Here is a 57,671-nt window from a genome sequence, read left to right on the forward strand (position 1 = left end):
CTTGGCCAAAGGCAGCGGCAGCAGCTTGCCCATTGGTTCACGCCGCGCTTGGCGCAGAGGCCGCAGGCCCACCACCATCTTGCGGGCCACCAGCAGGTAGACCCCGCCCCCCGCACACTGCCACCCTCCGGCCATCCGCTCCCAACCGGCCAGGCGTTGTTGCCAAGCCGGCGAAGTGAGCGGCGGACGATAGCACCCGAAGCGGCGTTTCTCCAGCGCAAAGCCCAGCAGGTTGAGCCAGTCGCCCACCCGTGACGGGGAGATGCAGCGCGCTTTACGCAAGGCGCCCTTGCTGAACAGGTGACGCACGCCCCAGCCGCTCCAGGGGTTGATGCCGACGATCAGCAAGTGACCACCAGGGCGCACCGCACTGGCCGCTTCACGCAGCAGCCCGTGGGGCGACAGGCTGAAGTCCAAGCCATGCTGCAGCACCACCACATCGGCGGCGTGCTCGCTCAACGGCCAGGCCTGTTCTTCGCAAACGATTTCCACGCCCGGCAGCGGTGCACCAAGGCGCACGTTGCGCTGCACCTGCGGGGCGCTGGGCGGCGCATCGGCACTAGGGCCATAGTGCACCAGATAACCACCGAAGAAGCGCCCCAGCTCTTCTTCGAGCAGCTTTTCTTCTTCTTTGAGCATCATTAGGCCAAGTGGGCCGTTGAACCACTCACGGGCCTGGCTGATCAGTTCGACCCACTGCGGGTCGGCCTGAGCAAAGGCTTGATCGGTCATTGCGCTCTCCCTCGAAGGTTCTCGCTGTGCGTCATCGCGGCTAAGATGCCTTCATGTGCCACGCTTGGCGATACGGATCCGCATCATGATACAGATCGACGCTCTTCCCGCTTTCTCCGACAACTACATCTGGTTGTTACAGGATACTGCCAAACGCCGCTGCGCGGTGGTCGACCCCGGCGACGCCGGCCCAGTACAAGCCTGGTTGGCGGCCAACCCTGGCTGGGTGCTCGATACCATCATGATCACCCACCACCACAACGACCATGTCGGCGGCGTCGAGCGCCTCAAGCAGCTAACCGGCGCCCGTGTCTGTGGCCCCGCCCATGAACCCATCCCTGGTCGCGACATGGCGCTGGACGACGGCGATCAGGTCAGCGTATTGGGCATCGCCTTCGAAGTATTGGCGGTGCCCGGCCATACCCTTGGGCATATCGCGTATTTCAGCGATCAACCGGCAACCCCTTTGCTGTTCAGTGGCGACACCTTGTTCGCTGCCGGCTGTGGGCGCATGTTCGAAGGCACTGCGCAGCAGATGCAACCAGCCCTTGCGCGCCTGGCGGCGCTGCCTGAGCAAACGGAGGTCTATTGCGCCCATGAATATACCTTGAGCAATTTGCGCTTTGCCAAAGCCGTGGAGCCCTCTAATCCGCACGTTCTGCAGCGGTTCGAGGACGTTACCCGATTGCGCGCTGAAAATCGCATCACACTGCCATCAACTATTGCACTCGAGCGGCTGACAAACCCCTTTTTACGTACCGCTGAAACATTAGTTAAACAAAAAGCAGACGAATGGAAGGGACATTCGAACGACTCGCAGGTCACTGTTTTTGCTGCTTTGAGGTCTTGGAAGGACACCTTCTGATAACCTCAAGATATATCGTACAGGGATGTCAACGGTTGACCCGGGCGGGAGCGGTTTCTAGAATCGCCGAAATTTTTTGCCCGGATAACCCTGTCAGCCGATGTCTTCTCGAAGCCGCAGAACCGCTCATTCAGTCGCCCTGACGCGCCTGGCCCAAATCAGTGCGCTGGCCCTGGCCGCCACCCTGGTGGGTTGCCAGAGCACCCGTCAGCTCGATGAATCCGACAGCGTTCGCGCGCACAGCTACCAGGCCCGAATCAAGCACAAGCCCTCACCGCTGGCGGTCAAACCGGCGCAACCACCACAGGACGTGTGGGAGCGTATGCGCCAGGGCTTCGCGCTGCAGGACAGCATCGACGTCAACCCACGCATCGAGCAGCAGCGCCTGTGGTTCGCCAGTAACCCGACCTTCATCGAAAGCGCAGGCGAGCGCGGCAGCCTTTATCTGCATTACATCGTCGAGCGTCTCGAAGAGCGCGACATGCCCCTGGAGTTGGCCCTGCTCCCTGCCATCGAAAGCGCCTACAACCCAATGGCCTACTCGCGCGCCAGTGCTGCCGGCATGTGGCAGTTCATGCCGGCCACAGGTCGTCACTTCAACCTGCGCCAGACCAACTTCTATGACGGGCGCCGCGACATCACCGCCTCGACCAACGCTGCACTGGACTACCTGACCCGCCTGCATGACATGTTCAACGGCGACTGGCTACTGGCCTTGGCTGCTTACAATGCTGGCGAAGGTACCGTCAGCCGGGCCATCGAGCGCAACGAGAAGCTGGGGCTGCCAACCGACTACTGGAACCTGCCGCTGCCCCAGGAAACCCGTGACTACGTGCCCAAGCTGTTGGCCCTGTCGCAGGTCGTTTCCACCCCTGAGGCTTATGGGGTGAACCTCAACCCGATCGCCAACGAGCCCTATTTCGAAGCGGTGGCCATCAATGATCGCCTCGATCTGTCCCGGGTCGCCGCCTTCGCCAACATCGACGAAGACGAGCTGATCCAGCTCAACCCAGCCTTCAAGAAACGCATGACGGTCGATGGCCCCAAACAACTGCTGGTGCCGACTGCCAAAGCGCAGCTGCTCAGCGACAGCCTGTCGAACCTCAAGCCTGAACAGCTGATCAGCCTGCAGCCTAACAAGGCCGTGTTCGCCGCTGCCGTGGCAGAGGCCCGAGGGCCGGCAGCCCGCAGCTACAGGGTCAAGCGTGGCGACAGCCTGAGCACTATCGCCAGGGCCAACCGGGTTGCCGTCAAAGACATCCAACGCTGGAACAAGCTATCTGGCAATCGCGTGAAGGCAGGCCAGGTATTGGCCCTGCGCGGTGGCAGCGCACCGAGCGCGGCGGGCAACCGGGTGGCGGCCTCTGGGCAACGCTCCACCCAATACAAGGTGCGCAAGGGTGACTCTCTGTATCTTGTTGCCAAACGTTTCAATGTCGAAATGCAGCACCTCAAGCGCTGGAATCCTCGCAGCGGGCATGCACTCAAGCCCGGCCAGACGTTGACCGTCTACCTCTCGCACTGATAGATACCGGGGCTGCTTTGCAGCCCTTTTGCGACGCAAGGTCGCTTGCAGCAGAGCGAGTACTCGATCGTCTGCTGACTCTCTCTTTTTCCATACCCGCCAAGCTGTTACTGTACTGCGACCCAAGCCCAACGCCTCTGGATCGGATGCCGACTTGATACGTCCCCTCCTGCTGTCACTCAGCCTGGCCTTGAGCTTCCCTACCTTCGCGATGGTGAGCGAAAGCCACGGATACGCGCAGTTCGGCACGCTCAAGTACCCAGCCACATTCACCCACTTCGACTGGGTCAACCCGCAAGCGCCCAAGGGCGGCACCTTGCGGGCCATGGCGTTCGGCACGTTCGACACGCTAAACCCTTATACCTTCAAAGGTACCAGCCCGGTCACCACGCCAAACTTCTTGCAGTACGGCGTCAACGAGCTGAACGAAACGTTGATGGTCGGTACCGGTCAGTACGACCCTTCCGGTGACGAAGCGACGTCCAGTTACGGCCTGATCGCCCGCTCGGTGGAATACAGCGAAGACCGCAGTTGGGTGGTTTTCAACCTGCGCCCGGAAGCGCGCTGGCATGATGGCGCGCCGATCACCGCCGCCGACGTGGCGTTTTCCTACCGTACCCTGCTCAAGCAAGGGCACCCGCTCTACCGCACCAATCTGCAGGAAGTACAACGCGTCGATATCCTCGGCCCACTGCGTATCCGCTTTGTGTTCAAGCGTGCTGGTAACCCACTGCTGATCCTGCGCCTGGGCGAAATGCCAGTACTGCCCAAGCACTACTGGCAAAAGCGCGACTTCGAGGCCACTACGTTCGAACCGCCGCTGGGCAGCGGCCCCTATCGCATCACTCAAGTAGAACCTGGCAGGCGTCTGGTATTTGAGCGGGTCAAGAACTACTGGGGCAAGAACTTGCCGGTCAATCGGGGTAAGTACAACTTCAACCGAGTCGAGTACGAGTTCTACAGGGATTCCACTGTGGCCTTTGAAGCGTTCAAGGCCGGTGAATTCGACATTTATATCGAGCACCAGGCCAAGAATTGGGCCAACGGATACAACTTCCCTGCGGTGCGCCGTGGCGAGGTGATCAAAGCACAGATCCCTCACCGCATCCCAACCCAGACCCAGGGGCTGTTCATGAACAGCCGCCGGGCGACCTTCAGCGACCCCAAGGTGCGCCAGGCGCTGGGCTTGATGCTCGATTTCGAATGGACCAACCGCGCACTGTTCAGCAGCGCCTACCGCCGCGCGACCAGCTACTACCCCAACAGCGAGTTCGCCGCCAGCGGCCTACCCACAGGCAAGGAATGGCTGCTGCTGGCACCGCTGCGTGAACAACTGCCCAAGAAACTGTTCACCCAGCCCTATCAGGTCAGCCATACCGACGGGCGGGGTATTGGTCGCCAGACCCTGCGCCAAGCCCTTGCCCTACTCAACCAGGCCGGCTGGAAGCTCGATGGCCAACGCCTGGTCGATGCCAAGGGTCAACCCTTCAGGATGGAACTGCTGCTGGTAAACCCAAGCCTCGAACGCATCCTGCAACCTTATGTCGAAAACCTCGCCAGTATCGGTATCGATGCTCGCTTGCGTACCGTGGACCGTGCCCAGTACAAACAACGCCTGGACCAGTTCGATTTCGACATGATTCTGATGACCTTGAACCAGACCCTGAGCCCAGGCCTTGAGCAATGGTTGTACTTCCATTCCAGCCAGGCCGCGATCAAGGGCAGCAAGAATTACGCCGGGGTCAAGGACCCTGTGGTCGACCACCTGCTCGACACCTTGCTGGCAGCGCGCACCCGTGACGATCAGGTTGCCGCCGCCCGCGCCCTGGACCGCGTGCTCTCGTGGCAGTACTACATGATTCCCAACTGGTACCTCGACAATCACCGCCTGGCCTACCGCAACCGGTTCGCCTTCGTCACCACGCCGCCCTACACCCTTGGGTTGAATACCTGGTGGATCAAGCCTTCGGAGAAAACCCAATGAAGCCGACGCATCGCCTGGCCTGCAGCCTGCTGTTCGCCTGCCTGAGCCTGCCCGCGCTGGCCGCGCCGCAACATGCGCTGACCTTGTACGATGAACCGCCGAAATACCCGGCAGATTTCAAGCACTTCGATTACGTGAACCCTGATGCGCCCAAGGGCGGCACGTTTCGCCAGGCCAGCTTTGGCGGGTTCGACAGCCTCAACCCGTTCATCAATAAAGGGGTGCCCGCCGATAACGTTGGCATCATATATGACACCCTGATGCGCCAGAGCCTGGACGAGCCGTTCACCGAGTACGGTTTGGTCGCCGGCAAGATCGAAAAAGCCCCTGACAATAGCTGGGTGCGCTTCTATCTAAGGCCCGAAGCGCAGTTCCACGACGGCCACCCGATGCGCGCCGAGGACGTGGTGTTCACGTTCAACACCCTGATCAAAGACGGCGCACCGCTGTACCGCCAGTACTACGGCGATGTCGCCGATGTAGTCGCAGAAGACCCACTGAAAGTGCTGTTCAAATTCAAGCACAACAACAACCGCGAACTGCCGTTGATCCTGGGCCAGTTACCAGTGCTGCCCAAGCACTGGTACGAGAACCGCGAGTTCACCCGTGGCAATCTCGAGCCGCCGCTTGGCAGCGGCCCCTACAAGGTCGCCCAGGTCAAGGCTGGGCGTTCGATACGCTATGAGCGGGTCAAAGACTACTGGGCCAAGGACCTGCCGCTCAACCGAGGCTTCTACAACTTCGACGCCATGACCTTCGATGTCTACCGTGACAACAACGTGGCTTTGGAGGCATTGAAAGCCGGCGCGTTCGATTATGAGCTTGAAGTCAGCGCCAAGAACTGGGCCACAGCCTATGATGTGCCCGCCGTGCGCGAGGGGCGCCTGATCAAGGAAGAAATACCCAACGGCAACCCGGTGGGTATGCAAGGTTTCATCTTCAACCTGCGCAAGCCTGTGTTTCAGGACGTGCGAGTACGCAAGGCGCTGAGCTTGCTGTTCGACTTCCAGTGGACCAACAAGCAGTTGTTCAACGGCGCGTACATACGCACCGGCAGCTATTTCGAAAACTCGGAAATGGCCGCAACGGGTCTGCCCTCACCCGCCGAGCTGAAAATCCTCGAACCGTTGCGCGGCAAGGTCCCGGACCAGGTGTTCAGCCAAGCCTTTGCCAACCCGGTGACCGACGGTAGCGGCATGATCCGCGAGAACCAACGCCAGGCCTATAAGCTGCTCCAGGAGGCCGGTTGGAAGATTGTCGATGACAAGATGGTCGACCAGAATGGCAAGCCAGTGAGTATCGAGTTCCTGCTGGCGCAGACTCAGTTCGAGCGCGTGCTGTTGCCGTTCAAGCGAAACCTTGCCGACCTGGGCATTGGCTTCGAAATACGTCGCGTGGACGTTTCGCAGTACATCAACCGCTTGCGCTCGCGCGACTTCGACATGATCGTCGGCGGTTTCTCGCAATCCAATTCCCCGGGCAACGAACAGCGCGAATACTGGAGCAGCGCCGCCGCCGACAACCCCGGCAGCCGCAACTTCATCGGCCTGCGCGACCCGGCAATCGACCAGCTGGTAGAAGAGCTGATCAACGCCGACTCCCGCCAGAGCCTGATCGAGCACTGCCGCGCCCTGGATCGCGTGCTGCAATGGGGCTACTACGTGATACCCAACTGGCACATCAAAACCAACCGTGTGGCCTACTGGAACCACATTGGCCACCCCAAGGTTTCACCCAAGTACGACGTCGGCATCGACACCTGGTGGATCAAGCCAAACGTGGCCCCGGCGGTCACCGAAGCGCCAACGGATGAGGCCAACTGACATGCTGGCATATATCCTGCGCCGCCTGCTGCTGATCATCCCTACCCTGTTCGGCATTCTGATCATCAACTTCATCATCGTGCAGGCCGCCCCTGGCGGCCCGGTTGAACAGATGATCGCCAAGCTCGAAGGTTTCGACGGTGCCACCAGCCGCATCGCAGGTGGTGGCGCCGAAGTCTCCGTGGCCGGCTCCAACTACCGCGGCGCCCAAGGCCTGGACCCAGCCCTGATCGCCGAAATCGAGCACATGTACGGCTTCGACAAGTCGGCGCCCGAGCGCTTGTGGATCATGATCAAAAACTACGCCACGCTGGATTTTGGCAACAGCTTCTTCCGCGATGCCAAGGTCATCGATCTGATCGCCGAGAAGATGCCCGTGTCGATTTCACTGGGGCTGTGGAGCACACTGATCATGTACCTGGTATCGATCCCCCTGGGGATCGCCAAGGCAGTGCGTCACGGCAGCCACTTCGATGTCTGGACCAGCTCGGCCATCATCGTCGGCTATGCCATCCCTGCATTCCTGTTCGCGATCCTGCTGATCGTGCTGTTCGCCGGGGGCAGCTACTTCGACTGGTTCCCGCTGCGGGGGCTGACGTCCAACAACTTCGATGAACTGTCCACCACGGGCAAAGTGCTCGATTATTTCTGGCATCTGGTACTGCCGATCACCGCTTTGGTCATCGGCAACTTCGCCACCATGACCCTGCTGACCAAGAACAGCTTCCTCGACGAGATCAACAAACAATACGTGGTCACCGCCAAAGCCAAAGGCCTGAGCCGGCCGCGGGTGCTGTATGGGCATGTGTTCCGCAACGCCATGTTGCTGGTTATCGCCGGCTTCCCGTCGGCATTCATCGGCATCTTTTTCACAGGGTCATTGCTGATCGAGGTGATATTCAGCCTCGATGGCCTTGGCCTGATGAGTTTCGAAGCGGCGATCAACCGCGACTACCCGGTGGTCTTCGGCACCTTGTTCATCTTCACCCTGCTAGGGCTGGTGGTGAAATTGATCGGCGACCTGACCTACACCCTGGTCGATCCACGCATCGACTTCGCCAGCCGGGAGCACTGACATGGCACTGTCCCCCCTCAACCGCCGGCGCTTCGAGCGCTTCAAGGCCAACCGCCGAGGCTGGTGGTCGCTGTGGCTGTTCCTGATCCTGTTCGGCCTGAGCCTCGGCGCCGAGCTGATCGCCAACGACAAACCCATCGCGGTGCGTTATGAAGGCTCTTGGTATTTCCCAGCGTTCAAGCGCTACCCGGAAACCACCTTCGGTGGCGAATTCCCGTTGGAGGCCAACTACAAGAGCCCGTACATCCGCGACCTGCTGGAGAAAAAAGACAGCCTGGTAATATGGGCGCCCATTCCATTCAGCTACCAGAGCATCAACTACGACCTGCGTGTACCAGCCCCGGCGCCGCCCTCCACCGACAACTGGCTGGGCACAGACGACCAGGGCCGGGATGTACTGGCGCGGGTGATCTACGGCTTCCGCGTCTCGGTCCTGTTCGCCCTTACCCTGACCGTGCTGAGTTCCATCATCGGGGTCATTGCCGGTGCCTTGCAGGGGTTCTACGGCGGCTGGGTGGATCTGGCGGGGCAGCGCTTTCTGGAAATCTGGTCCGGCCTGCCGGTGCTGTATCTGCTGATCATTCTTGCCAGTTTCGTGCAACCCAACTTCTGGTGGCTGCTGGGCATCATGCTGCTGTTCTCGTGGATGAGCCTGGTCGATGTGGTGCGCGCTGAATTTCTGCGCGGGCGCAACCTGGAATACGTGCGCGCGGCCCGCGCCCTGGGCATGCGCAATGGCGCGATCATGTACCGGCACATCCTGCCCAACGCCATGATTTCTACCATGACCTTCATGCCATTCATCCTCACCGGAGCCATCGGCACCCTGACCGCGCTGGACTTCCTCGGCTTCGGCCTACCGCCGGGCGCACCGTCGCTTGGGGAGCTGGTGGCACAAGGCAAGTCCAATCTGCAAGCCCCGTGGTTGGGTATCAGCGCCTTCGCCGTGCTGGCGATCATGTTGAGCCTGCTGGTGTTCATCGGCGAATCCGCCCGCGATGCCTTCGACCCGAGGAAATGAAATGAGCGAACAGAACCTGATCGAAGTGCGCGACCTGGCCGTGGAGTTTGTCACCGGCGAGCAGGTCAACCGTGTGGTCGACGGCATCAGCTTCGACATTCGCAAGGGTGAAACCTTGGCGCTGGTCGGCGAAAGCGGTTCGGGCAAATCGGTGACCGCGCATTCGATCCTGCGCCTTTTGCCCTACCCGCTTGCCCGTCACCCTGGCGGCAGCATTGGCTACGAAGGCAAAGACCTGCTTAAGCAAAGCGAAAAGACCATGCAGCGCATTCGTGGCGACCGCATCGCGATGATTTTCCAAGAGCCGATGACCTCGTTGAACCCGCTGCATAGCATCGAAAAGCAGATCAACGAGATCCTGCTGTTGCATAAAGGCCTGACCGGCAAGCAAGCCACCGCACGAACCCTGGAACTGCTGGAAATGGTCGGTATCCCCGAACCGCGTAAACGCCTCAAGGCGTTACCCCATGAGCTTTCAGGCGGCCAGCGTCAGCGGGTGATGATTGCCATGGCGCTGGCCAACGAGCCCGAGCTGCTGATTGCCGACGAACCCACCACAGCGCTCGATGTGACTGTGCAGCTGAAGATTCTCGAGCTGCTCAAGCAACTGCAAGCGCGTCTGGGCATGGCATTGCTGTTAATCAGCCATGACCTCAACCTGGTGCGGCGCATTGCCCACCGGGTGTGCGTGATGCAGCGCGGGCAGATTGTCGAACAGGCTGAGTGCGCGACCCTGTTCAGTGCGCCACAGCACCCCTACACGCAAATGCTGATCAACGCCGAGCCTAGCGGGCTGCCTGCGCACAATCCAGTTGGCGCGCCTTTACTGGAGGTCGAAGACCTGAAGGTGTGGTTCCCGATCAAAAAGGGCCTGTTGCGTAAGACGGTTGACCACGTAAAGGCAGTGGACGGCGTCAACTTCAGCCTGCCACAAGGGCAGACGTTGGGCATCGTCGGTGAGTCCGGGTCGGGCAAATCGACGCTGGGTCTGGCGATCTTGCGCCTGATCTCCAGTCAGGGCGGCATTCGTTTCCACGGTCAGCAACTGCAAGGGCTCAACCAGAAACAGGTACGTCCACTGCGCCGAGAGATGCAGGTGGTGTTCCAGGACCCATTCGGCAGCTTGAGCCCGCGCATGTGTGTGGCGGACATCGTCGGCGAGGGGCTACGGATTCACAAGATCGGCACGCCTGCCGAGCAGCAAGCCGCGATCATTGCGGCGCTGGAAGAAGTGGGCCTGGACCCGAGCACCCGCCACCGCTACCCGCATGAGTTTTCTGGCGGCCAGCGCCAGCGTATCGCCATCGCCAGAGCATTGGTATTGAAACCAGCCCTCATCCTGCTGGATGAGCCGACTTCGGCACTGGACCGCACGGTGCAGCGGCAGGTGGTGGAGTTGCTGCGCAATCTGCAGCACAAGTACAACCTGACTTATCTGTTCATCAGCCATGACCTAGCGGTGGTGAAAGCATTGAGCCACCAGTTGATGGTGATCAAGCACGGGCATGTGGTGGAGCAAGGGGATGCGCAAACCATTTTCCATGCCCCGCAGCACGCCTACACCCAGCAACTGCTGGAAGCGGCTTTCTTGAGCTAGAGCAGGCACGTGACGGAGGTTAGGGGTTGGCAGGTGGATGGCAATCGTTGTCAGAATTTCTGATCACGATTGTCTTTCATCATCAGCCAGATCGGGCATAAATTCTGCCCGGTCAACTCCCTGCAGCAACGGTAGAACCCATGCCTAGCCAACAACAGCCCGCTTCCCCTGCCCTCGACACGTTGATCCAGCGCTCAGGCCTGCCCAGCCCGTCGCTTAGCCAAGCCCAGGCGCATGCGCTACTGCAGGCGCACTATGGTCTGGCGGGCGAACTGTCATCGCTGGGCAGCCAGCAAGACCTGAACCTGCGCGTGGATGCGCCTGAAGGTCGCTTCGTGCTCAAAGCCTGCCACGCCAGCTATGCCCAGGTCGAATTGCAGGCACAGCATGCCGCCCTGGCCTACCTGCACGATCAGGGCCTGCCAGTGCCAGCGGTGCAAGCAGCGCAAACTGGCGAAAACTTGCTGGCAGTGGAGATCGAAGGCCAACCCCTGCGGGTACGCCTGCTCGACTACATCGATGGCCAGCCGTTGACCCGCCTCAAACACATGCCGCAACGCCTGATGGCCGAACTGGGCGCGCTGTGCGCACGCCTTGACAAAGCCTTGGTCGGGTTCGACCACCCAGGCCTTGAACGTACCCTGCAGTGGGATCCTCGCCACGCCCAGGCGCTGATCGCGCATCTACTGCCAGTGCTGCAGGATGCCGGGCAACGCTGGCGCGTCGAGCAAGCCACACGCTTGGCCAGCGAGCACCTGGCCCCATTGGCTGATCTGCTGCCGACCCAAGCGGTGCACTTGGACATCACCGATGACAACACCGTCTGGGCCCGCGACCAGCAGCGCCAATGGCAACTGCAGGGGGTGATCGACTTTGGCGACCTGTCGCGTACCTGGCGCGTGGCCGACCTATCGGTGACCTGCTCAGCCTTACTGCACCATGCAGAAGGCGACCCGCTGCGCATTCTGCCCGCAGTCAGCGCCTACCAGGCGCTCAACCCACTGACCGAAGCCGAACTGCGCGCGCTATGGCCAATGGTGCTCAACCGTGCCGCGGTGCTAGTGCTGAGCAGCGCGCAACAACTGGCCGTGGACCCCGGCAACGAATACACCCGCGCCAACGTCGCCCATGAGTGGCAAATCTTCGATACCGCCACCGCCGTGCCTCTGAGCCTTATGCAAGCGGCGATTCTCCAGGCTGCTGGCCTCAAGACGGACACTGTAGAGTTCAGCGCCTGCCTACCTTTACTGCCTGAACTGGCAGGCAAGCCCGTCAACCGCATCGACCTGAGCGTGCTCAGCCGCCATTACGAAGCCGGGAACTGGGAGCAGGCGGGCTTCGACCAGCATCTGCTTGCCACGCAGCTGGCACCGGCCTGCACCCTGCATGGGCAATACCGCCTGTCACAAACCCACATCGACCGCGCCGAAGAACCCGCTACGTGCGCCTTGGGCGTAGAGCTGCATGTGCCCTTTGGCCAGCGCATACAGGCGCCCGCAGCGGGTACCTGGCATCACCACGGCGGTGGACGCGGCTGCTTGCGCACACCGAACTGGGCGCTTTGGTTGCAGGGTTTGGAAGGCGCCCTTGCCGATGGCCAGGCAGTTGCGCCTGGGCAATCCCTGGGCACTAGCGCCGGCTTGCTGAGTGTGCAGCTATGTTTGGACACGCACCTAGAACCGCCGTTTTTCGCCACGCCTTCGCAGGCCGCTGCCTGGCTGGCGCTATGCCCGTCGCCAGCGGTACTACTGGACATCGACTGTAATGCTGAGCCTTTGCCCGACCCACAGGCCCTTCTGGCCCGGCGCGACGCCAGCTTTGCCCGCTCGCAGAAACACTATTATGAACAACCGCCACAGATCGAGCGCGGCTGGCGCAACTACCTGATCGACATGCAAGGGCGCTCCTACCTGGACATGCTCAACAACGTCGCAGTGCTGGGGCACGGACACCCGCGCATGGTCGCCGAATCTGCGCGCCAATGGTCACTGCTCAACACCAACTCGCGTTTCCATTACGCTGCCATCACCGAGTTCTCCGAACGCCTGCTCGAACTGGCCCCTGAGGGCTTCGACCGGGTCTTCATGGTCAACAGCGGCACCGAGGCCAATGACCTGGCCATCCGCCTGGCATGGGCCTACAGCGGCGGCCGCGACCTGCTTAGCGTACTGGAGGCTTACCACGGCTGGTCGGTGGCCACCGACGCCATTTCCACCTCCATCGCCGACAATCCGCAGGCTCTGGAAACCCGACCGGACTGGGTACACCCAGTAGAGGCGCCGAACACCTTTCGCGGGCGCTTGCGTGGGCCCGACACTGCCGAGGGCTACCTGCGCGACGTCGACGCCAAGCTGGCCGAGCTCGATGGCCGTGGCCGCCAGTTGGCCGGCATCATCTGCGAGCCCGTTTACGGCAATGCTGGCGGTATCTCGCTACCGGCCGGTTACCTGCGCGGGGCCTATGCCAAGGTTCGCGCACGCGGCGGGGTATGCATCGCCGACGAGGTACAGGTGGGCTACGGCCGCCTAGGCGAGTACTTCTGGGGCTTTGAGGAACAGGGCGTGGTGCCGGACATCATCACCATGGCCAAGGGCATGGGCAACGGCCAGCCGCTGGGTGTGGTGATCACCCGCCGCGAGATTGCCGAGGCACTGGAAGCGGAGGGCTATTTCTTTTCATCGGCCGGCGGCAGCCCGGTCAGTTGCCGCATCGGCATGGCGGTACTGGACGTGATGCAGGAAGAAGGCCTGTGGGACAACGCTCGCGACACTGGCCGCTATTTCAAGGCGCGCCTGCAGGCACTGGTAGGCAAGCACCCGCTGGCCGGTGCCGCCCACGGCTCGGGGTTCTACCTGGGCCTGGAGCTGGTACGTGACCGGGAAACCCTGGAGCCTGCAACCGAGGAAACCATGGCGCTTTGCGATCGCCTACGTGAGCTGGGGATCTTCATGCAACCGACTGGCGACCATTTGAACATTCTCAAGATCAAGCCGCCCATGTGTACCACTCGCGCCAGCGTCGATTATTTCGTCGACAGCATCGACCGTGTGTTGAGCGAAGGTCTGTAAGGGGGCTGTCAACCGGGCCGTGCAGTGTTCATACTTTCCGGCCCTTGCTCAAGGTTTGCGCCCATGGCATTTAGCAGCGACTCTCTGGCCATTTTCCTCGCCGTCCTGGAAGCGGGCTCATTCTCCGCGGCAGCGCGCAAATTGGGGCGCGTGCCGTCGGCGGTGAGCATGGCCATCGCGCAACTGGAGGCCGAACTGGACCTGCCGCTGTTCGACCGAGCCACACGCAAGGCGCTGCCCACCAGCGCCGCCTTGGCCCTGGAGCCACAGGCGCGGCAGGTCATCTGCCAGCTCAACCTGCTCGATGCACAAGCCCTGCAACTGCATCAGGGGCTGGAGAAGCGCCTGACCATCGCCATGGCCCCAGAGCTGCAAACCGGCCGCTGGAGCCAGCCCTTGGAAGTACTGGCCAAGGAGTTTCCAAGCCTTGAAGTCGAAGTGCGCTCGGCGACTCAAACCGAAGCAGTGCGTTTGCTGCATGACGGCAGTGTGCAGCTGGCACTGGTGTTCGAGCGCCCTGGTATCGACGAGCGCGAATCATTTCTCGAAGCTGGCAGCCAGCTGCTGGTGGCCGTGGCCTCGCCACGCCACCCCGCCGGCAACAACAGCGGCACGCCACTGCCAGAGGAAGCCTTCGCCGAACAGCGCCAGATCATCGTGGCCTCCGGCAAGGCCACCGGCTCCGACCCGCGCATGGTGCTGTCGCGGCGGATATGGTTGACCGACAGCTACCTGGCGACTTTGGACCTGGTGCAGTCCGGGCTGGGTTGGGCCTACCTGCCACAGCCGTTGGTCGAGCCATTGATCGCCTCAGGAGCGCTGGCTGAAGTGCGCTTTGACAACATGGCCAGTCGCTTGCGGCTGTGGGTCGACATCATTTGGCTCAAGCCGCGGCCCTTGGGCTTGGGTGCGCGGCGTTATCTTGAGGTGATGCGCCAGCTGTTCGAAACGGAACCGGCCAGGGCCTGAGGCGCAATCAAGCCGCAGTTGGCGCGACCAATCGATACCCCACGCCGGCTTCGGTGATGATGAACCGCGGCGCGGTGGGGTCATCGCCGAGCTTGTGCCGCAAGTGCCCCACCACAATCCGCAGGTAGTGGGTATCGTCGACGTGGGTGGGGCCCCAGATGTCCTTGAGCAATTGCTGCTGGGTGATCACCCTCCCCGGGTGCCCGGCCAATTGCGCCAGCAAGGCATACTCTTTGCGCGTCAGGGCGATTTCCACGCCATCGAGAGTGACTTTGCGAAAAGCGAAATCCACGCGCAAAGGGCCAAAGCTGACCGCCACTTCACTGCCGCCCGACTGCGGCACCTGGCGCAGCAGCGCCCGCACCCGGGCCAGAAACTCCTGGATGCCGAAGGGCTTGGTCACATAGTCATTGGCGCCACCATCGAGCGCATCGACCTTTTGCACTTCGCTGGCCCGCACCGACAGTACCAGCACCGGCACGGCGCTCCACTCACGCAACTCACGCAGCACCTGCTGCCCGTCCATGTCCGGCAAACCCAGGTCGAGCACCACCAGGTCTGGCCTGGCCAACGCAGCCTGCGCCAGGCCTTCGCTGCCGGTGGCGGCCTCGATCACCTTGTAACCCTGGGAGCTCAGGCTGATACGCAGGAACTTGCGGATCTGCGGTTCGTCGTCGATGACCAATAAAGTGGCGGTCTGGCTCATGGGGTTTCGCTTTCGGCTTCAGGTTGCTGGGGCAGCGGCAAGCATAGAGTGATGCAGGTGCCATGGCCATCGATGCCTTCACCGACCAGGATCTGCCCTCCATGGGCGCCGATCATGCCCTGGCAGATCGCCAGGCCCAAGCCAGTGCCCTGGCCACCGCGATCGCCGCGGGCGGCGGTGTAGAACATGTCGAAGATCTTCTCGCGTTCGGCGACGGGGATCCCCGGCCCCTGGTCGCTGACGGCGAACTGCAGGTGCTGGCCCTGCACCGACACCTGCAGCTCTAGGCGGCCTTGGGGAGGTGAGAAGCGGGCGGCGTTCTCTAGCACGTTGATCAGGGCCTGTTCGATCAAGGCCGCGTGAACGAACAACAGCGGCAGTTCCCCAGGCACGTGGGTGCGCACCTGCAGCGGCGCCAACACCGCGCGTAGGCGGTTCAGGGCACTGCCGACGATGTCGGCAGGGGCCACCCAATCGCGAGCAAGCTTGAGGCCACCGTGGCCCAGTCGGGTCATGTCGAGCAGGTTCTGGATGTAGCGATCGAGGCGCTCGGCCTCATCACGCGTACCTTCGAGCAGCTCGCGGCGGTCTTGAACAGGGATCGCTTCGCCCAGCGCCAGCAAGCTGTCGATGCTGCCCCGCATGGCTGTCAGTGGGGTGCGCAGGTCATGGGAGACCGATGCCAACAAGGCGCTGCGCAGCTGCTCGGTTTCGCCGTGCAGGCGGGCTGCTTCGAGCTGCTCGCCCAATCGCGCCCTGGCCAACGCCTGAGCCAGAGGTTGCCCAAGGGCCATCAGCAGCCGCCGGCGCTGAGCGCTCAGCGGCTGCCCAGAGCGCGGGCGAACCCCCAGCAAAGCCTGCGGCTGATCTTCAACCGCCAATGGCCACCACCACCAACGGCCATCGGGCAGCGTATCGCTGCCCAGGCCTGCGGCCTGGCCATGCTGCCAGGCCCACTCGGCGGCGGCACGCTCGTTGTCGCTCAAGGCTTGGGCATCACCGCTTGCCACTTGCAGCAAGCCTTCATCGTCGCGCTCCAGCAGGCACACCTGCGCGTCGCTCCAAGCATTGAGGTGTCTGCCGGCAGCATCGAGCACAGCCTGACGATCGGCAGCACCGGTCAGTCGTCGTGACAGATCGAGCAACTGATTGGTTTGCGCCTGAGTGTCCCGCAGCGCCTTGAGCTGGCTGCGCTGACGGGCGGCAAGGTTGCCGGTTAGGGCGGCCATGAGCAAGAAGAACACCAGCGTCAGCACGTCTTCCTCGCGCTGGATACTGAATGAGAAGTTCGGCGGAATGAACAAAAAGTCGTAGGTCAGGAATGACAGCGCTGCACAGGCCAGTGCCGGCCCCAGGCTACTGCGCACCGCCACCAGCAGCACTGCGGCGAGAAACACCAGTGAGATGTTCGGCAGCGCCAGCACGTTCGACACGGCCCACGCCAGGCCTGCGGCCAACACCGTTGCCATCAGCGCCAGCAGGTAGTGGCGCCAGACCCACACTCGGCTGACCGCTGCATGGGCTGGGCGTGCCTGGCTGTCGCGGTCCAGCACGTTGATCTCCAGGCCATGGTTTTCGCGCAGCAGCCGGGCGCCAACACCGGCACCGAACAGGCGCCGGCGAAGACGGTCACGGGATTGGCCAACCAGCACCAAGCTGGCGCGGCGCTCGCGAGCGTGCTGGATCAATGTCCGTGCGACCTCGCCAGCACGCAGTAACACCACCTCGCCCCCCAGGCGCTCGGCCAATTGTTGAGCTGCCTGCAGGCGCTGGCGGGCCGTTTCGTCACGCAGCCGGCCGTTGTCAACGTGCACCAGGCTCCAGGGCAAATGACGGCGCTGGGCAACCCGGCTGGCGTGCCGCACCAAGCGTTCAGCCTGCTCGTCACCGTCCACGCCCACCAGCAGGCGCCCACGCAAGGCTGGGGCCGCCTCACCACGCAGGCGGTAGCCGTGGGCGAGGTCCGCGTCGACTTGGGCGGCGGCGGTCTGCATGGCCAGTTCACGCAAAGCGGTCAGGTTGGTGGGCGAAAAGTAGGCATCGATAGCGGCCCGTGCCTGCTCCGGTACGTAAACCTTGCCTTCACGCAGGCGTTCAAGCAGCTCGCGCGGTGGCAGGTCGATCAGCACCAGCTCGAAGGCTTCTTGCAGCACCCAGTCTGGCAAGGTTTCACGCACTTGCACCCCGGTAATGCCACGAACCTTGTCGTTGAGGCTTTCCAGGTGCTGGACGTTGACCGTGGTGTAGACATCGATACCAGCGGCAAGCAGCTCCTGCACATCCTGCCAGCGTTTGGTGTGGCGGCTGCCGGGCGCGTTGGTATGTGCCAGCTCGTCGACCAGGACCAGAGCCGGCGCCGCCTTGAGCAGGCCGTCCAGGTCCATCTCCTCGAGGGTGACACTACGGTACTCGCTGCGCAGCAGCGGCTGCTGGTGCAGACCGGCCAGCAGCGCTTCGGTTTCGGCGCGGCCGTGGGTTTCGACCACCCCGGCAAGCACCTGCACACCTTGGCGTTGCTGGGCATGGGCGGCTTGGAGCATGGCAAAGGTCTTACCCACACCGGGGGCTGCACCGAGGAACACCTTCAGCCTGCCGCGACCGCTGCGCGGCAGGCTGGCCAACAGCGCATCTGCGCGGGTGGAATCACTCATCTTTCATCCTGTTTCCTGCGAACACCTGCAGGCGCGAACGCCGTCAATGGGGGAGCTACTGGCTTGGTGAACTGTGACCGCTTAGCGCCTAGAGCCACTTCTGAGGATTGGCGCTAAGCGATCATAGTCAATGGCCGAGTTTGTCCAGGCTCTGGTTCAAGGCCAGTACATTGACCACCGGCGGCCCGACCAATGGATGGAGGGTGGCCTCTTCCACCAAGCCTTGCAAGCGCGCCACAGGCAACTGCCGCGCCGCGGCCACCCGAGGGATCTGGTAAGCGACCGCTGCTGGCGGCAGGTGTGGGTCCAGGCCGCTGGCAGAGGTAGTCAGCAGCGCTTGCGGCACCGGCCCCAACTGAGCCTGGTAGAGGGCAGCGGCATCCGTCGTGATCCGTTCGGCCAGGGCTGGGTTGCTCGGCGCCAAATTGCTCGCAGCGCTGGCTACCGTGGCGAATGCGCCCGCCGAAGGCCGCGAATGGAACCAGCTATCGCCTTGGAAATCCTGGGCGATCAGCGCCGAACCGCGCACTCGCCCTTGATCATCGCGCACGAGGCTTCCGTTGGCTTGCTCCGGGAACGCCACTTGGGCCACCCCGGTCACCACCAGCGGGTAAAGCCCCCCAGTGATGACGGCCATCAACAGGATCAGGCTCAAGGCCGGGCGTAGGTAATGCTTCATGGTGGCCTCCTCAGACCAGGTGCAGGGCGTTGAGCACGATGTCGATCAGCTTGATCCCGGCAAAGGGTACGATGATGCCCCCCACGCCATAGATCAGCAGATTGCGTCGCAACAGGTGCGCTGCACTTGCCGCCTGCACGCGCACACCGCGCAGCGCCAGGGGGATCAATACGATGATGATCAGTGCGTTGAAGACAATCGCCGAGAGGATCGCGCTCTGCGGGCTGGCCAGCTGCATCAGGTTGAGCACGCCCAGTTGCGGGTAGATAGCGGCGAACAGCGCCGGCAGGATGGCGAAGTACTTGGCCACATCGTTGGCGATGGAAAACGTCGTCAGCGCCCCACGAGTGACCAGCAGCTCCTTGCCTACCTGCACCACGTCCAGCAGCTTGGTCGGGTCGCTGTCCAGGTCAACCATGTTGGCGGCCTCACGCGCGGCCTGGGTGCCGTCGTTCATGGCCATGCCGACATCCGCCTGGGCCAGCGCCGGGGCGTCGTTGGCGCCATCGCCGCACATCGCCACCAAGCGGCCGTCGTTCTGCTCCTGACGGATGCGCGCCAATTTCTTCTCGGGTGTGGCCTCGGCCAATACATCGTCCACCCCAGCTTCGGCAGCGATCGCAGCAGCGGTCAGCGGGTTGTCACCGGTCACCATCACCGTACGAATACCCAGCTTGCGCAGCTCGGCGAAGCGTTCACGGATGCCCGGCTTGACCACATCCTTGAGGTGGATCACGCCAAGCAGACGCTTGTCCAGACACACCAACAGCGGCGTACCACCACTCTGGGCGATGCGTTCCACCTCGCGGGCCAGGGCAACTGGCATCTCCAGGCGCTGCATACCGACGAAGGCCAGCACCGCATCGACGGCACCCTTGCGGTAGCGGCGCTGTTGAAAGTCGATGCCCGACAGGCGCGTCTCGGCACTGAAGGCAATCGCCTGGTACTGACCTGGCGAGGGTTCGATGAAATCGTGCAACTGACGCAGGTACTCGACGATCGACTTGCCCTCGGCAGTGTCATCGGCAAGCGATGCGAACATCGCACCCTCCCCCAGTTCCTTGGCGGTCACACCGGGGGCAGCATACAGCGCACTGCAGCGGCGGTTGCCAAACGTGATGGTGCCGGTCTTGTCGAGCATCAAGGTATGCACATCGCCGGCCGCCTCCACCGCACGGCCAGAGCGGGCAATCACGTTAAGGCGCACTAGACGGTCCATGCCGGCAATGCCAATGGCCGAGAGCAGGCCGCCGATGGTGGTGGGTATCAGCGTCACCAGCAATGCGGCAAGAAAGATCAGCGGTAGGCTGCCGCCGGCAAAATGGGCGAAGGGCTGCAGGGTTACGACGACAATCAGGAAGATCAGGGTCAGGCCTATCAGCAGAATGTCCAGAGCAATCTCATTGGGGGTCTTCTGCCGCTTGGCACCTTCGACCAACGCGATCATGCGGTCCAGGGTCGATTCGCCGGGATTGCTGGTGATGCGGATCAGCAGCCAGTCCGAGACCAGCCGAGTATTGCCGGTGACAGCCGAACGGTCGCCACCAGACTCGCGGATAACCGGCGCGGACTCACCCGTGATGGCAGCTTCATTGACCGCAGCGATGCCCTCGAGCACCTCGCCGTCACCCGGAATCATCTCCCCTGCCACCACGCGTACCACATCATCCTTGCGCAGCGCCGTGGCCGCCACAGGCTCGAAACTGCCATCACGTTTGCGCCGCTGCGCCGTCAACCCCTGGCTACCGGCTTTGAGGCTATCGGCGCGGGCTTTGCCACGCCCTTCGGCGAGGGCCTCGGCGAAGTTGGCGAACAGCACGGTGAACCATAGCCATAGCGCGATCTGCGCAGCCACACCGGTGCTGACGCCACTGCCGGGCGCAAAGCACAGTGCAGTTGTGAGCAGAGCCGTCAGAGCAACCACCAGCATCACCGGCGAACGTTTGAGCTGGCGCGGGTCCAGCTTGACGAAGGCCTGGAGCAAGGCTGGCCGCCACAGGGCCGCGATACGCGTCTGATCATTGGTGCCGCGTGAGGCTTTCATTTCAGGAATGGGCATGTTCATGAATAGTTCCTCAGAAACCCAGGCTCAGTTGTTCAGCGATCGGCCCCAGGGCCAGGGCCGGCAAGAAGGTCAGCCCACCCACCAACAAGATGGTCACCAGCAGCAGGCCGGCGAATAGCGGGCCGTGGGTGGGGAAACTGTTGCTCCCCTGCGGCGCCCGCTGTTTGGCTGCGAGGCTGCCGGCCAAGGCCAGGATCGGCAGGATGTAGCCGAAGCGGCCAATGAGCATGGCAAAGCCGATCATCAGGTTGTGGTACACCGTATTGGCGCCAAAGCCTGCGAACGCCGAACCATTGTTGGCGGCCCCTGAGGTGTAGGCATACAGCAACTGGCTGAACCCATGGGCGCCCGGGTTGCTCACGGCACTAGCTGGGCCTGGCAAGCTGGCGGCAAGGGCCCCCAGCACCAGAACGCCAACCGGCATCACCAGCAGGGTTGCCACGAGCAGTTGCACTTCACGGGCCTGCAGCTTCTTGCCAAGGTACTCCGGCGTACGGCCGATCATCAGCCCTGCCAGGAACACGGCGATCAGCACGAACAGCAACATGCCGTAGAGCCCGGCACCGACACCGCCGAATATCACTTCCCCAACCATCATATTGACCATGGCCACCATGCCGGTCAGCGGGTTCAGGCTATCGTGCATCGCATTGACCGAGCCATTGGAGGCCGCCGTGGTAGTCACGCTCCACAGCACCGAACCGGTGGTGCCGAAACGGCTTTCCTTGCCTTCCATTGGCGCGCTCTGCTGCACCTGGGCACTTTCCAGTGCCGGATTGGGCTGATACTCCGACCACAGCGCCGTGGCGCCCCCGATCAGAAACAGGGCGAGCATGCAGCCAATGATTGCACGGCTCTGGCGCAGGTCTTTGACGTAATGCCCGAAGGTAAATACCAAAGCCACTGGGATCAGGATGATCGAGACCACCTCGAACAGGTTGCTCAATGCCGTGGGGTTCTCGAACGGGTGCGCCGAGTTGACGCCGAAGAAGCCACCACCGTTGGTACCCAACTGCTTGATGGCGATCTGGCTAGCAGCTGGACCGAGCGGGATGGTCTGGTCCGTACCCTGCAGCGTCAGCGCGTGGGCATAGTCGGCAAACGTCTGTGGTACGCCTTGCCAGACCAGCAGCAGCGCCAACAGCAGGCTCAGCGGTAACAAGCCATACAGCGTTGCCCGGGTCATGTCGACCCAGAAGTTGCCCAGATCGCTGGTGCAGCGACGAGCGATACCGCGGCACAGCGCGACCAGCACGGCAAGGCCGGTGGCGGCGCTGACGAAGTTCTGCACCGCAAGCCCCAGCATCTGGCTCAGGTAGCTGACCGAAGCCTCGCCGCTGTATGCCTGCCAGTTGGTGTTGGTGACGAAGCTGACCGCTGTGTTGAACGCCAAAGACCACTCAAGGCCAGGCAAATGCTGCGGGTTCAGTGGCAAAGAGCCCTGCAGCATGAGCACGCTGAACAGCAGCACGAAGCCCGCCAAGTTGAAGGCCAGCAAGGCCAGGGTGTATTGCTTCCAGTTCTGCGCCTGTTCGGCCTTGACCCCTGCCAGGCGATAGCAGCCCTTCTCCAGCGGCCCCATCACAGGCGTCAACCACGTATGTTGTCCCTCCATGACTTTGTAGTAAAAACGCCCGAGCCAAGGTGCTGGCAACAGCACGAGAGCAAAAAACACGATCAGCAGCGTGTAATCGTAACTGTGCATGGCTGCTCCCTAGCTGCGATCGGCGTGCAGCAACGCCACCAGCAGGTAAATTGCCAAAGCCACTGCCAGCAGCAGTGACAGACCGTCGAGCATGTACATCAGTGCAACTCCCCTTTTTGCGGCATTGGCCGCTTCGGGGAAATTGTCCGAGTGATGGGCGTAAAGAGGCGAGATCAGGGGGTGGGGGTGGGAATAAAGAATGCGTAAAGACGAGGAATCTCGAATGCCTGCGCCGGCCTGCTCGCGGGTAACCCTGCGAACAGGCCAGTTTCGGTTTACTGCTGCGGCTGCGCCGCGTTACGGCTCCATTCCAGCAGCAGGCTATAACCAACCGCCAGTAAAGTCGGGCCGATGAACAGACCGATGAAGCCAAAGGCGATCAACCCCCCGAACACGCCGAGCAGCACGATCACCAGCGGCAGGTTGCCGCCTCGGCTGATCAGGTAGGGTTTGAGCACGTTGTCCACGCCGCTGATGACGAAGGTGCCCCAAATGCCGAGAAACACCGCCATGCCATACTCGCCCTTCCACACCAGCCAGCCGGTGGCCGGAATCCACGCCAGCGGCGGCCCCATGGGGATCAGGCTGAGCATGAAGGTCACCAGCCCCAGAACGATCGCCCCAGGCACGCCTGCGATCAGAAAGCCTATCAGCGCCAGAAGGCCTTGAGCTGCTGCGGTGCCGATCACGCCATTGACGACCCGTTGCACGGTCCCTGCCACCAGCTCCAGGTAGTAATCGGCGCGTTCGCCCACCAGCCGGTTCAGCAGCCGCAGCACGAACGCCGACAACCGCGGCCCGTCCCGGTAAAAGAAGAACACGAATATCAGGCTCAGGGTCAGCTCCAGCACGCCACTGCCAATCTGCGCACTGCGCGCCAATAACCAGTTGCCCACTTGCCCCAGGTAGGGTTTTACCGATGCCAGCAGGGCCGCGCCTTGCTGGTCCAGCGACTGCCACCCGCTGACCAGGCGCTCACCTACGAAGGGGATGCCGCCAAGCCAGTCCGGTGCGTCGGGCAGGCCATCGACCTGTACGTCACGTACGAAGACGACGGTGTCGCGTATGTGATCGGCCAAGTTGAAGCCCAGCCATACCAGCGGCAAGGCGACGATGAGAATCCAGGCCACGGTCAGCACACTGGCAGCCAAGGTTTCGCGACCTCCCAGCGCACGCGTCAGCAGACGCATCAGTGGCCAGCTGGCGAAGGCGAGGATGGCCCCCCATAACAGCGCGGACATGAACGGTGCCATCACCCACAGCGTGGCGCCGAACAACGCCAGCAGCAGAATCTGGACCAACAGGCGGTCATTGATGCCCATGGCGATGCTCACTCAACGAATCAGTTCCAGGTGCAGGCCGTCGGTAGGCGCATCGCCGACTTCAAGCCGGCTGAGGCGCACGCCCGCCTTGCCCAGCAATTCGCGCCAGGCCCCGGCTTGGGCGCCACTTAGGCTCACGCGCAAAGTGCTGTCGAGGTTCAGGCTGCGGGCCAGCAGAGTGACCCAACTCTCCTGGGGTGCAGCCAAATCCGGGTAGTCGAGTTTGCCCGTATCGCGCAGTTCGCGCAGCACCGTGGCGGCTGTGGGGAGTATCTCGCCCAGCGGGCTGGCGGCGACGAACTCTTCCACGTGCAGGTAGGCGCGGCGGTTGCCCCGGGTGACGCTGTACAGTGCGACCAGGGTGTCGGCCTCCTCGGCCGAGCGGCGCAGCAGGATGAACGCCTGTTGCTCGTCACCGCCGTTCAACCTTGCGTTGGCAAACACATCGTTGGCCCACAGGCTGCCTTCACCGCAATCGCGGCCCTGACACCAGAACAGCGGGTAGCCGCCCTCGTTCTGTAGCGCCTCGCGGGCGCTAGTGAAGGCTTCGCGAGCACTACGCTCGACCGGCAGCTCGTAGGTGACCGAGCTGACCTGGCCACGGCTTTCAATCTTGTCATCGACACGCAGGCGGCCGCTGATCTTGCGCACTGGGCCCATAGGATAGACACGTTCCTGCTCCACGGCCGGTCGCAGGTCCACTACCTTGGCGTCCGCGGGCACAGGCAGGCTGCCGGCCCACAGCAGGGGGCTGGCCAACGCCAAGCAAGCGGCGGCGGCAGTATGGATGGATACGGGCATGCTCATCGGCAGCCCATGCGGCGCAGCGCGCCGGGTTGAAGCTCCAGGTTGTCTGGCATTTGCATGGTTGTCTCCCTGTTCAACCCGCCAAGCCTCGGCACTTGTCAGATGCAAGTCAAGCAAAGCCAAAGAAGCGATTGAAACAGTCTGCGACAAGGATCGCACCCGGTTCATCGTTCAAGTGCAGATGATGGCCCCCTTGCAGCAGCGTCTGCTCGAAGGGTAGCTGATCCAGCAAATCGCTATGGCGCGCCAGCATGCCCTGGGCAGCCACCACTAGGCTGACCGGGCAGTTGACCCTTTGCACGAAGGCCATCGCCTGTGCCTGGCTCAAGCGCGTCGGCGACGGCAGCGTCAGGCGGCTGTCGCTGCGCCAGCTGTAGCCACCGGGCACCGGCATCAGGCCACGCTGGGCCAATAACTCAGCGGCCTCACGGCTGACCGCAACCATACCTTTCATGCGCGCTTGCACGCCCTGCTCCAGGCTGGTGTAAACCGATTTGCGCTTGCCGTCCAGGCGTAGCTGGGCCTGCAAGGCCATGCCTAGGCGCTCGCCAGAGTCCTGCTCGGCACCGGTGGGGGGAATGACGCCGTCGATCAACGCTAGGTGGCTGACCCGTTCAGGCAAGGCGCCTGCCAATTGCACCGAGATGATCGCCCCCAAGGAATGCCCCAGCAGCGCAAAACGGTGCCAACCTAACTGTTCGGCGACCCGCAGCACATCATGGGCATAGTCGGTCAGTGCATAACTCCCACCCGGCGGCCGATGTTCGGAATAACCGTGACCGGCAAGATCAAGGGCGACGATGCGCAACCCTTTGAGCAAGGGAGCCAGGCGCGCGAAGCTGTTGGCATTGTCCAGCCAGCCATGCAGGGCAATCACTGGCAGGCCATCGGCGGGGCCGAACAAGTGCGCCGCCAGCTCGATATGGCCCAGGTTCAGGCGAACCTCCTCGACCTGGGCGCTCATGCCTGGCTCCAGCGGTCGAACAGGCCTTTGATCAGGCTGGCGGTATCGGTCGGCCGCTCCAGTGGAAACATATGCCCACCCGGCACGCTGTGGTATTCGCCGCGGGGCATGCTGCGCACCGCCAGTGCATGGTGGCGGCGGATCACCGAACTGCGCTCGCCACGCACCATGGCCAGGGGCACCTGCAACTGGCGTGCAGGCGCTGGGCTGACGTGTGGAATATTGCGGTAGATGCTGATTTCGGTCGCCGGGTCGAAACGCAGACGCAGCCCGTGCTCGACTTGCTGCAGGCCATGGTCAAGGTAGGCGTCCAGGCAGTCGGTGTCGAAGTGGCGAAACAACGACTTGCTGGCGAAATAGTCGCGGGCGCTATCTCGGTCGGCAAACGTTTCACGCCGCCCGAGGGTACGAGCGGCCGGGGTGATGCGATCGATGAAGCCAAAGCGCTTGGCCGTGCGCAGCAGCCACTGGTCAGCGCGGGTCAGCACGGGGGAATCGAGCATCACCACGCCGCGGTACAGCTCCGGTCGGCGCAGGGCGGCATGCAGGTGCAGCACGCCACCCAGCGAATGGCCAACACCCCAGACCGGCGCCGCCTGCTGCTCCAGATGGTGCAGCAGTTCGTCGACCAGATTCTGCCAATTGTCGTTCACCGGAAAACGCGGGTCGTGGGCATGCTGGGCCAGGTGACTGACCTGATAATCCGGCGCCAGGGCACTGAACAGTTTGCCGTAGGTGGCCGAAGGAAAACCGTTGGCATGGGCGAAGAAGATCTGCTGCGACATGGCGCCGGGTCCGCATGTGAGTGATGGCCCATTGTCTGCACCTGGCAGGTAAACGGCAACGCCCGTAAAGGTCATCAGCGAGGGCGATCAGGTCATGCCGACTGATCGAAACTGGCCAGCGAGCGGCGAAGGCAGGCCTGCATGTACGCAATCTGGCTTTCCAGTGCTTCGCGGGCCAAGCTCTGGTCCTCGAGGTCCAGCTGCAAGCGACGCAGAGCCAGGCAGCTGGTCTGCAGCAGTTGCGACATGCGCATGCACGATCGCTGAAGTTCCTGCAGGTCCTGCTCGAGTTGCAAGTTGTCCAAAGGTTGCTGCTCGGCCTTGCTGCGCACGCGGCCCACCAGGTGATAGAACTTGGCGTCGGCAGCCTCGCGCAACAAGGCATATTGGGCAAAATCCAGGCGGCTGTTGCGCTGCACGCATTCCAAGGTGGGCTGCAGGTCCAGGGAGCGCAAAAGTTCTTGCATCATTTGGCTCATTCATTACTCCCTGGCTGTCATTGTTCTGGTCTTCCGTGACCGCAAGCTTGCGTGCCCTGTAAGTGCCTGACAACTGGCAGAAATGCTAGTTGTTCAATGTCAATCAGGCCTGGTCAGCGCACACATCGTCATCAGACCGGCCAGCGGCCACTCACCTTCCAGCGCTGCCAGACTGGCGGTGGTCATGGGTACCGGCTGCTGCAGATGACCGTGCTCCAGCATGCCGACCAAGGCACCCACCAGCGGCTGGTGGCTGACCAGCAACACATGTTCCAGGCCCAGCCGCTCAAGCTCACTGATCACCTGCCGCACATCGCTCTCGGGGGTCAGCCAAGGTACAGTGATCACCGGTTGCGCGAAGCCCAGCGTGTCATGCACCAGGGCAGCGGTTTGTTGTGCACGTACGTATGGGCTGGCAATGATCGCCTGCAATGGCTGCCCCAGCAGCCGCGCCGCACTGCGCAGCACCTGCTCGCGGCCGTGGTCTGTTAGCCGCCGCTGGGGGTCGGTATTGGCGCGTTGCTCGGCCTCGCCATGGCGTAGCACCCACAGCTTCATAACTTAGGCTCTTCATCGCGTACCGGGTGTGCTGCCGGGGCCACGGCGTGGGGTGCCTCACCTTCTGGTGCGCGCGCTGCCGGCCAGTCGGCAAACGGCCAAGGTTTTTGATCGGTGTGGAAAGTACCGAACCGGCCGATCTGCGCCAGGTACTGGCTGAGACTATCGCCGAAGTTCATCATGCTGGCGCTCGGCGCGCCATAGACCAACCGATAGATCAGCTGCACCAGCACCAGGCCACCGAGCAGCAGCTCGGCCAACTGCCAGACCACCAGGAACACCAGCATCCACAGCACCCGCAGGATGATCGACTCGCGCTGGGCTCGCTCGGGGGTATCGTTCATGTACTGCTCCTATGTTCAGTTGAAACCGCTGATGGAAATGAAGTCGACGTCCGTTTTGGGCTCGGCACGCATCAGGTGCTCGATCACCTGATTCAGCGTGCGGCCTTCGAACAGAATGGCGTGCAGGCCTGCCACCAGCGGCATGTAGACCTGTACCTCCTGGGCCTTGGCCTTGAGCACCTTGAGCGTGTTGACGCCTTCTGCCACTTCTCCCAGGCGAGTGACTGCCTGTTCCAGGCTCAGGCCCTGGCCCAGTGCATGGCCCACTTGGTAATTGCGGCTCTTGGGCGAGGAGCAGGTGACGATCAGATCTCCAACGCCGGCCAGGCCCAGGAAGGTCATGGGGTTGGCCCCTTGGCTGACGGCAAAGCGGGTCATCTCGGCCAGGGCCCGAGTGATGAGCATGCTTTTGGTGTTTTCGCCCATGCCAAGGGCTACGGCCATGCCGGCGATGATGGCATAGACATTTTTCAGCGCCCCTCCCAACTCGACACCGAAGCGGTCACTGCTGGCATAGACCCGGAACGTGCGCCCGTGCAGGACGGCCTGCACCCGCTGGCACAGTTGTTCGTCTTCGCTGGCAACCACTGTGGCGGTCAATGCATGCTCGGCGATCTCGCGGGCAAGGTTCGGGCCGGACAGTACGCCGATGCGAGCCTCAGGGGCAATTTCCTCGAGTATCTGACTCATGAGCTTGAAGCTCTGCGCCTCGATCCCCTTGGTCAGGCTGACCAGATACTTGCCGCGCAGCAGCTGGGCATGGGGCGCCAGTACGCTGCGCAGGGCACTGGACGGCAGCGCGACGAAAATAAGGTCGCTGCCTTGCAAGGTGCTCAGCAGGTCATTGACCGGCTCGACGCCCTCCTGCAGGCGGATACCCTTGAGGTACCGGGGGTTCTCACGGTTGACCCGCATTGCCTCGGCCTGCTCGGGATCGCGCATCCATTGGCGCACCGGCACACCGTTTTCAGCCAGCAGGTTCGCCACGGCGGTGCCGAAGCTGCCACCGCCCAGAACTGCAACAGGTTGCTGTTCAGTCATATTCAATCCGTTAAAGCCATTAGGTTAATTGGCGACCCGTTCATTATACGGCTCCACTGCCTAGCGCCAAGGCTGGCAACGCCAATGACGCACTGGCAAAACCCTGCCGGTCAGTTAACATGCCTGTTTAAACTCTCAGACAAGGCTGTCCTGTGTTCCTTGGCCTGCCCCCTTACCCTCGCGTGCTGCTGCTGACGGCCCTGCTCGGCGGCCCAGCCTTGGCCGATGACTTGTTCATCGACAACAGCGACCTGCCGCAGGTTCTGACCGCAACTCGCCTTAAACAGTCCCCGGCGGCAGTGCCGGGCAGCATGACCGTACTCGACAACGAGTTGATTCGCGCCAGCGGCGCCCGTGATATCCCCGAGCTGCTGCGCCTGGTCCCGGGGATGATGATTGGCTACGGCGCCGGTAACCAGCCGACCGTCAACTATCACGGCAGCAACGTCAACGATGCTCGACGCATGCAAGTGCTGATCGACGGCCGTTCGGTGTACCGCGCAGGGCTGGCCACCGTGGACTGGAGCGACATTCCGGTAGCCATCGAAGACATCGAGCGCATCGAGGTGTTTCGCGGCCCGAACACTGTCAGCTATGGCGCCAATGCGTTGATGGCGGTGGTCAACATCCTGACCCGCAACCCGGCAGACAGTCATGGTACACGGATGAAGCTGACGCGCGGCCAGGACGGCATCAATGACTACTACCTGAGCCACGGCCTGGGCTGGGACGGTGGCGACCTGCGTCTGTCGGTGTCCGGCCAGCAGGACGATGGTTTCGACGAAAATCAGTTCGGCCAGAACTACCGCGACAGTCGTCGCCTGAACCGCTTCAACCTAAGCGTGAGCCACGTCCTGGCCCCCGATCAGACCCTTGAGTGGCAGCTGGCAGCGAAAGAAGGCAGCAACCAGCGGCCCTATACTTACCAGCCGGTTTTCCCCTATGTCACTCAGACCGGCAACAACGCTGACGTCGACGCCAAGGATTACGCAGGCTCGGTGCGCTGGAACATCGATTTCAACCCCGAGCACAGCCTGTACGTACAGGGTTCGGCCCAGCATTTCGATCGCCAGCAGGTGTGGCGCGCGTGCGATGCGGCCCTGTCGTTCAGCCCGGAGCTGACGCGCCTATGGCAGATGAACCCTGACTTTGCCGAAAAGGTCGCCCGCGGGGCCAACAACCCGCCAAGCAGCAGCAACCCTGAAGAACAGGCGCTGGTCGACGCTATCAAGGACCAATGGAACAACCAGGGCGGCAGGAACGTGGTGTGCGGCGATGTCGACCAGAGCACGCGAGAAACCCGCTATGACCTGGAAATCCAGGACACCCTCAGCCTGACCGACAGCCTGCGCCTGCTCAGCGGCATGAATTACCGTTATGATCGCGCCGATTCGCAGACCTACTTCAATGGCAGCGTTGACGATCAGACCTGGCGCCTGTTCGGCCAGCTGGAATGGCGCGCTGACGAGCACTGGATCGTTCAGGGCGGGGCAATGCTGGAGAATTCGCGCCTGTCCGGTAGCTCCCTGACCCCACGCATGGCGGTCAACTACCTCATCACCCCGCGCCATGGCTTGCGTGCAGTCTATTCGGAGGCCGTGCGCTCACCCGACATGTTCGAGAACAACGTCAACTGGAGCTACACGGTCAAGAATCTAAGCCCCGCAGCGTTCGGCCAGCGCAATGCCGAGTACTTCGTCAAGACCCGCGGCCCTGGGGATCTGGAACAAGAGCGTATGCGCTCTAGAGAACTGGGCTACAACGGTTATTTCAGCGACATCGACTTGAACGTGGATGTGAAGCTGTTCTACGACGAAATCACCGGCATGATCAGCGAGCCGCTGAAGAACAACCAGTTCATTGCCAGCAACGCCAACAAGGCCAGGTTCACCGGTAGCGAGGCACAGTTGGACTGGCGCGTGGCTGCGCGCGATCGCCTGCGCCTGACCTATGCCTACGTCGACGCCTGGGCCAGCAACACCGCAGACCGCCGCCTCAGCGCACGCAACAGTGGCTCAGCGGGATGGATGCGCGAATGGGGGAAAGGCTGGTCGAGTGGATTGTTCTACTACGGTGACGACGCCCTCAACCAGTACCGCTACGAACGCCTCGACCTGCGCGTGGCCAAGCGTTTTCACATACAGGGCAGCACCCTTGAGTTGGCTGCATTGTGGCAGCAACGCCTGGACGACCAACCCACCACCGTGGAACAGAACCGCTACGACAGCCGCCATCGCCTGAGCGTCAGTGCGGAGCTGGAATTCTGATGGCCCTGCTGCTACGCCTGCTGCTGTGTCTTTGGCCATTGGGCTCGCTGTCTGCCAGCGAAATCCTGCTGGTCGGCGAAGATCAGCCAGGCGTACGCAACTTCGCGCAAGCGCTGCAAGAGCGTCGCAGCCATGACCAGGTGCGCTTCCAGAGCATCGCCGAACTCAGCCGCCCCGACCAACTCAAGCCTGACGTGCGCTTGGTGCTGCTCGACACTGTCGCGCTCGACTGGCGCCTTGGCCAGCATAACGGCCCACCCGCCCTGGCCATGCGTATCAGCCGGGTGCAGGCTGAGCAGCGCCTGGGAAAGTCGCGCCCTGGGTACCTGACGCTGCTGTGGAGCGACCCGCCGATGGCCCGGCAACTGCGCCTGGCCCGCTACTTGCTGCCGCAGGCCCAGCGCATTGGTGTGTTGTACGGTGAACACAGCCGTTTTCTGCTCGATGAACTGCGCCAGGCCGCGCGCCCATTGGGGCTGGAAATCGTCGCAGAGGACTGGCCAGACCCGCGCGACAGCCGCCCATTGCAGCACCTGCTGGGCACCAGCGACGTGCTGCTGGGGCTGGACGACCCACAGCTGTACAACTCCAAAACGGCAAAGAATTTGCTGCTCAGCAGCTACAGCCGGCAAATGGCGCTGATAGGCCCGAACGTAGGGTTCGTGCGCGCCGGCGCCTTGGCCAGTACCTACAGCGATCAGGAAGACTGGCTGAGCGTGCTCGATCAGTTGCTCGACCAACCGACGGCGCGCTGGCCCCGCAGTTTGTATCCGGCACGCTTTGGCGTCAGCGGTAACCAGCAAGTGGCACGCGCTCTGGGGCTTGAACCCATTGATCCGAACGCCACCGCCAAAGCCCTGGCCGAAGGAGAACCCAAGCCATGAGCAAACGCCTGAGCTGGGACATCCATACCCGCACTCAGATCATCAGCCTTGGTCCTGCACTGTTGCTGACGTTGCTGTTGATCAGCTTCTTCACCTTCGTCCGAATTCAGGACTTACGCCAGGAGCTGAACCACACCGGGCAGTTGATTGCCAACCAACTGGCGCCTGCATCCGAATACGGCGTCATATCTGGAAACAATGAAGTGCTGGAAGGGTTGATGCGCGCAACGCTGAGCATTCCCCATGTACGTTTCTTGGAGGTACAGGACAGCCGCAACCACATCCTGGTGTACGTCGAGCAGCGCGACGAGAGCGGCAAGCGGGCGCAACAGGTAGAGGTATTCCAGGCACCGATCCGGCTGCAGCAAATCCGCCTGGACAGCGACTTTCTGCAACAAGGCAAGGCACCCACGCCCGGCATCGGCGATGACTACCTGGGCCGGGTGATCGTCGGCATGTCCGACGATGCGTTCAGCCAGCGGCAGCAGGAAATCGTCATCAAGGCCGCCATCCTCGCCCTGTTCGCTCTAGTGTTCACCTTTTTGCTGGCCCGTCGGCTGGCCATGAGCCTGGCCAGACCGATCAGCGCCATGGGGCACGCAGTCAAGGCCATTCAGCAGGGAGAATTCAATGCCCCGCTGCCAGTGGTAGACGACAGTGAACTCGGCCACCTGGCGCACCATATCAACAACCTGGCCAATGCGCTGGACCAGGCCAGTGTCGAGCAAAAGCAGGCCATCGCCCAGTTGATCCAGGCACGCGAGGAGGCCGAGCAGGCCAACGGCGCCAAGTCGGAATTCCTGGCGATGATGAGCCATGAACTGCGCACGCCCATGAATGGTGTGCTGGGCATGCTGCAACTGCTGGAAACTACCCAACTGACCAGCGAACAGGCCGAATACACGGCAGTAGCCAGCGAGTCTACCGGCCACCTGCTCAAGGTTATCAACGACATCCTCGACTTCTCGCGGATCGAACGCACTGCGCTGGAGCTCGAACACATCGAGTTCAACCTCGCCGAGCTGATCGCCAGCAGCGTGCAGTCGTTCCAGCACAGTGCGCAGCAGCGTAACCTGGACTTGCACCTTAAGTTACCGGCCGAAGATGCAAAGCCAATAGTGGTTGGCGACCCGACCCGCATTCGTCAAATTCTGCTCAATTTGATCGGCAATGCGCTGAAGTTCACCGAGCGCGGCGAGATCCAGGTCCAGGCGAGCTGGCAAATGCTCGACCGGCAATCGCTGAGGTTCACCTGCAGCGTGCGCGACACCGGCATCGGCATCGACAGCGATCGCCTGGAAATGATGTTCGTCGCTTTCCAGCAAGCCGACAGTTCGATCTCTCGCCGCTACGGCGGTACCGGCCTGGGCCTGTCGATAGCTCGCACCCTGGCCGAGCGCATGGGCGGCAAGTTGCGCGCTCAAAGCCGCGAAGGGCTTGGCTCGACGTTCACCCTGGAAGTACCGCTGCCCTTGGCCAGCAGCGTACCGGCAGCAGCGCTGGGTAGCGCAGCGGAGGGTGCCCCCCTGCCGGTGGGCAATCGCATCCTGCTGGTGGAGGACAATCCAGTCAATCAGAGCGTGATCGAAGCCATGTTGGGTAGCTTGGGCATGGAGGTCAGCGTGGCTCAGGACGGTTTGCAGGCGGTGGAATATGTCAGCCAGCAGCCGTTTGCAGCGGTGCTGATGGACTGTCGCTTGCCGCAAGTCGATGGCTATGAAGCCACCCGGCGTATCCGGCTATTGCCCGGCGGTGGGCAGTTGCCGATCATCGCCTTGACCGCCAATGCATTGCAGGGTGACCGTGAGCGCTGCCTGGCTGCAGGCATGAATGATTACCTGAGCAAACCGTTCCGTCGGACTGATTTGCAACGCATATTGCAACGCTGGTTACCCCCACGGTCAGCGGCGACTGGCGATTAATGCTAAATTGCGGCAGTCTTGGCAGTCTTAAAGACTGGACAGGACCTTATTCGGACCTGAAAATAGACGTTTCAGTGCACACCTGTACTTCTTTCGCCGGGTGCACTGTGACTTTCACCACAACGCAATAGTCTACCTGTAGGCTGCCGCTCCAGATGCTAGAAGGAGCGGCCGGGAAGATTCATCCCCTGCCACAGGGGGTTATTGAGGAGCTCGCATGACCAAACAACAAGCCTTTACTCGGGAAGAGCTGCTGCGCTGCAGTCGCGGTGAGCTGTTCGGCCCAGGTAATGCGCAACTGCCCGCGCCGAACATGCTGATGGTCGATCGCATCACCCATATCAGCGAAGAAGGCGGCAAGTACGGCAAAGGTGAATTGGTCGCCGAGCTGGATATCACCCCGGACCTGTGGTTCTTCGCCTGCCACTTCGAAGGCGACCCGGTCATGCCAGGCTGCCTGGGCCTTGACGCGATGTGGCAGTTGGTCGGTTTCTTCCTCGGCTGGCAAGGCCTGCCGGGCCGTGGCCGCGCACTGGGTTCGGGTGAAGTGAAGTTCTTCGGCCAGGTACTGCCTACCGCCAAGAAAGTCACTTACAACATTCACATCAAGCGCGTCCTCAAGGGCAAGCTGAACATGGCCATCGCCGATGGCTCGGTCAGCGTCGATGGCCGCGAGATCTACACCGCCGAAGGCCTGCGGGTCGGCGTGTTCACCTCCACTGACAATTTCTAAGGGTTATTCGCATGCGCCGCGTCGTTATCACTGGTCTGGGCATCGTATCGTGCCTGGGCAATGACAAAGCTACCGTCACCGAAAACCTGCGCAACAGCCGTCCGGGTATCCGTTACAACCCGGAATACAAGGAACAGGGGCTGCGTAGCCAGGTTTCCGGCTCCATCGACCTGAACCTCGAAGAACTAATCGACCGTAAGGTCTACCGCTTCGTTGGCCACGCCGCTGCCTACGCCTACCTGGCGATGCAGGACGCGATCAAGGACGCCGGCCTGACTGAAGAGCAGGTATCCAACCCACGCACTGGCCTGGTGGCCGGTTCTGGCGGCGCTTCGACCCTGAACCAGATGGAAGCGCTGGACACCCTGCGTGAAAAAGGCGTCAAGCGTGTTGGCCCGTATCGCGTAACGCGCACCATGGGCAGCACCGTGTCGGCATGCCTGGCCACCCCGTTCAAGATCAAGGGCATCAACTACTCGATCTCGTCGGCCTGCGCCACATCGGCTCACTGCATCGGCACCGCCCTGGAGCAGATCCAGTGGGGCAAACAGGACATCGTCTTCGCCGGTGGCGGTGAAGAAGAGCACTGGAGCCAGTCGTTCCTGTTCGACGCCATGGGTGCCCTGTCGACCAAGCGCAATGACACCCCCGAACAGGCCTCGCGTGCCTACGACGCCGATCGTGATGGCTTCGTCATCGCAGGCGGTGGTGGCATGGTAGTGGTCGAGGAGCTGGAACATGCCCTGGCCCGCGGTGCGAAGATCTACGCCGAAATCGTCGGTTATGGCGCCACTTCCGATGGCTACGACATGGTCGCACCAAGCGGTGAAGGTGCTATTCGTTGCATGCAGCAGGCGCTGTCCACCGTCGACACCCCTATCGACTACCTCAATACCCACGGCACTTCGACCCCGGTCGGTGACGTTGCGGAAATGAAAGGCGTGCGTGAAGTATTCGGCGACAAGGCACCGAAGATCAGCTCGACCAAGAGCTTGTCGGGCCACTCCCTGGGCGCTGCCGGCGTACACGAGGCGATCTATTGCCTGCTGATGATGGAAAACAACTTCATCGCCGGCTCCGCCAACATCGACGAGCTGGACCCTAAGGTCGCCGACCTGCCTGTGCTGCGCCAAACCGAAGAAAACGCCAAGATCGATACGGTCATGAGCAACAGCTTCGGCTTCGGCGGCACCAACGCCACCCTGGTGCTCAAGCGCTGGACCGGCAAGTAACAGCCCGCAGCAGTTAGCTGTACTGAGCGCCCCGACTGGTTCGGGGCGTTTTCATTTGCGGTGCTTGGGCAATACGGCCAGAAAATTGTCCCTTGCCACCTTGTTCGCCACCTCCTGCGGCAATGCATCCAGAAACGGTTTGAAACCCTGCATCTGCTCGCCAAGACTACCGAACCGCCCCACCACATCCGACCCCAGCATGAATCGATCCGGATGACGCTCGACCAGCGCGACCCAGTCCGGGCTCGGCTCACCGTGTTCATCCAGTAGGTACGGCTGTAACACGCTCCACGATAAATCCACGTAGAGGTTGGGATAGTCAGCCAGCAGTCGCGTCAGTACTGGCAGGAGAAAGTCCATCCGAGTCTGATGCCGATGGATCTCTGCGCTACTGCCTGCATGGGCCCAGATGAAGCGGGTATGCGGATGATTGCGCAATGGCTCTTCCAGCTCAGCCAGGTACAGCGGGTTACGTTCACGCTTTGAAGTGATGTTCGAGTGCAGCAACACCGGCATGTCCCGCTCCGCGGCCAGGTGATAGATACGCGCCATGGCCTCGTTGTTGGCCCTGGGCGTTTCGCCGCTGGTCAACGCAGTAAGGTCGTCATGACGTGTGAATACTTCGCCAATGCCCTGCCACAGCTCAGGATCGAGGTCGAGCATACGCTCGATATGGCTCACGGCATTCTTGTCCACCGGGTTGAAACCGCTTAGAAACGGATGGAAGCGCTTTCTCTGTTCGGGCGCAAGCCTGTTCAGCGCAGCCGCTACGTAGGTATCGGTGGCACTGTACCAATAGGCGTCGGCGTCATCACCGGCGTAATAGCGCGGGCGCTTGGGTTCGTCTTCATGCCATTTCTTGGCCACCGGGATTCCCGAAATCATCGCATGCTCAACGCCCGCCTGGTCCATGGCCTTGATGAGCGCTGCCATGCCTTCGGTTTCCTGAAAGAAGTCTACGTAATGCAGGTGCGCATCACTGTAATAGTAGTCACGAGCCTGGGCCGCCTGGCTTAGCCAGCCAGACAACAGCATGCAGGCCAGCGTTCTTGCAATCATGGGCGCCCTCCTCCTCAGTTTTGAAAAGGGTAGACCGAACAGGCCGCGCATCGGTTCAGCAGCGCCCGGGAAACCGCTATGCTGGGCGTATGCCACTTCCTGGAGCCGAGCATGAGTAGCCCACTGATCATCCGCCCACGCGCCGAATCGGTGGAAGGCCAGCCGATTCTGCGCCCGCTGCCTTCAGCACAGTGCCGCAGCGTCGGGCCGTTCGTGTTCTTCGACCACATGCTCAAGACCGACTATGCGCCGGGCCAGGGCATGGACATTCGCCAGCACCCGCATATCGGCCTGTCGACCCTCACCTTCCTGTTCGAAGGCGCGCTTGTGCACAAGGACAGCCTAGGCTCGGAACAACGCGTACTGCCAGGTGATGTGAGCTGGATGACTGCCGGCAAAGGTGTAGCGCATGTCGAACGCACACCAGCAGACGCCCTGGCCCAGGGCTCGCGCTTGCATGGGCTGCAGGTATGGCTGGCCTCGCCAAAAGCACTCGAGCAGGGCGAGCCGAGCTACCACCACCACCCAGCGGCAACCCTCCCGGTCAGTGACAACCTAGGCGTACGTATCTGCATGATTGCTGGTAACGGCTTTTGCCTGGAATCGCCGGTGCAGGTGCTCTCCCCTACCCTTTATGCGCACGTGCTCATGCAGCCTGCCGCTACCTTGGTCGTGCCTGACGAACATGCCCAGCGGGCGCTGTATCTGCTCGACGGCGAGCTGTGGATGGACAGCGATCGGATTGAGGCTTGCAGCCTGATTCTGTTACCGCAAGGGCAAGAGGTCACACTCTATGCTGAGCAAGCATGCGAGCTGGTGCTGATTGGGGGCGCGCCATTGGACGGCCCGCGGCGGATGAACTGGAATTTTGTGGCCAGTGACCCGGAACTGATCGAGCAAGCTCGGGCCAGGTGGGCTGCCGGGGATTGGCCGGTGGTGCCGGGCGAAACATCGAGGATTGAGCTACCGCATGGAACCAGGGCCGCTTCATAGCCCATTCGCGGTCTAACCCGTGAATGGGCTGCAAGGCAGCCCCATGCGGTATCAGCGCTGGAATACTTCGCTGAGCAAGTTGTGCATCGAACGGAACGCCCGCTCCGAAGTGCGGCGATCGTACTGCATCTTGCCAGGCACATTGGCACTCGGGTCGGTGAACGAATGCACCGCGCCACCATAGCTCAACAGTTGCCAATCGACCTTGGCCGCGGTCATTTCCTCTTCGAATGCTGGCAGTTGCTCCTTCGGCACCAACGGGTCGGCAGCCCCGTGCAATACGAGCACGGAACCGTTGATACGCTTGGCGTCTTCAGGATTGGGGGTATCCAGAGTGCCGTGGAACGACACCGCCGCTTTCAGGTCGGCACCGCTGCGGGCCAACTCGAGGGCACAGCAACCTCCGAAGCAGAAACCGAAGGCTGCCACTTTACCCGGCTCAAGCAGCGCTTTGGACTGGCCCAGCAACTGATCCAGTGCCTCTTTCATGCGCTTGCGCAGTTCACCACGGTCATTCTTCAAGGGCATCATTGCCGCCCCTGCCTCCTCGGCGTTCGACGGGCGAACCGACTGCCCATACAGGTCGGCGATCAGCACCACGTAGCCTTTCTCGGCCACTTCCTTGGCGATACGCTCGGCACCTTCGGCGATCCCCATCCAGTTTGGCGCCATCACCAAGCCCGGACGGCCCAAGGCCCCTGGCTCGTAGACCAAGCGGCTTTCATAGGTCCTGCCAGACAGGTGATACACCAGTGATTCGACGATTACCTTGCTCATCAAGCACTCCTTAGGCATTTTGTGGCAACGACATCCCGCCATGAAAAAAGCCCGCCGAAGCGGGCTTTGTGATGCATCAACTCAAGCAGATAGCTCGACCAGTAGCTTGTTCAGGCGACGAACGTAAGCCGCCGGGTCCTTCAAGCTGTCACCGGCCGCCAGGGCGGCTTGATCGAAGAGAATGTGCGACAGCTCAGCGAACCGGTCTTCACTCTGCTCGTGATCGAGCTTCTCGATCAACGGGTGAGTCGGGTTGAATTCGAAGATCGGCTTGGACTCAGGCACCTTCTGGCCGCTGGCTTCCAGGATCTGGCGCATCTGCAGGCCCAGGTCCTGCTCGCCGATGGCCAGGATCGCAGGCGAGTCAGTCAGGCGGTGGGAGACACGCACCTCTGCCACGCTGTCACCCAGTGCACCTTTGAGGCGCTCGACCAGGCCCTCTTTGTCCTTGGCCACTTCTTCCTGTGCTTTCTTGTCCTCTTCCGAGTCCAGCTTGCCCAGGTCCAGGTCGCCGCGTGCAACGTCGACGAACGCCTTGCCGTCGAACTCGTTCAGGTAGCTCATCAGCCACTCGTCGATGCGGTCGGTCAGCAGCAGTACCTCGATGCCCTTCTTGCGGAAGACTTCCAGGTGCGGGCTGTTCTTGACCTGCGCGTAGGACTCGCCGGTGAGGTAGTAGATCTTGTCCTGACCTTCCTTGGCACGGGCCAGGTAGTCGGCCAACGACACGCTCTGCTCGCCGCTGTCGTCCTGGGTGGACGCAAAGCGCAGCAGGCCGGCAATCTTTTCTTTGTTGGCGAAGTCTTCTGCAGGGCCTTCTTTGAGCACTTGGCCAAAGTTCTTCCAGAAGCCCTTGTACTGCTCAGGCTCGTTCTTGGCCAGCTTCTCGAGCATGTCCAATACGCGCTTGGTCAGCGCAGTCTTCATCGAGTCGATGATCGGGTCTTTCTGCAGAATTTCGCGAGACACGTTCAGCGACAGGTCGTTGGAATCGACCACACCCTTGATAAAGCGCAGGTACAACGGCAGGAACGACTCGGCCTGGTCCATGATGAACACCCGCTGCACATACAGCTTCAGGCCGCGAGGTGCTTCGCGCTGATACAGGTCGAACGGGGCGCGAGCAGGCACGTACAGCAGCGAGTTGTATTCGAGCTTGCCTTCGACCTTGTTGTGGCTCCAGGTCAGCGGGTTCTCGAAATCATGACCGATGTGCTTGTAGAACTCCTGGTATTCCTCGTCCTTGACCTCAGAGCGGGAGCGGGTCCACAAAGCGCTGGCGCGGTTGACGGTTTCCCATTCCTGGGCAGGCTGCTCTTCACCCTCGGCAGCTTCAGGCTGCTCCTTGGGCAATTCGATCGGCAAGGCGATGTGGTCGGAGTACTTCTTGACCACATTACGCAGGCGCCAACCATCGGCGAATTCCTGCTCGTCCTTTTTCAGGTGCAGAACGATACGGGTGCCGCGCTGGGGCTTGTCGATGGTTGCAACTTCGAACTCGCCTTCACCCTTGGAAGACCAGTGCACACCTTCAGCGGCAGGCAGACCGGCACGGCGGCTGTAGACATCGACCTTGTCGGCGACGATGAACGCCGAGTAGAAGCCAACGCCGAACTGACCGATCAGGTGCGAATCCTTCTTCTGATCGCCAGTGAGGTTCTTCATGAAGTCAGCGGTGCCCGACTTGGCGATGGTGCCCAGGTGAGCAATCACATCTTCACGGCTCATGCCGATGCCGTTGTCTTCGAGGGTCACAGTGCCGGCTTGCTTGTCGAAGCTCAGGCGGATCTTCAGGTCGGCATCGCCCTCGAGCAGCTCTGGCTTGGCCAGGGCCTCGAAGCGCAGCTTGTCTGCAGCGTCGGAGGCGTTGGAGATCAGCTCACGCAGAAAGATCTCTTTGTTCGAGTACAGCGAATGGATCATGAGGTGCAGCAGTTGCTTCACCTCGGTCTGGAAGCCCAGCGTTTCTTTTTGAGTCTCCACACTCATGGTCTTCAAAACTCCGATCTGATGGCAATGGCGCCTGGCGGCCGGTATGGCCTGCTTTAACGGCGGATGTCATGCAGATGGGGGCTGCCCGGACGATTTCAAGGGCTTTTGCGGTTCGATCTTGAAATGTGCACGCGCGGTGGCGATCGGCGAATGTCGGTCGGCCTGCCAGGCGGTGATGGCCACGTTGGTTACCCGCCGCCCCTGACGGAACAACTGGCATTGGGCGTAGGTGTCGCGAAAATGCCCGGCACGCAGGTAGTCGATGGAAAAATCGATTATTTTCGGGATGCTCGCGCTTTCGCTGTAGACAAGCAGGTAAAGCGCCGCAGCAAGCTCCATGAAACCCGCGATGACACCACCATGAATGGCCGGCAGCAAGGGGTTGCCAATGTTGCGCTGACTGGCTGGTAGGCAAAACAGCAGGTCGTCGCCCTCACGCTGGCACTGAATACCGATAAGGCCGGCATAGGGGATCAAGCCTAGCAACGGCTCGTAGTCACCACGTGCATGGGCAGCGTTCAGTTGCAACCGGACGTCTTCAGGGATCATGCGCCACCCTCCTTGAGACTGTTACCGAAGCGGATGCCCCCTTTGATCTCCTGACCCAGGCGCATGAAGGTGCCCACAACATGGCAGATTGGCTGGCCAGGGTCGTCCTGATAGGCGGTGCCACGGGTGAAGATCACGTCGCGTGTCACTCTATAACATTGAGCATGCCCGTAGATTGGCTTGCCGGGTAACGCGCCATGCATGTAGTCGATACGCAGGTCCAGTGTCGGGCATACCTCGAAACGTGGCAGTACGCACAACGTGGCCATCCCACAGGTTGTATCCATCAGGGTGGTCAACGCCCCTCCGTGTACCGCGCCCGTCTGCGGGTTGCCGACGATTGCCGGTGACCAGGGCATGACCAGCGTCATCCCCTCACTGTCGGCATGGGCCACGCGCATGTCCAACAACTGACAGTGACTTAATGCTGAAAGAAAACGTTTGGCCATGGCCAGCAAGCTTGAATCGTTCATACGCTGTTTCCGTGATCACTGCCTTGACGGCATAAAACCAGTAAAAAGTCCATGTAGAACGGTGCGTTATATATCTTGAACGAATGCGGAACTTCTTCCGCAGGGCTGAACTCGAAGAAACAACTCACTTATCACTAAGAGGAAACAACCCCATGCGTAAACCTTTTGCTTTTGCTCTGATGCTGGCTGCTGCCATGGGCCTGGCTGCTTGCGATAAAGCGAGTGAAGACAAAGCCCAGGACGCACAAGAACACCGTGAACAAGCTCAGGAAAAGATGAGCGATGCTCAGGATAAGATGAACGACGCTGCCAAGGAAAATGCCGAAGCCGCCAAAGATCAGGCTGAAGCCGAGCAAAAGGCTGCCCAAGAGGCTGCCCCTGCGACTCCAGCTCCGACCGAACCTGCCAAGCAGTAATTGGGTCCAAACAAAAAAACCCGACATGGTCGGGTTTTTTTGTGCCTGAGATTTAGCGATTAATCGATTCAGTTAGTTATGCCGGAACTTTCTTTTGGCGTGTCTGTCGCCGTACTTTCAGTGGGTGTGAAGACCATGACGTCCAGTACATCGGAGTGAAACTCGCGGCGATACAAAATCAGGACCACTCCTACACTCATGACCATGAATAGCCATGGGCTGATGAACCAGGTCAGCATGGCCATGCCAAAGTAATAAGAGCGCAGGCCCAAGTTGAACTGGTTGGCCGCCAGCGACAGCACGCGCGCCGCACGTGAAGCAAAAGCCTTACGCTCCAGCTCATTGACCTGACGCTCACCGATCATCGGTGCAGACCCCACCAGCACGGCGGCAAAGTTGTATTGACGCATGCACCAACTGAACGTGAAAAAGGCGTAGACGAAGACCAAGGCCAGGCACAGCAGCTTGATCTCGGACATTCCTTGCGAGGTCTGCTGCACCAGGGGTAGGTCCGCAAGCAACGACAGCGCGCGATCCGACGCCCCTAACACGGTCAGAATCCCTGCCAGGATGATCAGCGTGCTGGAGGCAAAGAATGAGGCGTTGCGCTCCAGGTTGCCGATAACGCTGGCATCTGCAATACGGTTGTCGCGCAGCAGCATGCGGCGCATCCAGTCTTCCCGGTACAAATGCAGCACACTGGCCAGGCAGGCAGTATCGCGCCCCTTCCAGATGGCATAGCGGGTGTAACCACCCCAGCAGACTACGAACCAGCAGACAGCCAGTAGATTGTGAAGGTTGCTTTGGATGAAGTTCATGCAGATTTCCCGAGGGGCAGCACAAATACAAGTATCCGGGTTTCGACGTCCAACAGCGGCAAAAGGCACACCTGAAACGAAAAAGCCCCGCACCATTAGAGGTACGGGGCTTTCTTCGTCTTGACCCTTGGCAGACAGCCTATGGCTTTTGGCCGGCGCCGCGTTCAGGCATCAACGGCTTATGCCAAGGCTTCGCGGGGCTTGCCCAGCATACGGTCGCAAACCACGGCGCCAATCAGAGTCAACACTGAAGGCACCAGCCAGGCCAGGCCTTGATCGCTGAGCGGCAAGTGTGCAAGGGCATCAGGCAGCACGTGGGCAATGTCGCTGCCCTTGATCGCATCGACGATCCCAAAGACCAGCGATACCAGCATTACCGGTGCCAGGATGCGCGTAGGCGAATTCCACAGCTCTTTCACGAAGCTCAGCCCCACCACTACGATGCATGGCGGATAGATGGCGGTGAGGACTGGGATCGAGAACATGATCAGCTTGGTCAGGCCAAGGTTGGAGATCAACAGCGAGAAGCCAGCCAGGATCACCACCAACGCACGGTACGACAACGGCAGCACCTGGCTGAAGTACTCCGCACAGGCACAGGTCAGGCCCACTGCGGTCACCAGGCACGCCAAGGCAATCAGCACCGCAAGGAAGCCGCTGCCCAGGGAGCCGAAGGTATGCTGCACGTAGGCATGCAGGACAGCGGCACCGTTAGTGGCTCCGGCGGCGATATCGTGACTACCGGCACCCAGGCGGAACAGGCTGATGTATACCAATGCCAAGCCGACACCGGCGATCAGGCCGGCGATAATGGCGTAGCGGGTGATCAGCTTGGGCGATTCGACACCACGCGAACGAATGGCGTTGACAATGACGATACCGAACACCAGCGCACCGAGTGTGTCCATGGTCAGGTAGCCATCGGAGAAGCCCTTGGAGAATGCCGAGGCGGCGTAGGCCGGCTGCGCCTCACCGATGGTCCCAGCCGGCAGGGCGAAGGCTGCAATACCCAGCACCGCCAAGGCGATGATCTTGAGTGGCGCGAGAAAGCGGCCGACCGTGTCCAGCAACTTGCCTGGATACATCGACACCGCCAAGACCACGGCGAAATAAACCAGGCTGTAGATGAACAGCGCAGTTGGGCTTTCACCCGTCAACGGCGCCACGCCAACTTCGAACGACACCGTTGCCGTACGCGGCGTGGCGAACAGTGGACCGACCGACAGGTAGCAAACGGCCGCTAGCAGGCCACCGAAGAACTTGCCGATCGGGCTGCTCAGGGCGTCCATGCCGCCACCGACTTTGGCCAGGGCGACTACGGTGATGACCGGTAAGCCCACAGCAGTGACCAAAAAGCCCAGAGCCGCCATCCATACGTGTGGGCCGGACTGCAGGCCTACGATAGGCGGAAAAATGATGTTGCCAGCGCCTACGAAAAGCGCAAACGTCATAAAGCCAAGCGCCAGGATATCCTGGCCTTTGAGAACTTTCATTTAAGGTAGTACCACACTGCTGAAATCGGGATTCGAGAGGGGATTTCCCATTTGGATGCGGGGAAATGCTGCCCGGCTTGATGAGCCAGACCCGTTTAGCGTGTCGTTCCCTTTTGGGGTACGGGCACAGAGTGAGCGCGTAGATTAACCGTTTTACCCAACAAACGCACTGATCCAGTGCTGCTTGTCCGATGTGCGTAAGTGTTTGTCGTCTGGTTATCTGACTGCGGCGATAATTTATTGCCGATTCGAGCAAATGTCTGGTGGAAAAACCTGACAGCACCTATCGAATTTTCCACAAGCTGAAATCCGCCTGCCATCAACGACAAAGGCCACCCGAAGGTGGCCTTTGTGCGCGTGGGGGGTATAGCAGGTATTACTTCTTGGCTTCCCAGCCGGTCAGCTCGGCCAGTGCCTTGCCGATGTCAGCCAGGGAACGCACGGTCTTCACACCAGCGTCCTGCAGCGCGGCGAACTTCTCGTCCGCAGTGCCCTTGCCGCCGGAGATGATGGCGCCAGCGTGGCCCATGCGCTTGCCCGCAGGTGCAGTTACACCGGCGATGTAGGAAACGACTGGTTTGGTCACATTGGCCTTGATGTAGGCCGCCGCTTCTTCTTCAGCCGAGCCGCCGATCTCACCGATCATGACGATCGCTTCGGTCTTCGGATCTTCCTGGAACAGCTTGAGGATATCGATGAAGTTCGAGCCTGGGATCGGGTCACCGCCGATACCTACGCAGGTCGACTGGCCGAAGCCGGCGTCGGTGGTCTGCTTGACCGCTTCATAGGTCAGGGTGCCGGAACGCGAAACGATACCGACCTTGCCTGGCAAGTGGATGTGACCTGGCATGATGCCGATCTTGCACTCGCCTGGCGTGATCACGCCTGGGCAGTTAGGGCCGATCAGGGTCACGCCCAGTTCATCGCACTTGACCTTGGCATCGAGCATGTCCAGGGTCGGGATACCTTCGGTGATGCAGACGATCAGCTTGATGCCGCCGAAAGCAGCTTCCAGGATCGAGTCCTTGCAGAACGGAGCTGGAACGTAGATGACCGAAGCGTCAGCGCCGGTGGCTTCCACGGCTTCCTTGACGGTGTTGAACACCGGCAGGCCCAGGTGGGTGGTACCACCCTTGCCTGGGGTAACGCCGCCGACCATCTTGGTGCCGTAGGCAATGGCTTGTTCGGAGTGGAAAGTACCCTGCGAGCCGGTGAAGCCCTGGCAGATGACTTTGGTGTCTTTATTGATCAGGACGCTCATTACTTGCCCTCCGCAGCTTTGACAACTTGTTGAGCAGCGTCGGTCAGGCTGGTTGCCGCAATGATGTTCAAACCGCTTTCTGCCAGTACTTTAGCGCCCAGTTCGGCGTTGTTGCCTTCGAGGCGAACCACAACCGGAACCTTGACGCCAACTTCTTTCACTGCACCGATGATGCCTTCGGCAATCATGTCGCAACGAACGATGCCGCCGAAGATGTTGACCAGAACGGCCGCGACATTGCTGTCGGACAGAATGATCTTGAACGCTTCGGTAACGCGCTCTTTGGTTGCACCACCGCCCACGTCGAGGAAGTTGGCTGGCTTGCCGCCGTGCAGGTTGACGATATCCATGGTACCCATGGCCAGGCCGGCACCGTTGACCATGCAGCCGATGTTACCTTCAAGGGCAACGTAGTTCAGTTCGAACTTGGCAGCGTGAGCTTCACGGGCGTCGTCCTGAGACGGGTCGTGGAAAGTCTTCAGCTTAGGCTGACGGTACATGGCGTTGGCGTCGATGTTGATCTTGGCATCGAGGCAGTGCAGATCGCCATCGGCCTTGATCACCAGCGGGTTCACTTCCAGCAGGGCCAGATCGTGGTCCTTGAACAGCTTGGCCAGGCCTACGAAGATCTTGGCGAACTGTTGTACTTGCTTGCCTTCCAGACCCAGCTGGAATGCCAGCTCACGACCCTGGAACGGCTGAGCGCCAACCAGTGGGTCGATGGTGGCCTTGAGGATCTTCTCAGGCGTTTCGTGCGCGACTTTCTCGATGTCCACGCCACCTTCGGTGGAGGCCATGAACACGATACGGCGGCTCGAACGGTCCACTACAGCGCCCAGGTACAGCTCTTTGGCGATGTCGGTGCAGGATTCGACCAGAATCTTGGAGACGGGTTGACCGTTGGCATCGGTCTGGTAAGTAACCAGATTCTTGCCCAACCACTGTGCAGCGAACGCCTTGGCGTCTTCCTTGCTGCGAACCAGCTTTACGCCGCCCGCTTTACCGCGACCACCGGCGTGGACCTGGGCTTTGACGACCCACTCCGAACCACCGATCTTGTCGCAGGCTTCTGCTGCTTCTTCAGGGGTGTCGACCGCGAAACCCTTGGAAACTGGCAGGCCGTACTCAGCGAACAGCTGCTTACCCTGATACTCGTGAAGATTCATGCTTTTTACCGTCTTCGTTAGGTACTGCGCTTCGGCGCTGCGCCATCACTGGCGCCGCACCACCTGTGACCATTGACCCCGGGTTTTCCCGTGTAGCCTGGTCCGGCGGACATTCCGCGGTGAGTCATGCACGCAAGACTCACGACGGGCAGACCGCCGTGGTTTCTTATGATTAACGCTTCTTACGGTTGGCTACGTGAATGGCGCCGCCATTCACTGCCAGCGCTGCTTCATGCAGCGCTTCGGACAGGGTTGGATGGCTGAAGACCATCATGCCCAGATCCTCGGCACTGGTGCCGAATTCCATTGCGATTGCGCCCTGCTGTACCAGTTCGGCAGCCGATGGGCCGATCACGTGAACGCCCAGAACGCGGTCGGTCTTGGCGTCGGCGATGACCTTGACGAAACCACCCGTGTCGTTGGCTGCCATGGCACGGCCACTGGCCGCGAACGGGAAGGTGCCTACGTTAACCTCAACACCCTCGGCCTTCAAGGCTTGTTCGGTCTTGCCGACCCAAGCGATTTCCGGGTGGGTGTAGATCACCGATGGGATCAGGTCGTAGTTCATCTGAGCCTTGTGGCCCTTGATGCGCTCGACGACCATGATGCCCTCTTCCGAGGCCTTGTGCGCCAGCATCAGGCCACGCACCACGTCGCCGATGGCGTAGACGCCCGGCACGCTGGTGGCGCAGTAGTCATCGACGTAGATATAGCCGCGCTCGTCGATGTTCACACCGCTGTCAGCAGCCAGCAGATCGGTGGTTACCGGACGGCGGCCGACCGCAACGATCAGCTTGTCGAAGGTAATCTTCTGCTCGCCTTCGGCGTTGGTGTAGGTGACTTCGACTTCGTTGCCGTTGACTTTCGAACCGGTGACGCGAGCACCCAGCTTGATGTCCAGGCCTTGCTTGGTCAGGGTCTTCTGGGCCTCTTTGGACACGGCGGTGTCGGCAGCCATCAGGAAGGTATCCAGAGCCTCAAGAACAGTGACTTCAGCACCCAGGCGAGCCCACACAGAGCCCAGTTCCAGGCCGATCACGCCAGCACCGATCACGCCCAGGCGCTTGGGTACCGATTGGAATTCCAGTGCGCCGGTGGAGTCGACGATGACGTTCTGGTCGACAGGCGCTGGTGGGATGTCGATCGGGCGGGAACCCGAAGCGAGGATCACGTTTTCGGCTTCGATGACTTCGGTAGTGCCGTCAGCTTTGGTCACTTCGACTTTCTTGCCAGCCAGCAGCTTGCCGTGGCCCTGGATCGAAGTCACGCCGTTGGCCTTGAACAGCGTGGCAACGCCGCTGGTCAGGTTCTTGACGATGCCAGCCTTGCGGCCAACCATGGTGCCAACATCCATCTGCACGTCACCGGTGGAAATACCGTGAACGTTGAAGCTCTCCTTGGCTTCCTTGTACTTCCAGGAGCTGTCCAGCAGCGCCTTGGATGGAATGCAACCTACGTTCAAGCAGGTGCCACCCAGGGCCAGCTTACCCTCGGCGTCGGTGTACTTCTCGATACAGGCAGTCTTCAGACCAAGTTGTGCGGCCTTGATGGCAGCCACATAGCCGCCAGGACCTGCACCGATTACCACTACGTCAAATTTCTGGGTCATAAAAGATTCCTTATCAGCAACTAGCTACAAGCCAAAAGCTGCAAGCCTACACGCTTCTGCTCGAAGCTTGCAGCTTGCAACTTTTGGCTGTTCGATTAGATGTCCAGCAGCAGGCGAGACGGATCTTCCAGCAGGTTCTTGATGGTGACCAGGAAGGTTACCGCTTCCTTGCCGTCGATCAGACGGTGATCGTAGGACAGCGCCAGGTACATCATCGGGCGGATGACCACCTGGCCGTTGATGGCCATCGGACGCTGGATGATGTTGTGCATGCCCAAGATGGCAGCTTGTGGCGGGTTGACGATCGGGGTCGACATCATCGAACCGAAGGTACCACCGTTGGTGATGGTGAAGGTGCCGCCGGTCATTTCCTCGATTGCCAGCTTGCCGTCACGGGCCTTCTTGCCGAAGGTGGCGATACCGTTCTCGATTTCAGCCAGGCTCATCGACTCGGCGTTGCGCAGTACCGGCACCACCAGGCCGCGGTCGCTGGATACGGCAACGCCGACATCGGCATAACCGTGGTAGACGATGTCGTTGCCGTCGATCGAGGCGTTGACAGCCGGGAAGCGCTTGAGCGCTTCGGTAGCAGCCTTGACGAAGAACGACATGAAGCCCAGGCGCACGCCGTTGTGGGTCTTCTCGAACAGATCCTTGTACTTCGAACGCAGCGCCATGACTTCGGTCATGTCGACTTCGTTGAAAGTGGTCAGCATCGCCATGCTCGACTGGGCTTCGACCAGGCGTTCGGCGATCTTGGCGCGCAGGCGGGTCATCGGCACGCGCTTCTCGGTGCGATCGCCAGCGGCAACCACCACCGGGGCAGCGGCCGCTGCAGCAGGCTTGGCAGCCGGAGCAGGTGCCGATTTCTTGTTGGCCACGGCAGCGACGACGTCTTCCTTTGTGATGCGGCCGCCTTTACCCGTGCCGGCAACGGCAGCCAGGTCGATACCGTTCTCTTCGGCCAGCTTGCGGGCGGCAGGTGCTGCGATCGGGTCGTCTTCGCCAGCATCGGCGGCGGCGGCGGCGGCCGGAGCAGCGGCAGCAGGGGCAGCAGCAGGGGCGGCGGCGGCAGCACCGCCTTCAACGATCGAGCCCAGCACTTCATCGGACAGGACGGTGTCGCCCTCGCCTTTGACGATGGCGCCCAGCACACCGTCGGCGGTGGCCAGTACTTCCAGGACGACTTTGTCGGTTTCGATGTCGACGATCAGTTCGTCACGCTTGACGGCATCGCCAGGCTGTTTGTGCCAGGTGGCAACGGTGCCATCGGCAACCGATTCCGGGAAGGTTGGGGCTTTGATCTCGATAGCCATTATCTGTGTTTCCTTAAATTCGGTTTCAGGTGCGCGAAGGCATTAAACAGTGAAGGCGTCTTGCAGCAGTTTCTCTTGCTGCTCGGCGTGCTTCGATGCGTAACCACAGGCAGGCGCGGCGGAAGCGTCGCGACCGGCGTATTCCAGGACCAGAGCCTTGTTGTGACGGCCCAGGATACGGCGCATGTGGTGCTGACTGCTGTACCAGGCACCCTGGTTCATCGGTTCTTCCTGACACCAAACCGCATGCTTGAGGTTGGTGTAAGGCGAGAGGATCTCGACCAGGTCGTCCTCTGGGAACGGATACAGCTGCTCGATACGCACGATGGCGATGTCTTCACGGCCTTCGGCACGGCGTTTTTCCAGCAGGTCGTAGTAAACCTTGCCGCCGCACAGCACCAGGCGCTCGACCTTGGCCGGATCGAGGGTGTCGATTTCCGGGATCACGGTCTGGAACGAGCCTTCGGCCAGGTCTTCCAAGGTCGAAATGGCCAGCTTGTGGCGCAGCAGCGACTTCGGCGTCAGTACGATCAGCGGCTTACGCAGCGGACGGATGACCTGACGACGCAGCAGGTGGTAGATCTGTGCAGGCGTGGTCGGCACGCAAACCTGGATGTTGTGCTCGGCGCACAGTTGCAGGTAGCGCTCCAGGCGCGCGGAGGAGTGCTCAGGCCCCTGCCCTTCATAGCCGTGTGGCAGCAGCATGGTCAGACCGCACAGGCGGCCCCATTTGTGCTCACCGCTGGTGATGAACTGGTCGATCACCACTTGCGCACCGTTGGCGAAGTCGCCGAACTGGGCTTCCCAGATCACCAGCGCGTTCGGCGTGGTGGTGGAATAGCCGTATTCGAAGGCCAGTACCGCCTCTTCCGACAGGAAGGAATCGTACAGCTCGAACCGCGGCTGGCCTGGGAACAGGTTTTTCAGCGGAACGTAAGTGCTGGCGTCCTTCTGGTTGTGCAGCACCGCGTGACGGTGCGAGAAGGTGCCACGGCCGATGTCCTGGCCGGTCATGCGGATCGGGTGACCTTCGAACTGCAGGGTGGCGTAGGCCATGGTCTCCGCGTAACCCCAGTTGATCGGCAAGCCACCGGCCTGCATCTTCTGGCGGTCTTCGTAGATCTTGGCAACCTGACGCTGGACGACGAAGCCTTCAGGCAGTTCCAGCAGCTTGGCCGACAGGTCCTGCAGGGTCTTGAGGTCGAAGCGGGTGTCGTGACGGGCAGTCCAGGCATGGCCCAGGTAAGGGCGCCAATCGACGAACAGCTCACGGTTCGGTTCTTTGACCAGGCTCTTGACCACGTGCAGCCCGTTGTCCAGGGCGTTGCGGTATTCGTCGATCTTGGCCTGGGCGCGCTCGGCATCGATGCGACCGGCCTGGATCAGCGACTCGGCATACAGCTCGCGCGTGGTGCGCTGCTTGCTGATCTGCTGGTACATCAGCGGCTGAGTGCCGTTCGGCTCGTCTGCCTCGTTGTGGCCGCGGCGACGGTAGCAGACCAGGTCGATGACCACGTCACGCTTGAACTGCATGCGGTAGTCGACGGCCAGCTGAGTCACGAACAATACGGCTTCCGGGTCGTCGCCGTTGACGTGCAGGATCGGCGCCTGAATCATCTTGGCAACGTCGGTGGCGTACTCGGTGGAGCGCGCGTCCAGCGGATTGCTGATGGTGAAACCAACCTGGTTGTTGATCACGATGTGCACGGTGCCGCCGGTCTTGAAACCGCGGGTCTGCGACATCTGGAAGGTTTCCATGACCACGCCCTGGCCGGCGAATGCTGCATCGCCGTGGATCGAGATCGGCAGTACCTTGTCACCCAGGGTATCGTTGCGGCGGTCCTGACGGGCACGCACCGACCCTTCCACCACTGGCGAGACGATTTCCAGGTGGGACGGGTTGAACGCCATGGCCAGGTGGACTTCGCCGCCCGGCGTCATCACGTTGGAGGAGAAGCCCTGGTGATACTTCACGTCACCGGAGCCCAGCTCGTTCATCTTCTTGCCTTCGAACTCGTCGAACAGCTCGCGCGGGTTCTTGCCGAAGGTGTTGACCAGCACGTTCAGACGGCCGCGGTGGGCCATGCCGATCACCACTTCCTTGGTGCCGTAGGAGCCGGAGCGCTGGATCATTTCGTCCAGCATCGGAATCAGGCTTTCGCCGCCCTCCAGGCCAAAGCGCTTGGTACCAGGGTACTTGGTGCCCAGGTACTTCTCCAGGCCCTCACCGGCAGTCACGCGCTCGAGCAGGTGGGCCTGCACGTCGGCGGAAAACTCCGGACGACCGCGCACGCTTTCCAGGCGCTGCTGGAACCAGCTGCGCTGCTCGGAATCGACAATGTGGGTGAACTCGGCGCCAATGGTGCGACAATATGTCTTCTGGAGGGCCTCGAAGATCTCGCGTAGGCTCGCCTCCTCTTTGCCGATGAACAGGTCGCCGGCACGGAAGGTCGTATCAAGATCGGCATTGGTCAAGCCGTAATGATTGATCGACAGGTCTACTGGCGCAGGTCGCTGCCACAAGCCCAACGGGTCGAGCTTGGCAGCCTGATGGCCGCGCATACGATAGGCCTGGATCAGTCGCAGAACTTCAACCTGCTTCTTCTCGTGTTCTGTGCTCACGCTCCCGGCAGAAACCGGCTGAGCGCGGCGCTGGTTCTTTGCCAGCAGTACGAAATGGTCGCGGATCGTCGAGTGCGATACATCGGTAGCGGTGCTGCCGTCGGCGGGCAACTTCTGGAAGTAAGTGCGCCACTCTTCTGGCACAGCGTTAGGGTCGTGCAGGTAGAGTTCGTAGAGCTCTTCCACATATGCAGCGTTACCACCTGAAAGGTGGGCGCTTTCCCACATGCGCTGCATCACGCTTTCTTGCATGCTTGGTCACCCTCGGTTAGGGGACTGATCGGCAAAAAACCACAGCAAACCTGGAAAAGTCCGAAAGAAGCGACTGAACCACGCCACTTGGATCCTGCTGATTTTCCGGGTACCAGCCCGGAAAGCCCCTGCTGGTCTCATATCTTCATAGGTATCGAGCGCGAGCTTCGTGAGCCCTTGCTCAGGTTTTACCTCAGTGCGGGCTCACCACCCGCACCTCGGCATACTGCAGTTACAACGCTTTGAATCAGGTGCCGCTTTGCAGCAGCATGTTACGTACGTGGCCGATTGCCTTGGTTGGGTTCAGACCCTTCGGGCAAACGTTGACGCAGTTCATGATCCCGCGGCAGCGGAATACGCTGAACGGGTCATCCAGGGACGCCAGGCGCTCCTGGGTCTTGGTATCACGGCTGTCGGCCAGGAAGCGATAAGCCTGCAGCAGCGCGGCCGGGCCCAGGAACTTGTCCGGGTTCCACCAGAACGACGGGCAGGAGGTCGAGCAGCAAGCGCACAGAATGCACTCGTACAGACCGTCCAGTTTTTCGCGATCTTCCGGCGACTGCAGACGCTCGATAGCCGGGGCTGGAGTGTCGTTTTGCAGGAACGGTTTCACCTTCTCGTACTGCTTGTAGAAGATGCTCATGTCGACCACCAGGTCACGAATGACCGGCAGGCCTGGCAGCGGACGCAGAACCAGCTTGTTGCCCTTGACCACACCCGACAGAGGCGTGATGCAAGCCAGGCCGTTCTTGCCGTTCATGTTCATGCCATCGGAACCGCAAACGCCCTCACGGCAGGAGCGACGGTACGAGAAACCCTCGTCCTTCTCCTTGATCAGCGCCAGCACGTCCAGCACCATCAGGTCCTTGCCGCCGGTGTCGACGTCGAACGACTCCATCTTGGGCGCCGAGTCGGTATCCGGGTTGTAACGATAAACTTCGACTTTCAACATAGCAGCCACCTCAGTAAGTCCGGACTTTTGGTTCGAAGGCTGGAACAGTCTTCGGCGCAAAGTTGACGCCACGCTTGGCTACGCGCTTCTCACCCGGGTAGTAGAGGGTGTGGCACAGCCAGTTCTCGTCATCACGGTCTTCGAAGTCTTCACGGGCGTGCGCGCCGCGGGACTCTTTACGGGCTTCGGCCGCAATGGCGGTAGCTTCGGCGACTTCCAGCAGGTTCTGCAACTCCAGCGCTTCGATACGCGCGGTGTTGAAGGCCTGGGACTTGTCGTTGATCTTGACGTTGGCGATGCGCTCGCGCAGGCCGGCCAACTGCTCGATACCCTTGAGCATGTATTCGCCGGTACGGAACACACCGAAGTAGTTCTGCATGCAGCTTTGCAGCTCGCGCTTGAGGCTGGCAACGTCTTCGCCAGTGTTGCGCTCGTTGAGCTTGTTCAGGCGACTCAGGGCGACATCGATGTCGGTGTCGCTGGCGTCCAGGTGCTCGATACCGTCGCTCAGCGCCTTCTCCAGGTGCAGGCCGGCAGCACGGCCGAACACCACCAGGTCGAGCAGCGAGTTGCCGCCCAGGCGGTTGGCACCGTGAACCGATACACAAGCAACTTCACCTACGGCGAACAGGCCAGGAATGATGTGATCCTTGCCTTCTTCGTCCATGGTGATGGCCTGGCCATGAATGTTGGTGGCAACGCCGCCCATCATGTAGTGGCAGGTCGGAACGACCGGCACCGGCGCGACCACAGGGTCGACGTGGGCGAAGGTCTTGGACAGTTCGCAGATACCTGGCAGACGGCTGTGCAGCACTTCTTCGCCCAGGTGATCCAGCTTCAGCAGTACGTGGTCCTTGTTCGGGCCCACGCCGTTGCCGGCGATGATTTCCTTGACCATGGAGCGGGCGACCACGTCGCGGCCAGCCAGGTCTTTGGCGTTCGGCGCGTAACGCTCCATGAAGCGCTCGCCATGGGCGTTGATCAGGTAACCACCCTCACCGCGGCAACCCTCGGTGACCAATACACCGGCGCCGGCAATGCCGGTCGGGTGGAACTGCCACATTTCGATGTCCTGCACCGGCACACCGGCACGCAGGGCCATACCGATACCGTCACCGGTGTTGATCAGGGCGTTGGTGGTGGAGGCGTAGATGCGACCGGCACCGCCAGTCGCCAGAACGGTGGCCTTGGACTTGATGTACATGGTTTCGCCGGTTTCGATGCAGATCGCAATCACACCGACGAACGCGCCTTCCTTGTTCTTCACCAGATCAACGGCGTAGTACTCGTTGAGGAAGGTGGTGCCTGCTTTCAGGTTGCCCTGATACAGGGTGTGCAGCAGCGCGTGGCCGGTACGGTCGGACGCAGCGCAAGTACGGGCGGCCTGGCCACCTTTACCGAAGTCCTTGGACTGACCACCGAACGGACGCTGGTAGATACGGCCAGTTTCGGTACGCGAGAACGGCAGACCCATGTGGTCCAGCTCGAAGACCGCAGCAGGGCCTTCCTGACACATGTATTCGATAGCGTCCTGGTCACCGATGTAGTCGGAACCCTTGACGGTATCGTACATGTGCCAGCGCCAGTCGTCGTTCGGGTCGGCCGAGGCGATGGCGCAGGTGATGCCGCCCTGAGCGGATACAGTGTGCGAACGGGTCGGGAAGACCTTGGTGACTACGGCAGTCTTGTGACCGCCCTGAGCCAGCTGCAGCGCTGCGCGCATGCCGGCACCGCCGCCACCGATGATGATGGCGTCGAAAGAAATGGTTGGAATGCTAGCCATGGATCAGATACCCCAAAGAATCTGCACACCCCAGACGAAGTAAGCGAACATCGCAACGCCGCATACCGCCTGGAACAGGAAACGAATCGCAGTTGCCGACTTGCCGAACGACATAGGCGTCAGGTAGTCAGTGGCGATGGTCCACATGCCGACCCAGGCGTGAGCGCCCAGGGCAACGAGGGCCAGCAGACTGAAGATCCGCATCGCGTTATTGGAGAACAGAGCGTGCCATTGGGTGTAGTCGATGCCTGGGTGGGCGACCACGTAGCCGATCAGGAAGAGGAAGTAAGCCGCGAGAACGACCGCAGAAACGCGCTGCGCCATCCAGTCATAGAGGCCCGAACGCGACAGGTTCGTGACATTGGTTACCATACCCAAACTCCCACCAGAACGATCAGCACCACGGAGATGACGATCACGATTTTCGAGCCCAGCTTGCCGCCTTCCAGCGTCTCACCGATACCCATGTCCATGATCAGGTGACGTACACCTGCCACGAGGTGATAAAGCAGGGCAGACAGCAGGCCCCAGGTCACGAACTTGGCCAGCGGGCTGGTCAGACACGCCTTCACCTCGCCGAAACCTTCCTCGGAACCCAGCGACTTGCCCAATGCATAAAGCATGATGGCAAGGCCGAGGAACAGGATGACGCCGGAGATACGGTGAAGAATGGACGTGTACGCAGTGACGGGAAGCTTGATGGTCCTTAGGTCTAGGTTTACAGGTCGTTGGCTTTTCACGGCTTTTTTCACACTGAAGAGCCCCTAGCGAATCAGGGCAAAGTTGTTGGTAAGTGTACTGGTCAGGTACCCACCACCCAGGGAACGGCGACCCCCCTTGGTTCAGGCTTGCAAGCCCAGGGAGTCGGGTGCCGAGTATAGACAGTTAGGCTGCTTATGACAACGTGACGGGGTAGCCCAAATAGCGGATTGCCTTTAGCGAGCAAAAGGCGTAAATGGGCGAGAAATTCTTGAAAAATCAGGCGTTGAGGGCCGTTTCAACCAGCCTTTAGGCAAATTGACATTCGAATTTACTTCTCTATAGTGGTGCGGGCCCTGCGTGGGGGGCTGTCTGATGATTTCAAGCATTAATAGGAGGCCACATGGCTGACAAAAAAGCGCAGTTGGTCATCGAGGGCGCTGCCCCCGTCGAGCTGCCCATTTTAACCGGCACCGTTGGTCCTGATGTAATCGACGTCCGCGGGTTGGGGGCCACTGGTCACTTCACCTTCGACCCAGGTTTCATGGCGACCGCCTCGTGCGAGTCGAAGATCACCTACATCGACGGCGACAAAGGCGTGCTGCTGCACCGCGGCTACCCGATCGAACAGCTCGCCGAGAAATCCGACTACCTGGAAACCTGCTACCTGCTGCTCAATGGCGAACTGCCAAATGCCGAGCAGAAGGCCCAGTTCGTCAGCACCGTGAAAAACCACACCATGGTTCACGAGCAGCTGAAATCGTTCTTCAACGGTTTCCGCCGCGATGCTCACCCGATGGCGGTAATGTGCGGCGTGGTCGGCGCCCTGTCGGCGTTCTATCACGACTCCCTGGACATCAATAACCCGCAACACCGCGAAATTTCTGCGGTGCGCCTGGTCGCCAAGATGCCGACCCTGGCTGCGATGGTTTACAAGTACTCCATGGGCCAGCCGATGATGTATCCGCGCAACGACCTGTCGTACGCGGAAAACTTCCTGCACATGATGTTCAACACCCCGTGCGAGATCAAACCGATCAGCCCAGTGTTGGCCAAGGCCATGGACCGCATCTTCATCCTCCATGCCGACCACGAGCAGAACGCCTCCACCTCCACCGTACGCCTGGCTGGCTCCTCGGGTGCCAACCCGTTCGCCTGTATCGCCGCTGGCATCGCCGCTCTGTGGGGCCCGGCCCACGGTGGTGCGAACGAAGCGGTACTGACCATGCTCGATGAAATTGGTGATGTCTCGAACATCGACACCTACATCGCCAAGGCCAAGGACAAGAACGACCCGTTCAAGCTCATGGGCTTCGGTCACCGCGTGTACAAAAACCGCGACCCACGCGCCACCGTGATGAAGCAGACCTGCGACGAAGTGCTGGGCGAGCTGGGCATCAAGAACGATCCGCAGCTTGAGCTGGCCATGCGCCTGGAAGAGATCGCCCTGACCGATCCTTACTTCATCGAGCGCTCGCTGTACCCGAACGTCGACTTCTATTCGGGCATCATCCTCAAAGCGATCGGCATTCCAACCAGCATGTTCACCGTGATCTTCGCCCTGGCACGCACCGTCGGCTGGATCTCGCACTGGAAAGAAATGCTCTCCAGCCCGTACAAGATCGGCCGCCCTCGCCA

Annotated in this window: 48 protein-coding genes (1 of these 48 running past the window's edge); 17 read left to right on the plus strand and 31 right to left on the minus strand. The window is 61.2% G+C overall.

Annotated elements, in window-relative coordinates:
* Window positions 1-732, minus strand: a 732-nt coding sequence (locus ACK59H_RS06925; RefSeq protein WP_409264339.1) for a class I SAM-dependent methyltransferase, incomplete at its 3' end; no start/stop codon positions are given.
* A gap of 85 nt (window positions 733-817) precedes the next feature.
* Here ACK59H_RS06925 and gloB point away from each other — a divergent pair.
* The 9 genes from gloB (at window position 818) to ACK59H_RS06970 (ending at window position 14,659) form a co-directional block, all read left to right on the plus strand.
* Window positions 818-1,597: a hydroxyacylglutathione hydrolase gene (gene gloB / locus ACK59H_RS06930; protein ID WP_060479316.1), complete on the plus strand. Its 780-nt coding sequence runs from the start codon at window positions 818-820 to the stop codon at window positions 1,595-1,597.
* A gap of 100 nt (window positions 1,598-1,697) precedes the next feature.
* Window positions 1,698-3,122, plus strand: coding sequence for a lytic transglycosylase domain-containing protein (locus ACK59H_RS06935; protein WP_060479317.1), 1,425 nt, complete (start codon window positions 1,698-1,700; stop codon window positions 3,120-3,122).
* Between the two features lie 211 nt (window positions 3,123-3,333).
* Window positions 3,334-5,106 carry an extracellular solute-binding protein gene (locus ACK59H_RS06940; protein ID WP_060479321.1) on the plus strand — a complete coding sequence of 591 codons (1,773 nt, stop codon included), beginning with the start codon at window positions 3,334-3,336 and terminating at the stop codon, window positions 5,104-5,106.
* Window positions 5,103-6,929 carry an extracellular solute-binding protein gene (locus tag ACK59H_RS06945; protein ID WP_060479318.1) on the plus strand — a complete coding sequence of 609 codons (1,827 nt, stop codon included), beginning with the start codon at window positions 5,103-5,105 and terminating at the stop codon, window positions 6,927-6,929. The genes ACK59H_RS06940 and ACK59H_RS06945 overlap by 4 nt, the downstream gene beginning before the upstream one ends.
* Before the next feature lies 1 nt (window position 6,930).
* Window positions 6,931-8,004, plus strand: a complete 1,074-nt coding sequence (locus tag ACK59H_RS06950; protein WP_060479319.1) for a microcin C ABC transporter permease YejB — start codon at window positions 6,931-6,933, stop codon at window positions 8,002-8,004.
* A gap of 1 nt (window position 8,005) precedes the next feature.
* Window positions 8,006-9,025: an ABC transporter permease gene (locus tag ACK59H_RS06955; RefSeq protein ID WP_186478541.1), complete on the plus strand. Its 1,020-nt coding sequence runs from the start codon at window positions 8,006-8,008 to the stop codon at window positions 9,023-9,025.
* A 1-nt stretch (window position 9,026) separates the two neighbouring features.
* Window positions 9,027-10,622: an ABC transporter ATP-binding protein gene (locus ACK59H_RS06960; RefSeq protein WP_060478550.1), complete on the plus strand. Its 1,596-nt coding sequence runs from the start codon at window positions 9,027-9,029 to the stop codon at window positions 10,620-10,622.
* A 140-nt stretch (window positions 10,623-10,762) separates the two neighbouring features.
* Window positions 10,763-13,690: an aminotransferase gene (locus tag ACK59H_RS06965; protein WP_060478551.1), complete on the plus strand. Its 2,928-nt coding sequence runs from the start codon at window positions 10,763-10,765 to the stop codon at window positions 13,688-13,690.
* Between the two features lie 63 nt (window positions 13,691-13,753).
* On the plus strand, window positions 13,754-14,659 hold the full coding sequence (locus ACK59H_RS06970) for a LysR family transcriptional regulator (protein ID WP_060478552.1): 906 nt from the start codon (window positions 13,754-13,756) through the stop codon (window positions 14,657-14,659).
* Between the two features lie 7 nt (window positions 14,660-14,666).
* Here the strand turns inward: ACK59H_RS06970 and ACK59H_RS06975 are convergent, their stop codons facing one another.
* The 14 genes from ACK59H_RS06975 to ACK59H_RS07040 all read right to left on the minus strand — a co-directional run bounded on the left by ACK59H_RS06975 (window position 14,667) and on the right by ACK59H_RS07040 (window position 28,765).
* Entirely contained in the window at window positions 14,667-15,365 is a 699-nt protein-coding gene (locus ACK59H_RS06975; RefSeq protein WP_060478553.1) for a response regulator, read from the minus strand.
* The gene (locus tag ACK59H_RS06980; protein WP_060478554.1) at window positions 15,362-18,016 is read right to left on the minus strand and encodes a sensor histidine kinase KdpD; all 2,655 of its coding nucleotides are present in this window, start codon (window positions 18,014-18,016) and stop codon (window positions 15,362-15,364) included. The genes ACK59H_RS06975 and ACK59H_RS06980 overlap by 4 nt, the downstream gene beginning before the upstream one ends.
* A gap of 127 nt (window positions 18,017-18,143) precedes the next feature.
* Window positions 18,144-18,695 (minus strand): potassium-transporting ATPase subunit KdpC, encoded by a 552-nt coding sequence (gene kdpC, locus ACK59H_RS06985; protein ID WP_060478555.1) that lies wholly within the window; start codon window positions 18,693-18,695, stop codon window positions 18,144-18,146.
* Between the two features lie 10 nt (window positions 18,696-18,705).
* Window positions 18,706-20,760: a potassium-transporting ATPase subunit KdpB gene (kdpB, locus tag ACK59H_RS06990; RefSeq protein ID WP_060478556.1), complete on the minus strand. Its 2,055-nt coding sequence runs from the start codon at window positions 20,758-20,760 to the stop codon at window positions 18,706-18,708.
* Window positions 20,761-20,770: 10 nt separating this feature from the next.
* A complete protein-coding gene (gene kdpA / locus ACK59H_RS06995; protein ID WP_060478557.1) occupies window positions 20,771-22,465 on the minus strand; it encodes a potassium-transporting ATPase subunit KdpA in 1,695 nt (564 codons plus the stop codon).
* Window positions 22,466-22,474: 9 nt separating this feature from the next.
* Window positions 22,475-22,564: a K(+)-transporting ATPase subunit F gene (gene kdpF / locus ACK59H_RS07000; protein ID WP_060478558.1), complete on the minus strand. Its 90-nt coding sequence runs from the start codon at window positions 22,562-22,564 to the stop codon at window positions 22,475-22,477.
* Between the two features lie 176 nt (window positions 22,565-22,740).
* Complete coding sequence (locus tag ACK59H_RS07005; RefSeq protein WP_060478604.1) at window positions 22,741-23,787, minus strand: AI-2E family transporter; 1,047 nt, start codon at window positions 23,785-23,787, stop codon at window positions 22,741-22,743.
* Window positions 23,788-23,799: 12 nt separating this feature from the next.
* On the minus strand, window positions 23,800-24,594 hold the full coding sequence (locus ACK59H_RS07010; protein ID WP_060478559.1) for a DUF4892 domain-containing protein: 795 nt from the start codon (window positions 24,592-24,594) through the stop codon (window positions 23,800-23,802).
* 109 nt (window positions 24,595-24,703) lie between these two features.
* Window positions 24,704-25,558 carry an alpha/beta hydrolase gene (locus ACK59H_RS07015; protein WP_060478560.1) on the minus strand — a complete coding sequence of 285 codons (855 nt, stop codon included), beginning with the start codon at window positions 25,556-25,558 and terminating at the stop codon, window positions 24,704-24,706.
* Window positions 25,555-26,343: an alpha/beta fold hydrolase gene (locus tag ACK59H_RS07020; protein WP_060478561.1), complete on the minus strand. Its 789-nt coding sequence runs from the start codon at window positions 26,341-26,343 to the stop codon at window positions 25,555-25,557. The genes ACK59H_RS07015 and ACK59H_RS07020 overlap by 4 nt, the downstream gene beginning before the upstream one ends.
* 92 nt (window positions 26,344-26,435) lie before the next feature.
* A complete protein-coding gene (locus tag ACK59H_RS07025) occupies window positions 26,436-26,810 on the minus strand; it encodes a hypothetical protein (protein ID WP_060478605.1) in 375 nt (124 codons plus the stop codon).
* A gap of 111 nt (window positions 26,811-26,921) precedes the next feature.
* Window positions 26,922-27,380, minus strand: a complete 459-nt coding sequence (gene sixA / locus ACK59H_RS07030) for a phosphohistidine phosphatase SixA (protein WP_060478562.1) — start codon at window positions 27,378-27,380, stop codon at window positions 26,922-26,924.
* On the minus strand, window positions 27,377-27,724 hold the full coding sequence (locus ACK59H_RS07035) for a DUF4389 domain-containing protein (RefSeq protein WP_060478563.1): 348 nt from the start codon (window positions 27,722-27,724) through the stop codon (window positions 27,377-27,379). The genes sixA and ACK59H_RS07035 overlap by 4 nt, the downstream gene beginning before the upstream one ends.
* A gap of 15 nt (window positions 27,725-27,739) precedes the next feature.
* On the minus strand, window positions 27,740-28,765 hold the full coding sequence (locus ACK59H_RS07040; protein WP_060478564.1) for an NAD(P)H-dependent glycerol-3-phosphate dehydrogenase: 1,026 nt from the start codon (window positions 28,763-28,765) through the stop codon (window positions 27,740-27,742).
* 152 nt (window positions 28,766-28,917) lie between these two features.
* Here ACK59H_RS07040 and ACK59H_RS07045 point away from each other — a divergent pair, with 152 nt between their 5' ends.
* The 5 genes from ACK59H_RS07045 to fabB all read left to right on the plus strand — a co-directional run bounded on the left by ACK59H_RS07045 (window position 28,918) and on the right by fabB (window position 35,803).
* Complete coding sequence (locus tag ACK59H_RS07045) at window positions 28,918-31,032, plus strand: TonB-dependent receptor (RefSeq protein ID WP_060478565.1); 2,115 nt, start codon at window positions 28,918-28,920, stop codon at window positions 31,030-31,032.
* Window positions 31,032-31,916: a hypothetical protein gene (locus tag ACK59H_RS07050; RefSeq protein ID WP_060478566.1), complete on the plus strand. Its 885-nt coding sequence runs from the start codon at window positions 31,032-31,034 to the stop codon at window positions 31,914-31,916. The genes ACK59H_RS07045 and ACK59H_RS07050 overlap by 1 nt, the downstream gene beginning before the upstream one ends.
* On the plus strand, window positions 31,913-33,838 hold the full coding sequence (locus tag ACK59H_RS07055; protein ID WP_060478567.1) for an ATP-binding protein: 1,926 nt from the start codon (window positions 31,913-31,915) through the stop codon (window positions 33,836-33,838). The genes ACK59H_RS07050 and ACK59H_RS07055 overlap by 4 nt, the downstream gene beginning before the upstream one ends.
* Window positions 33,839-34,055: 217 nt before the next feature.
* The gene (gene fabA / locus ACK59H_RS07060; protein WP_060478568.1) at window positions 34,056-34,571 is read left to right on the plus strand and encodes a 3-hydroxyacyl-[acyl-carrier-protein] dehydratase FabA; all 516 of its coding nucleotides are present in this window, start codon (window positions 34,056-34,058) and stop codon (window positions 34,569-34,571) included.
* Between the two features lie 11 nt (window positions 34,572-34,582).
* Window positions 34,583-35,803 carry a beta-ketoacyl-ACP synthase I gene (gene fabB / locus ACK59H_RS07065; RefSeq protein ID WP_060478569.1) on the plus strand — a complete coding sequence of 407 codons (1,221 nt, stop codon included), beginning with the start codon at window positions 34,583-34,585 and terminating at the stop codon, window positions 35,801-35,803.
* A 51-nt stretch (window positions 35,804-35,854) separates the two neighbouring features.
* On the opposite strand, the gene ACK59H_RS07070 is transcribed toward fabB, so the two are convergent.
* Window positions 35,855-36,862, minus strand: coding sequence for an amidohydrolase family protein (locus tag ACK59H_RS07070; protein ID WP_060478570.1), 1,008 nt, complete (start codon window positions 36,860-36,862; stop codon window positions 35,855-35,857).
* Window positions 36,863-36,973: 111 nt separating this feature from the next.
* Between ACK59H_RS07070 and ACK59H_RS07075 the strand changes: the two genes are divergently transcribed.
* On the plus strand, window positions 36,974-37,855 hold the full coding sequence (locus ACK59H_RS07075; protein ID WP_060478571.1) for a pirin family protein: 882 nt from the start codon (window positions 36,974-36,976) through the stop codon (window positions 37,853-37,855).
* A gap of 51 nt (window positions 37,856-37,906) precedes the next feature.
* Here the strand turns inward: ACK59H_RS07075 and ACK59H_RS07080 are convergent, their stop codons facing one another.
* The 4 genes from ACK59H_RS07080 to ACK59H_RS07095 form a co-directional block, all read right to left on the minus strand.
* Window positions 37,907-38,632: a dienelactone hydrolase family protein gene (locus ACK59H_RS07080; protein ID WP_060478572.1), complete on the minus strand. Its 726-nt coding sequence runs from the start codon at window positions 38,630-38,632 to the stop codon at window positions 37,907-37,909.
* Between the two features lie 81 nt (window positions 38,633-38,713).
* Window positions 38,714-40,621, minus strand: coding sequence for a molecular chaperone HtpG (gene htpG / locus ACK59H_RS07085; RefSeq protein WP_060478573.1), 1,908 nt, complete (start codon window positions 40,619-40,621; stop codon window positions 38,714-38,716).
* Window positions 40,622-40,690: 69 nt separating this feature from the next.
* Window positions 40,691-41,173, minus strand: a complete 483-nt coding sequence (locus ACK59H_RS07090; RefSeq protein WP_060478574.1) for a PaaI family thioesterase — start codon at window positions 41,171-41,173, stop codon at window positions 40,691-40,693.
* Entirely contained in the window at window positions 41,170-41,646 is a 477-nt protein-coding gene (locus ACK59H_RS07095) for a PaaI family thioesterase (RefSeq protein ID WP_060478575.1), read from the minus strand. Before ACK59H_RS07095 ends, ACK59H_RS07090 begins: the two co-directional genes overlap by 4 nt.
* A gap of 152 nt (window positions 41,647-41,798) precedes the next feature.
* Here ACK59H_RS07095 and ACK59H_RS07100 point away from each other — a divergent pair, with 152 nt between their 5' ends.
* Complete coding sequence (locus tag ACK59H_RS07100; RefSeq protein WP_060478576.1) at window positions 41,799-42,062, plus strand: hypothetical protein; 264 nt, start codon at window positions 41,799-41,801, stop codon at window positions 42,060-42,062.
* Between the two features lie 68 nt (window positions 42,063-42,130).
* On the opposite strand, the gene ACK59H_RS07105 is transcribed toward ACK59H_RS07100, so the two are convergent.
* The 11 genes from ACK59H_RS07105 to sdhC all read right to left on the minus strand — a co-directional run bounded on the left by ACK59H_RS07105 (window position 42,131) and on the right by sdhC (window position 56,086).
* A complete protein-coding gene (locus tag ACK59H_RS07105; protein WP_060478577.1) occupies window positions 42,131-42,880 on the minus strand; it encodes a DUF599 domain-containing protein in 750 nt (249 codons plus the stop codon).
* A 179-nt stretch (window positions 42,881-43,059) separates the two neighbouring features.
* Complete coding sequence (gene brnQ / locus ACK59H_RS07110) at window positions 43,060-44,373, minus strand: branched-chain amino acid transport system II carrier protein (RefSeq protein ID WP_060478578.1); 1,314 nt, start codon at window positions 44,371-44,373, stop codon at window positions 43,060-43,062.
* Between the two features lie 376 nt (window positions 44,374-44,749).
* Window positions 44,750-45,634: a succinate--CoA ligase subunit alpha gene (sucD, locus tag ACK59H_RS07115; protein WP_016393102.1), complete on the minus strand. Its 885-nt coding sequence runs from the start codon at window positions 45,632-45,634 to the stop codon at window positions 44,750-44,752.
* A complete protein-coding gene (gene sucC / locus ACK59H_RS07120; protein ID WP_023381351.1) occupies window positions 45,634-46,800 on the minus strand; it encodes an ADP-forming succinate--CoA ligase subunit beta in 1,167 nt (388 codons plus the stop codon). The genes sucD and sucC overlap by 1 nt, the downstream gene beginning before the upstream one ends.
* A 172-nt stretch (window positions 46,801-46,972) precedes the next feature.
* A complete protein-coding gene (lpdA, locus tag ACK59H_RS07125) occupies window positions 46,973-48,409 on the minus strand; it encodes a dihydrolipoyl dehydrogenase (RefSeq protein WP_060478579.1) in 1,437 nt (478 codons plus the stop codon).
* Window positions 48,410-48,504: 95 nt separating this feature from the next.
* Entirely contained in the window at window positions 48,505-49,725 is a 1,221-nt protein-coding gene (odhB, locus tag ACK59H_RS07130) for a 2-oxoglutarate dehydrogenase complex dihydrolipoyllysine-residue succinyltransferase (protein ID WP_060478580.1), read from the minus strand.
* Window positions 49,726-49,767: 42 nt separating this feature from the next.
* Complete coding sequence (locus tag ACK59H_RS07135) at window positions 49,768-52,599, minus strand: 2-oxoglutarate dehydrogenase E1 component (protein ID WP_060478581.1); 2,832 nt, start codon at window positions 52,597-52,599, stop codon at window positions 49,768-49,770.
* Between the two features lie 247 nt (window positions 52,600-52,846).
* Window positions 52,847-53,551 (minus strand): succinate dehydrogenase iron-sulfur subunit, encoded by a 705-nt coding sequence (locus tag ACK59H_RS07140; RefSeq protein ID WP_060478582.1) that lies wholly within the window; start codon window positions 53,549-53,551, stop codon window positions 52,847-52,849.
* A 10-nt stretch (window positions 53,552-53,561) separates the two neighbouring features.
* Window positions 53,562-55,334 carry a succinate dehydrogenase flavoprotein subunit gene (gene sdhA / locus ACK59H_RS07145; RefSeq protein ID WP_060478583.1) on the minus strand — a complete coding sequence of 591 codons (1,773 nt, stop codon included), beginning with the start codon at window positions 55,332-55,334 and terminating at the stop codon, window positions 53,562-53,564.
* 3 nt (window positions 55,335-55,337) lie between these two features.
* A complete protein-coding gene (sdhD, locus tag ACK59H_RS07150) occupies window positions 55,338-55,706 on the minus strand; it encodes a succinate dehydrogenase, hydrophobic membrane anchor protein (RefSeq protein WP_060478584.1) in 369 nt (122 codons plus the stop codon).
* Complete coding sequence (gene sdhC / locus ACK59H_RS07155) at window positions 55,700-56,086, minus strand: succinate dehydrogenase, cytochrome b556 subunit (RefSeq protein WP_012315350.1); 387 nt, start codon at window positions 56,084-56,086, stop codon at window positions 55,700-55,702. The genes sdhD and sdhC overlap by 7 nt, the downstream gene beginning before the upstream one ends.
* Before the next feature lie 350 nt (window positions 56,087-56,436).
* On the opposite strand from sdhC, the gene gltA reads away from it, so the two are divergent.
* A protein-coding gene (gltA, locus tag ACK59H_RS07160; RefSeq protein ID WP_060478585.1) for a citrate synthase crosses the window boundary here: on the plus strand, window positions 56,437-57,671 show its 5' portion. The gene runs 55 nt beyond the window's last position; 1,235 of the gene's 1,290 nt are visible here — the first part of the coding sequence; it begins with the start codon at window positions 56,437-56,439; its stop codon lies off the right edge, out of view.

The organism is Pseudomonas sp. KCJK9000 (genome assembly GCF_046230725.1).
GTDB classification, from domain to species: domain Bacteria; phylum Pseudomonadota; class Gammaproteobacteria; order Pseudomonadales; family Pseudomonadaceae; genus Aquipseudomonas; species Aquipseudomonas promysalinigenes.

Coding starts and splice junctions, on each gene's coding strand:
- gloB (WP_060479316.1), top strand. CDS start 818: ATGATACAGATCGACGCTCTTCCCGCTTTCTCCGACAACTACATCTGG.
- ACK59H_RS06935 (WP_060479317.1), top strand. CDS start 1,698: ATGTCTTCTCGAAGCCGCAGAACCGCTCATTCAGTCGCCCTGACGCGC.
- ACK59H_RS06940 (WP_060479321.1), top strand. CDS start 3,334: ATGGTGAGCGAAAGCCACGGATACGCGCAGTTCGGCACGCTCAAGTAC.
- ACK59H_RS06945 (WP_060479318.1), top strand. CDS start 5,103: ATGAAGCCGACGCATCGCCTGGCCTGCAGCCTGCTGTTCGCCTGCCTG.
- ACK59H_RS06950 (WP_060479319.1), top strand. CDS start 6,931: ATGCTGGCATATATCCTGCGCCGCCTGCTGCTGATCATCCCTACCCTG.
- ACK59H_RS06955 (WP_186478541.1), top strand. CDS start 8,006: ATGGCACTGTCCCCCCTCAACCGCCGGCGCTTCGAGCGCTTCAAGGCC.
- ACK59H_RS06960 (WP_060478550.1), top strand. CDS start 9,027: ATGAGCGAACAGAACCTGATCGAAGTGCGCGACCTGGCCGTGGAGTTT.
- ACK59H_RS06965 (WP_060478551.1), top strand. CDS start 10,763: ATGCCTAGCCAACAACAGCCCGCTTCCCCTGCCCTCGACACGTTGATC.
- ACK59H_RS06970 (WP_060478552.1), top strand. CDS start 13,754: ATGGCATTTAGCAGCGACTCTCTGGCCATTTTCCTCGCCGTCCTGGAA.
- ACK59H_RS06975 (WP_060478553.1), bottom strand. CDS start 15,365: ATGAGCCAGACCGCCACTTTATTGGTCATCGACGACGAACCGCAGATC.
- ACK59H_RS06980 (WP_060478554.1), bottom strand. CDS start 18,016: ATGAGTGATTCCACCCGCGCAGATGCGCTGTTGGCCAGCCTGCCGCGC.
- kdpC (WP_060478555.1), bottom strand. CDS start 18,695: ATGAAGCATTACCTACGCCCGGCCTTGAGCCTGATCCTGTTGATGGCC.
- kdpB (WP_060478556.1), bottom strand. CDS start 20,760: ATGAACATGCCCATTCCTGAAATGAAAGCCTCACGCGGCACCAATGAT.
- kdpA (WP_060478557.1), bottom strand. CDS start 22,465: ATGCACAGTTACGATTACACGCTGCTGATCGTGTTTTTTGCTCTCGTG.
- kdpF (WP_060478558.1), bottom strand. CDS start 22,564: ATGTACATGCTCGACGGTCTGTCACTGCTGCTGGCAGTGGCTTTGGCA.
- ACK59H_RS07005 (WP_060478604.1), bottom strand. CDS start 23,787: ATGGGCATCAATGACCGCCTGTTGGTCCAGATTCTGCTGCTGGCGTTG.
- ACK59H_RS07010 (WP_060478559.1), bottom strand. CDS start 24,594: ATGAGCATGCCCGTATCCATCCATACTGCCGCCGCCGCTTGCTTGGCG.
- ACK59H_RS07015 (WP_060478560.1), bottom strand. CDS start 25,558: ATGAGCGCCCAGGTCGAGGAGGTTCGCCTGAACCTGGGCCATATCGAG.
- ACK59H_RS07020 (WP_060478561.1), bottom strand. CDS start 26,343: ATGTCGCAGCAGATCTTCTTCGCCCATGCCAACGGTTTTCCTTCGGCC.
- ACK59H_RS07025 (WP_060478605.1), bottom strand. CDS start 26,810: ATGCAAGAACTTTTGCGCTCCCTGGACCTGCAGCCCACCTTGGAATGC.
- sixA (WP_060478562.1), bottom strand. CDS start 27,380: ATGAAGCTGTGGGTGCTACGCCATGGCGAGGCCGAGCAACGCGCCAAT.
- ACK59H_RS07035 (WP_060478563.1), bottom strand. CDS start 27,724: ATGAACGATACCCCCGAGCGAGCCCAGCGCGAGTCGATCATCCTGCGG.
- ACK59H_RS07040 (WP_060478564.1), bottom strand. CDS start 28,765: ATGACTGAACAGCAACCTGTTGCAGTTCTGGGCGGTGGCAGCTTCGGC.
- ACK59H_RS07050 (WP_060478566.1), top strand. CDS start 31,032: ATGGCCCTGCTGCTACGCCTGCTGCTGTGTCTTTGGCCATTGGGCTCG.
- ACK59H_RS07055 (WP_060478567.1), top strand. CDS start 31,913: ATGAGCAAACGCCTGAGCTGGGACATCCATACCCGCACTCAGATCATC.
- fabA (WP_060478568.1), top strand. CDS start 34,056: ATGACCAAACAACAAGCCTTTACTCGGGAAGAGCTGCTGCGCTGCAGT.
- fabB (WP_060478569.1), top strand. CDS start 34,583: ATGCGCCGCGTCGTTATCACTGGTCTGGGCATCGTATCGTGCCTGGGC.
- ACK59H_RS07070 (WP_060478570.1), bottom strand. CDS start 36,862: ATGATTGCAAGAACGCTGGCCTGCATGCTGTTGTCTGGCTGGCTAAGC.
- ACK59H_RS07075 (WP_060478571.1), top strand. CDS start 36,974: ATGAGTAGCCCACTGATCATCCGCCCACGCGCCGAATCGGTGGAAGGC.
- ACK59H_RS07080 (WP_060478572.1), bottom strand. CDS start 38,632: ATGAGCAAGGTAATCGTCGAATCACTGGTGTATCACCTGTCTGGCAGG.
- htpG (WP_060478573.1), bottom strand. CDS start 40,621: ATGAGTGTGGAGACTCAAAAAGAAACGCTGGGCTTCCAGACCGAGGTG.
- ACK59H_RS07090 (WP_060478574.1), bottom strand. CDS start 41,173: ATGATCCCTGAAGACGTCCGGTTGCAACTGAACGCTGCCCATGCACGT.
- ACK59H_RS07095 (WP_060478575.1), bottom strand. CDS start 41,646: ATGAACGATTCAAGCTTGCTGGCCATGGCCAAACGTTTTCTTTCAGCA.
- ACK59H_RS07100 (WP_060478576.1), top strand. CDS start 41,799: ATGCGTAAACCTTTTGCTTTTGCTCTGATGCTGGCTGCTGCCATGGGC.
- ACK59H_RS07105 (WP_060478577.1), bottom strand. CDS start 42,880: ATGAACTTCATCCAAAGCAACCTTCACAATCTACTGGCTGTCTGCTGG.
- brnQ (WP_060478578.1), bottom strand. CDS start 44,373: ATGAAAGTTCTCAAAGGCCAGGATATCCTGGCGCTTGGCTTTATGACG.
- sucD (WP_016393102.1), bottom strand. CDS start 45,634: ATGAGCGTCCTGATCAATAAAGACACCAAAGTCATCTGCCAGGGCTTC.
- sucC (WP_023381351.1), bottom strand. CDS start 46,800: ATGAATCTTCACGAGTATCAGGGTAAGCAGCTGTTCGCTGAGTACGGC.
- lpdA (WP_060478579.1), bottom strand. CDS start 48,409: ATGACCCAGAAATTTGACGTAGTGGTAATCGGTGCAGGTCCTGGCGGC.
- odhB (WP_060478580.1), bottom strand. CDS start 49,725: ATGGCTATCGAGATCAAAGCCCCAACCTTCCCGGAATCGGTTGCCGAT.
- ACK59H_RS07135 (WP_060478581.1), bottom strand. CDS start 52,599: ATGCAAGAAAGCGTGATGCAGCGCATGTGGGAAAGCGCCCACCTTTCA.
- ACK59H_RS07140 (WP_060478582.1), bottom strand. CDS start 53,551: ATGTTGAAAGTCGAAGTTTATCGTTACAACCCGGATACCGACTCGGCG.
- sdhA (WP_060478583.1), bottom strand. CDS start 55,334: ATGGCTAGCATTCCAACCATTTCTTTCGACGCCATCATCATCGGTGGC.
- sdhD (WP_060478584.1), bottom strand. CDS start 55,706: ATGGTAACCAATGTCACGAACCTGTCGCGTTCGGGCCTCTATGACTGG.